This window comes from Bacillus sp. T2.9-1, assembly GCF_950097965.1.
GTDB classification, from domain to species: Bacteria; Bacillota; Bacilli; order Bacillales; family Cytobacillaceae; genus Niallia; species Niallia hominis.
On the sequence record NZ_CATNHG010000089.1, the window covers coordinates 1 to 47,796 of the forward strand.

Annotated in this window: 47 protein-coding genes; 42 read left to right on the forward strand and 5 right to left on the reverse strand. The window is 34.9% G+C overall.

Features of this window, described 5'->3' with window-relative positions:
• Positions 1 to 275: 275 nt before the first annotated feature.
• From QQZ16_RS11220 to QQZ16_RS11305, 18 genes are all read left to right on the forward strand, one after another.
• Positions 276 to 1,094, forward strand: coding sequence for a heptaprenyl diphosphate synthase component 1 (locus tag QQZ16_RS11220; RefSeq protein WP_048717802.1), 819 nt, complete (start codon positions 276 to 278; stop codon positions 1,092 to 1,094).
• Between the two features lie 6 nt (positions 1,095 to 1,100).
• The gene (locus QQZ16_RS11225) at positions 1,101 to 1,802 is read left to right on the forward strand and encodes a demethylmenaquinone methyltransferase (RefSeq protein ID WP_235251451.1); all 702 of its coding nucleotides are present in this window, start codon (positions 1,101 to 1,103) and stop codon (positions 1,800 to 1,802) included.
• 247 nt (positions 1,803 to 2,049) lie between these two features.
• Entirely contained in the window at positions 2,050 to 3,012 is a 963-nt protein-coding gene (gene hepT / locus QQZ16_RS11230) for a heptaprenyl diphosphate synthase component II (RefSeq protein ID WP_235251452.1), read from the forward strand.
• 129 nt (positions 3,013 to 3,141) lie between these two features.
• The gene (ndk, locus tag QQZ16_RS11235; protein ID WP_031538303.1) at positions 3,142 to 3,588 is read left to right on the forward strand and encodes a nucleoside-diphosphate kinase; all 447 of its coding nucleotides are present in this window, start codon (positions 3,142 to 3,144) and stop codon (positions 3,586 to 3,588) included.
• A 249-nt stretch (positions 3,589 to 3,837) separates the two neighbouring features.
• Positions 3,838 to 4,611, forward strand: a complete 774-nt coding sequence (locus QQZ16_RS11240) for a CheR family methyltransferase (RefSeq protein ID WP_235251453.1) — start codon at positions 3,838 to 3,840, stop codon at positions 4,609 to 4,611.
• A 198-nt stretch (positions 4,612 to 4,809) separates the two neighbouring features.
• Positions 4,810 to 5,982, forward strand: coding sequence for a chorismate synthase (gene aroC, locus QQZ16_RS11245; RefSeq protein ID WP_235251454.1), 1,173 nt, complete (start codon positions 4,810 to 4,812; stop codon positions 5,980 to 5,982).
• Positions 5,982 to 7,064, forward strand: coding sequence for a 3-dehydroquinate synthase (aroB, locus tag QQZ16_RS11250; protein WP_031538306.1), 1,083 nt, complete (start codon positions 5,982 to 5,984; stop codon positions 7,062 to 7,064). Before aroC ends, aroB begins: the two co-directional genes overlap by 1 nt.
• A complete protein-coding gene (gene aroH, locus QQZ16_RS11255; protein WP_031538307.1) occupies positions 7,065 to 7,430 on the forward strand; it encodes a chorismate mutase in 366 nt (121 codons plus the stop codon).
• A 22-nt stretch (positions 7,431 to 7,452) separates the two neighbouring features.
• Positions 7,453 to 8,556 carry a histidinol-phosphate transaminase gene (gene hisC, locus QQZ16_RS11260; RefSeq protein ID WP_031538308.1) on the forward strand — a complete coding sequence of 368 codons (1,104 nt, stop codon included), beginning with the start codon at positions 7,453 to 7,455 and terminating at the stop codon, positions 8,554 to 8,556.
• A gap of 26 nt (positions 8,557 to 8,582) precedes the next feature.
• Positions 8,583 to 9,686 carry a prephenate dehydrogenase gene (locus tag QQZ16_RS11265; protein ID WP_235251476.1) on the forward strand — a complete coding sequence of 368 codons (1,104 nt, stop codon included), beginning with the start codon at positions 8,583 to 8,585 and terminating at the stop codon, positions 9,684 to 9,686.
• Positions 9,667 to 10,992: a 3-phosphoshikimate 1-carboxyvinyltransferase gene (gene aroA, locus QQZ16_RS11270; protein ID WP_048717804.1), complete on the forward strand. Its 1,326-nt coding sequence runs from the start codon at positions 9,667 to 9,669 to the stop codon at positions 10,990 to 10,992. The genes QQZ16_RS11265 and aroA overlap by 20 nt, the downstream gene beginning before the upstream one ends.
• Before the next feature lie 136 nt (positions 10,993 to 11,128).
• A complete protein-coding gene (locus QQZ16_RS11275; RefSeq protein ID WP_235251455.1) occupies positions 11,129 to 12,028 on the forward strand; it encodes a hypothetical protein in 900 nt (299 codons plus the stop codon).
• A 24-nt stretch (positions 12,029 to 12,052) separates the two neighbouring features.
• On the forward strand, positions 12,053 to 13,315 hold the full coding sequence (locus QQZ16_RS11280) for a tetratricopeptide repeat protein (RefSeq protein WP_031538312.1): 1,263 nt from the start codon (positions 12,053 to 12,055) through the stop codon (positions 13,313 to 13,315).
• 199 nt (positions 13,316 to 13,514) lie between these two features.
• Positions 13,515 to 14,060, forward strand: coding sequence for a ReoY family proteolytic degradation factor (locus tag QQZ16_RS11285; protein ID WP_031538313.1), 546 nt, complete (start codon positions 13,515 to 13,517; stop codon positions 14,058 to 14,060).
• Positions 14,061 to 14,193: 133 nt separating this feature from the next.
• Positions 14,194 to 14,787 carry a DUF1405 domain-containing protein gene (locus QQZ16_RS11290; RefSeq protein WP_235251456.1) on the forward strand — a complete coding sequence of 198 codons (594 nt, stop codon included), beginning with the start codon at positions 14,194 to 14,196 and terminating at the stop codon, positions 14,785 to 14,787.
• Between the two features lie 70 nt (positions 14,788 to 14,857).
• On the forward strand, positions 14,858 to 15,670 hold the full coding sequence (ypjB, locus tag QQZ16_RS11295) for a sporulation protein YpjB (RefSeq protein WP_031538315.1): 813 nt from the start codon (positions 14,858 to 14,860) through the stop codon (positions 15,668 to 15,670).
• Between the two features lie 60 nt (positions 15,671 to 15,730).
• Positions 15,731 to 16,405 carry a zinc metallopeptidase gene (locus QQZ16_RS11300; RefSeq protein WP_031538316.1) on the forward strand — a complete coding sequence of 225 codons (675 nt, stop codon included), beginning with the start codon at positions 15,731 to 15,733 and terminating at the stop codon, positions 16,403 to 16,405.
• Positions 16,406 to 16,706: 301 nt separating this feature from the next.
• Entirely contained in the window at positions 16,707 to 17,933 is a 1,227-nt protein-coding gene (locus tag QQZ16_RS11305) for an MFS transporter (protein WP_235251457.1), read from the forward strand.
• A 129-nt stretch (positions 17,934 to 18,062) separates the two neighbouring features.
• Here the strand turns inward: QQZ16_RS11305 and QQZ16_RS11310 are convergent, their stop codons facing one another.
• Positions 18,063 to 18,941, reverse strand: a complete 879-nt coding sequence (locus QQZ16_RS11310) for a YitT family protein (protein WP_031538318.1) — start codon at positions 18,939 to 18,941, stop codon at positions 18,063 to 18,065.
• 242 nt (positions 18,942 to 19,183) lie between these two features.
• Here QQZ16_RS11310 and QQZ16_RS11315 point away from each other — a divergent pair, with 242 nt between their 5' ends.
• From QQZ16_RS11315 to QQZ16_RS11395, 17 genes are all read left to right on the forward strand, one after another.
• Entirely contained in the window at positions 19,184 to 19,513 is a 330-nt protein-coding gene (locus QQZ16_RS11315) for a nucleotide pyrophosphohydrolase (protein WP_031538319.1), read from the forward strand.
• Positions 19,514 to 19,544: 31 nt separating this feature from the next.
• The gene (gene dapB / locus QQZ16_RS11320) at positions 19,545 to 20,345 is read left to right on the forward strand and encodes a 4-hydroxy-tetrahydrodipicolinate reductase (protein ID WP_235251458.1); all 801 of its coding nucleotides are present in this window, start codon (positions 19,545 to 19,547) and stop codon (positions 20,343 to 20,345) included.
• Between the two features lie 13 nt (positions 20,346 to 20,358).
• The gene (gene mgsA / locus QQZ16_RS11325) at positions 20,359 to 20,793 is read left to right on the forward strand and encodes a methylglyoxal synthase (protein WP_235251459.1); all 435 of its coding nucleotides are present in this window, start codon (positions 20,359 to 20,361) and stop codon (positions 20,791 to 20,793) included.
• Positions 20,750 to 21,493, forward strand: coding sequence for a bacillithiol biosynthesis deacetylase BshB1 (gene bshB1, locus QQZ16_RS11330; RefSeq protein WP_235251460.1), 744 nt, complete (start codon positions 20,750 to 20,752; stop codon positions 21,491 to 21,493). The genes mgsA and bshB1 overlap by 44 nt, the downstream gene beginning before the upstream one ends.
• Positions 21,490 to 22,644 carry an N-acetyl-alpha-D-glucosaminyl L-malate synthase BshA gene (bshA, locus tag QQZ16_RS11335; protein WP_031538132.1) on the forward strand — a complete coding sequence of 385 codons (1,155 nt, stop codon included), beginning with the start codon at positions 21,490 to 21,492 and terminating at the stop codon, positions 22,642 to 22,644. The genes bshB1 and bshA overlap by 4 nt, the downstream gene beginning before the upstream one ends.
• A gap of 16 nt (positions 22,645 to 22,660) precedes the next feature.
• Positions 22,661 to 23,845 carry a CCA tRNA nucleotidyltransferase gene (locus QQZ16_RS11340; protein WP_284561360.1) on the forward strand — a complete coding sequence of 395 codons (1,185 nt, stop codon included), beginning with the start codon at positions 22,661 to 22,663 and terminating at the stop codon, positions 23,843 to 23,845.
• Positions 23,818 to 24,801 carry a biotin--[acetyl-CoA-carboxylase] ligase gene (locus tag QQZ16_RS11345; RefSeq protein ID WP_235251462.1) on the forward strand — a complete coding sequence of 328 codons (984 nt, stop codon included), beginning with the start codon at positions 23,818 to 23,820 and terminating at the stop codon, positions 24,799 to 24,801. The genes QQZ16_RS11340 and QQZ16_RS11345 overlap by 28 nt, the downstream gene beginning before the upstream one ends.
• 234 nt (positions 24,802 to 25,035) lie before the next feature.
• Positions 25,036 to 25,875, forward strand: coding sequence for a 3-methyl-2-oxobutanoate hydroxymethyltransferase (panB, locus tag QQZ16_RS11350; protein WP_235251463.1), 840 nt, complete (start codon positions 25,036 to 25,038; stop codon positions 25,873 to 25,875).
• Positions 25,872 to 26,717, forward strand: a complete 846-nt coding sequence (gene panC / locus QQZ16_RS11355) for a pantoate--beta-alanine ligase (RefSeq protein ID WP_235251464.1) — start codon at positions 25,872 to 25,874, stop codon at positions 26,715 to 26,717. Before panB ends, panC begins: the two co-directional genes overlap by 4 nt.
• A gap of 146 nt (positions 26,718 to 26,863) precedes the next feature.
• Positions 26,864 to 27,247, forward strand: coding sequence for an aspartate 1-decarboxylase (panD, locus tag QQZ16_RS11360; RefSeq protein ID WP_031538125.1), 384 nt, complete (start codon positions 26,864 to 26,866; stop codon positions 27,245 to 27,247).
• 145 nt (positions 27,248 to 27,392) lie between these two features.
• Complete coding sequence (dinG, locus tag QQZ16_RS11365; RefSeq protein ID WP_235251465.1) at positions 27,393 to 30,176, forward strand: ATP-dependent DNA helicase DinG; 2,784 nt, start codon at positions 27,393 to 27,395, stop codon at positions 30,174 to 30,176.
• 198 nt (positions 30,177 to 30,374) lie between these two features.
• Positions 30,375 to 30,848 carry a cell wall elongation regulator TseB-like domain-containing protein gene (locus QQZ16_RS11370; protein ID WP_235251466.1) on the forward strand — a complete coding sequence of 158 codons (474 nt, stop codon included), beginning with the start codon at positions 30,375 to 30,377 and terminating at the stop codon, positions 30,846 to 30,848.
• 22 nt (positions 30,849 to 30,870) lie between these two features.
• Positions 30,871 to 32,070 (forward strand): pyridoxal phosphate-dependent aminotransferase, encoded by a 1,200-nt coding sequence (locus tag QQZ16_RS11375; protein ID WP_268817849.1) that lies wholly within the window; start codon positions 30,871 to 30,873, stop codon positions 32,068 to 32,070.
• Positions 32,071 to 32,426: 356 nt separating this feature from the next.
• Complete coding sequence (asnS, locus tag QQZ16_RS11380) at positions 32,427 to 33,719, forward strand: asparagine--tRNA ligase (RefSeq protein WP_235251478.1); 1,293 nt, start codon at positions 32,427 to 32,429, stop codon at positions 33,717 to 33,719.
• Between the two features lie 191 nt (positions 33,720 to 33,910).
• Entirely contained in the window at positions 33,911 to 34,621 is a 711-nt protein-coding gene (locus tag QQZ16_RS11385; protein WP_031538119.1) for a DnaD domain-containing protein, read from the forward strand.
• Between the two features lie 125 nt (positions 34,622 to 34,746).
• A complete protein-coding gene (nth, locus tag QQZ16_RS11390; RefSeq protein ID WP_031538118.1) occupies positions 34,747 to 35,403 on the forward strand; it encodes an endonuclease III in 657 nt (218 codons plus the stop codon).
• On the forward strand, positions 35,403 to 35,918 hold the full coding sequence (locus tag QQZ16_RS11395) for a YpoC family protein (RefSeq protein WP_031538117.1): 516 nt from the start codon (positions 35,403 to 35,405) through the stop codon (positions 35,916 to 35,918). Before nth ends, QQZ16_RS11395 begins: the two co-directional genes overlap by 1 nt.
• Before the next feature lie 68 nt (positions 35,919 to 35,986).
• Here the strand turns inward: QQZ16_RS11395 and QQZ16_RS11400 are convergent, their stop codons facing one another.
• Together QQZ16_RS11400 and recU are read right to left on the reverse strand one after the other, a co-directional pair.
• Entirely contained in the window at positions 35,987 to 38,674 is a 2,688-nt protein-coding gene (locus QQZ16_RS11400) for a penicillin-binding protein 1A (RefSeq protein ID WP_235251467.1), read from the reverse strand.
• Positions 38,675 to 38,710: 36 nt separating this feature from the next.
• Entirely contained in the window at positions 38,711 to 39,316 is a 606-nt protein-coding gene (recU, locus tag QQZ16_RS11405; RefSeq protein ID WP_031538115.1) for a Holliday junction resolvase RecU, read from the reverse strand.
• Between the two features lie 80 nt (positions 39,317 to 39,396).
• On the opposite strand from recU, the gene QQZ16_RS11410 reads away from it, so the two are divergent.
• From QQZ16_RS11410 to QQZ16_RS11425, 4 genes are all read left to right on the forward strand, one after another.
• A complete protein-coding gene (locus QQZ16_RS11410) occupies positions 39,397 to 40,377 on the forward strand; it encodes a DUF2515 family protein (protein WP_109767881.1) in 981 nt (326 codons plus the stop codon).
• 146 nt (positions 40,378 to 40,523) lie between these two features.
• Positions 40,524 to 40,784, forward strand: a complete 261-nt coding sequence (locus QQZ16_RS11415; protein ID WP_235251468.1) for a hypothetical protein — start codon at positions 40,524 to 40,526, stop codon at positions 40,782 to 40,784.
• Positions 40,785 to 40,833: 49 nt separating this feature from the next.
• Entirely contained in the window at positions 40,834 to 41,205 is a 372-nt protein-coding gene (locus tag QQZ16_RS11420; RefSeq protein WP_235251469.1) for a YppE family protein, read from the forward strand.
• Between the two features lie 166 nt (positions 41,206 to 41,371).
• Positions 41,372 to 41,890 carry a YppG family protein gene (locus QQZ16_RS11425; protein ID WP_235251470.1) on the forward strand — a complete coding sequence of 173 codons (519 nt, stop codon included), beginning with the start codon at positions 41,372 to 41,374 and terminating at the stop codon, positions 41,888 to 41,890.
• A gap of 54 nt (positions 41,891 to 41,944) precedes the next feature.
• Here the strand turns inward: QQZ16_RS11425 and QQZ16_RS11430 are convergent, their stop codons facing one another.
• Both QQZ16_RS11430 and QQZ16_RS11435 read right to left on the reverse strand, forming a co-directional pair.
• Entirely contained in the window at positions 41,945 to 42,097 is a 153-nt protein-coding gene (locus QQZ16_RS11430) for a YpzG family protein (protein ID WP_065429091.1), read from the reverse strand.
• A 140-nt stretch (positions 42,098 to 42,237) separates the two neighbouring features.
• Positions 42,238 to 42,723, reverse strand: a complete 486-nt coding sequence (locus QQZ16_RS11435; protein WP_031538110.1) for an Hsp20/alpha crystallin family protein — start codon at positions 42,721 to 42,723, stop codon at positions 42,238 to 42,240.
• Between the two features lie 359 nt (positions 42,724 to 43,082).
• Here QQZ16_RS11435 and QQZ16_RS11440 point away from each other — a divergent pair, with 359 nt between their 5' ends.
• From QQZ16_RS11440 to QQZ16_RS11450, 3 genes are all read left to right on the forward strand, one after another.
• Positions 43,083 to 43,865, forward strand: a complete 783-nt coding sequence (locus tag QQZ16_RS11440; protein WP_031538109.1) for an alpha/beta fold hydrolase — start codon at positions 43,083 to 43,085, stop codon at positions 43,863 to 43,865.
• A gap of 85 nt (positions 43,866 to 43,950) precedes the next feature.
• On the forward strand, positions 43,951 to 46,233 hold the full coding sequence (locus QQZ16_RS11445) for a DEAD/DEAH box helicase (RefSeq protein ID WP_235251471.1): 2,283 nt from the start codon (positions 43,951 to 43,953) through the stop codon (positions 46,231 to 46,233).
• Positions 46,234 to 46,243: 10 nt separating this feature from the next.
• The gene (locus QQZ16_RS11450; protein ID WP_284561361.1) at positions 46,244 to 47,521 is read left to right on the forward strand and encodes a ribonuclease H-like domain-containing protein; all 1,278 of its coding nucleotides are present in this window, start codon (positions 46,244 to 46,246) and stop codon (positions 47,519 to 47,521) included.
• Positions 47,522 to 47,796 lie beyond the last annotated feature (275 nt).

Genomic DNA, 47,796 nt, shown 5'->3' on the forward strand with positions numbered 1-47,796 from the left:
TTTGACAATTTAATTTTGCGATTGAAATCAAGAGTTAATTGCGATAAAGTAGCCATATAAAGAATCCTTTCTGTGTGTTTTTGTGTGGTTACTTAAACTCTAACAGAAATGGATTCTTTTTTCATTTATTTGATGAATGACAATTCAGCTGTGCTACGTGATAAATAAGCATTCAATAGCTTGTCAATAAGTTTTTATGAATAATTCAGGTAAAGAATAATATTTCGACAGTTTTTAGAGATTGGCATGAATAGATAATAGCGAAAGAGGAATAAATGGGGAACAAGGGTGATATTATGGCTATACAAGAATTAATAGAGAGTGTAAAAATCAAAGTAGTTGAAAAAACCTCCAATCATTATTTACAAAAACATATACCAAATCCAATTTTGGATGAACATAAGCTTTTACTAACAATAACAGTCTTATTACAGGCAAATGTAAAAAAACAGGATATTATTACCTATGCAACAACAATTACACTTATTCAGATTGCCCTTGATACCCATGAGCTCGTTACAAATGATAAGATGCATAAGGGAAATGAACGAAGTAGACAATTAACGGTATTAGCAGGGGATTTATACAGTGGGCAATACTATAAAATATTAGCTGAAATAGAAGACTTTAAAATGCTTAAGTTTTTAGCAGAAGGCATTAAAGTGATTAATGAGAATAAAATATTCTTCTACCATCATAGCGCAAAGGGAATAGAGCAATTAATAAAAAGTCTAAAAGATATTGAAGGAGCATTAATCCAAAAGCTAGTCGACTACTATCAAATGGATGGATGGAAAGCTTTTGTGGAAGAATTTTTGTTTCTTCATCGAATTTGCAAAGAAAAAGAGTTGTTTGATCAAACGAATAGTTCAATGGTAGTAGATGCTTTTTTTAAGTATGAGAATAAAAATAAATTAAATTCAATAACTAAAAATAATAAAGATGCAATGATGGATAAATATATAAAAGAGGCAAGTTTACGTGTAGAAGAGTTGTTAAATAGTCTTCCAGCATTGCAAGAAGAATTTAGAGAAACCGCCTATCGATTTTTGAATAAACTAAGCAAACAACAATTGTACGTAGAGGAAGGGTAAATAATAATGCAAGAGCAGCAGTCTAAAGAAGAAAAGGTACATAATGTATTTGAAAAGATTTATGGGAATTATGATAGAATGAATTCGTTAATTAGCTTTCAGCAGCATAAATTATGGCGAAAAGACACGATGAAGCGAATGAATGTGCCTAAAGGTTCAGCATGTTTGGATGTATGCTGCGGAACAGCTGATTGGACAATTAGCCTAGCAGAGCAAGTTGGCCCTAACGGGGAAGTGATTGGTCTTGATTTCAGTGAAAATATGCTAAGCATAGGAAAGCAAAAAACAGCTGAGTATAAAAATATACAGCTAATTCACGGCAACGCCATGGAGTTACCCTTTGCAGACAATCATTTTGATTTTGTAACAATCGGCTTTGGTTTGCGTAATGTTCCAGACTACTTAACTGTTTTAAAAGAAATGAGAAGAGTAGTAAAGCCTGGAGGGATGGTTGTTTGTTTAGAAACATCGCAACCAACAATGCCATTTTTTAGACAAGGCTACTATATGTATTTTAGATATATTATGCCGATTTTTGGTAAACTTTTTGCTAAAAGCTATAAGGAATATTCATGGCTACAGGAATCAGCGCGAGATTTCCCAGGTATGAAAGAACTAGCTATGATGTTTGAAGAATCAGGATTAAAGAGAGTAGGATATAAAGCTTATTTTGGCGGTGTTGCTGCAGTTCATTTTGGTTATAAGTAATAATCTCAATAGTGATGAAAGTCCTGTAAGGGAGAAAAGCTTTTTAGCTGTTTAAAAATTTTATTTAGATATGGGAATAGCTGGAGTAGTCTAAATAGAAGTGGAGAAAATGTTTAACAAGGTTCGCCGCTGTTTTAGCAAAAATGGAAAGTATATTAAAGGCTACTATAAGAAAAAAGAACTAGAAATAATGTCAAGGAAATACATAATTATTTTAAAATATGGATACAAGTTGGGTGAGTAGTTGGTGAAATTAAAAATGATGTACTCATTTTTGAATTCGGATATTGAAAAAATTGAGAGAGAATTAGAAGAAACCGTACAGGCAAACTCTATTATATTACGTGAGTCTTCCTTGCATTTACTACAAGCAGGTGGAAAAAGAATACGTCCGATATTTGTATTGCTTGCAGGGCAATTTGGAAATTATGATATCCATAAAATAAAAAAAGCAGCAGTTTCATTGGAATTAATTCATATGGCATCATTAGTTCATGATGATGTAATAGATGATTCTGATTTAAGAAGAGGTCAGCCTACTATTAAAGCAAAATGGGATAATAAAGTAGCGATGTATACAGGGGATTACATTTTTGCTCGGTCAATGGAAATTATGAGTGATATTAATAAGTCTGATGCCCACAGAGTACTTGCTAATACAATTGTGGAAGTCTGTATCGGCGAAATTCAGCAAATAAAAGACAAATATCGTTTTGATCAAAATATTAGAGATTATTTTCGGAGAATAAAAAGAAAAACGGCTTTATTAATTTCAGCAAGTTCTTTAGTAGGTGCGATTGTTTCGGATGTTGAAGAAGAATTCCAGCAAAAGTTGCATCAATTCGGGTACTATGTTGGTATGTCTTATCAAATCATAGATGATGTACTAGATTTTGTTGGGACAGAAAAAGAATTAGGAAAGCCAGCAGGCGGGGACTTACTTCAAGGAAATATTACATTGCCTGTTTTATTTGCAATGGAAAATGAAGAGGTTCGCAAAAAAATAATCACTGTCAATGAAGCAATGTCAAAACAGGAATTAACAGAGGTTATTACAAGCATTAAAAATACAGATGCAATCGATCGTTCTCTTCAAGTAAGTGACCTGTATTTAAATAAGGCCCTCTTAACTATTCGTGATTTGCCGAATGGAAAAGCCAAATCGGCACTAGCTAATATAGCAAAATATTTGGGTAAACGTAAATTTTAGCAATTGTAACAGTACCTATTACATATGAAAGCGTTTAAATATTCTTTTGCAAAATTCGAATTTTTGTGTTAAGTTCTTTTCATGAATAACCATTTTTGCTAGTCTAATACATATGGTAGGAGTGAGCTTATGGAAAGAACATTTCTAATGGTAAAGCCAGATGGTGTACAAAGAAATTTAATGGGGAAAATAATAGCCCGGTTTGAAGAAAAAGGTTTCCAACTCGTTGGAGCAAAGCTTATGCATATTTCGGAAGATTTAGCAGAACAGCATTATGCAGAACATAAAGGTAAGCCGTTTTTTACACAATTAGTAGATTTTATCACTTCTGGTCCTGTATTTGCAATGGTTTGGCAAGGAGAGGAAGTTATCGCAAAATCGAGAATAATGATGGGGAAAACAGACCCTCTAGAAGCTTTGCCAGGTACCATTCGTGGCGATTTTGGAGTAGTAAAACATAAAAATATAATTCATGGATCTGATGGAAAAGAAAGTGCGCAAAGAGAAATATCCCTATTTTTCGATGAGGAAGAATTAGTAGAGTATCATAAATTATTAGATAATTGGGTTTACTAACTTTTGGTTATAATAGCTGTCCTGTTCATCAGGACAGCTATTTATATGTGGATAAACGATATTATCAGGTAGCGTTCATCGTGTTTCCTTTATCTCAGGAATGGTCGCTCCATCCCACACGCCCCAAACCGGGTGCCCTCCACATTTCGATTAATTATATGAATTATCGGAATAAAATTTGGCCCTTTTTGAGGAAAATCGTATATACTAAAAAAGAAGTTGATTTTATGATGGTTGTGAGGAAATTACATGGAGAAGGATTTTCAAGATTTTATTAAGAATTTCTATAGATTATCAGGAATAGATTTGTCTTTATATAAAGAGGCACAAATGAAAAGAAGGTTGACATCTCTTTATGAAAAAAGGGGTTTTACTTCTTTTGCAGATTATTTTAAAGCAATACATACGAATAAGAATTTATTGGACGAGTTATTAGATCGGATGACAATTAATGTTTCTGAATTTTATCGTAATTATAAACGGTGGGAGGTTTTAGAGAAAAATATATTGCCCGATCTCCTTAAAGCTAAAGCGCAGATGAAGGTATGGAGTGCTGCTTGCTCGACAGGGGAAGAGCCATATACATTATCAATGCTTCTTTCCAATGAAATGAAGGCAAAGGATTTTCAAATCCTTGCAACAGATATTGATGCTAATGCATTGGAACGTGCAAAAAATGGCGTTTATTTAGAGAGAGCATTAAATGAAGTGCCAGTGGCGCAAAAGAATAAGTATTTTGAACAGCAAGGCTCGATGTATAAAATAATGGACGAAGTGAAAAAAAACGTCACATTTAAAAAACAGAATTTATTGGCGGATTCATTTGGTGGCCCATTCGATTTAATCGTTTGTCGAAATGTTTTAATATACTTTACAGAGGATGCAAAAGATTTGCTTTATCACAAATTCGCTCAAGCCTTAAGACCTGGTGGGATTTTCTTTGTCGGTAGTACAGAACAAATTTTTACACCCGCAAAGTATGGCTTAGAAACAGCAGATACTTTCTTCTATCGTAAAATATAAGCAATGGCAAAACAACCACAAGAATATCCCGTTGTTTTGCCATTGTTTAAATAAATACTGTATGGTCATCCTTTGAATTTACAAGAGATTTAGATGATTTTGCAAAGATTTTTAGATTTTTCTCTATTCATAACTGGATAGGTATGTTATATTGAAACATAATTACTTTAAAGCGTTGAAGGGAGAAAGGATTTATATATGAGATACTTAACATCTGGGGAATCGCATGGTCCCAAACTAATTACTATTATAGAGGGTCTTCCTGCTGGAATGCCTTTATTAGCGGAAGATATAAATGAAGAATTAGCTAGAAGACAAAAAGGCCATGGTCGAGGAAGAAGAATGCAAATAGAAACAGATACCGTGGAAATCGGTGGTGGAATTAGACATGGTTATACGTTAGGTTCACCTGTTTCTTTAATTGTAGAAAATAATGATTGGAAACATTGGACTAAAATTATGGGTCAACAGCCAATCGATGAAGCAGAAGCAAATGAAATTAAGCGGAAAATTAGCCGTCCACGACCAGGCCATGCTGATTTAAACGGTGCTATTAAATATGGTCATCGAGATATGAGAAACGTATTAGAGCGTTCGTCCGCACGTGAAACGACCGTTCGGGTGGCAGCTGGTGCAGTTGCGAAAAAGCTGCTCTCTTTATTGGGGATTAAAATTGCTTCCCATGTTGTGGAAATAGGCGGAGTGAAATCCAATGTTACGAATTATGCATCAATCGAGAAGCTTAGGGAAATAACAGAGAATTCCCCTGTCCGTTGTTTAGATGAACAAGCAGGCGCTGAAATGATGAAGGCGATTGATGAAGCGAAAGCAAGTGGTGATTCTATTGGAGGCGTAGTAGAAGTAGTTGTGGAAGGTATGCCAATTGGCGTCGGCAGCTATGTTCATTACGATAGAAAGTTAGATGCGAAGCTTGCTAGTGCCATAATGAGTATTAATGCATTTAAGGGTGTCGAGATTGGTATTGGTTTTGAAGCGGCGAGAAAGCCAGGAAGTGAAGTCCATGATGAGATTATCTGGGATAAAGAAACAGGATATTCTAGAAGAACGAATCGTTTAGGTGGTTTAGAAGGTGGAATGACAAATGGCATGCCAATTGTTGTTAGAGGGGTTATGAAGCCGATTCCGACACTTTATAAACCATTAAAGAGTGTTGATATTGATACGAAAGAAGAGTTTACAGCAAGTATTGAACGGAGTGATAGTTGTGCAGTGCCAGCAGCTTCAGTTGTTGCAGAGCATGCTATTGCATGGGAGCTTGCTTCAGCTATCGTTGATCAATTTTATTCTGATCGTTTCGAAGGACTTGTTGCTAATATTAGAGAGCATAACAAACATGCGAGGGAATTCTAATGCCCACTGTTTCAATTCAAACTTCGTCGAAACAATATGATGTGTGGATTGGGGAACATGTCATTAAACAACTACATTCGTTTATTCAAAGCAAATTTGAAGACGTAACGAAAATATTGATTATTACAGATGAATCCGTAAAGAAGCTACATTTAGCAACAGTAGAAAAAGAACTTTCCACTCTCCCTGTTATAACATATACAGTACCTGCAGGGGAAAAGGCAAAATCATTCGATGTTTTTTATGCTTGCCTCACCTATATGCTAGAACAACATTTAGATAGAAAATCACTAGTTTTGGCATTAGGTGGTGGAGCAGTTGGGGATTTAGCTGGCTATGTAGCTGCATCCTTCATGAGAGGTATTCCCTTTATTCAAATACCTACAACTGTTTTAGCTCATGATAGTGCTGTTGGTGGAAAAGTTGCGATAAATCATCCTCTTGGAAAAAATATGATTGGTGTTTTTAATCAGCCAGAAGCGGTTTTTTATGATACAACTTTTTTGTCTACTCTGCCAATTCAGGAGCTACGTTCAGGGTTTGGTGAAGTGATCAAGCATGCATTAATAAGTGATTCACAGTTTTATCAAGATTTGACTACTAATATAAATAACTTATCAAAAGTAGACATAGCTTATTGGTCTGAAATACTAGAAAAGGGAATTCTAGTTAAACGATCTATTGTAGAGAAAGATGAAAGAGAATCAAATATACGAGCTTTTTTGAATTTTGGTCATACGCTTGGGCATGCAATTGAAGCGGAGATGGGGTATGGTAAATTTACGCATGGGGAAGCTGTTGTTATCGGAATGATTTTTGCATTAAGGTTAAGCAAGAAGAAATATGATATAGCCTTTTCAATGGAGGAATACATAAAGTGGCTCCAATTACTTGGTTATACCTGTGATATTCCAGTGGATTTAGAAATAAACAATTTAATTAATCGAATGAAGCAAGATAAGAAATCGATTAATAGAACAATCCGTTTTGTCTTACTAAAAGAAATAGGTAAACCTGTTTTAGTAGAAATAGGTGAAGCGGAAATTAGAGAAGAATTAGCTATATTTAAAGGTGGGAAGTAGATGATTAGAGGAGTTAGGGGAGCTATTACGGTTGAAAATAATGTAGAGGCAGAGATATTATCAGCTACAGAAAGCCTTTTTAATGAAATGATAAACTCCAATCAAATTAAAGCGAGCGATGTTGCCTCTGTATTTTTATCAGTAACGGATGACATTAATGCAGCTTTTCCTGCAAAAGTGATTCGTATGCAAGAAGATTGGATATTTGTTCCAGTAATGTGTATGAAGGAAATAGCAGTTCCCAATTCATTAGAGAAGTGTATTCGAATTATGATGCATTGGAATACAGAACTTTGTCAGGATGAGATTCAACATATTTATTTAGAAAAGGCAATTCAATTAAGACCAGATTTAACAAAACAATAAATATTTTTTGGGGTGAAAGAAAATGAAGTGGAAACAGCAGCTTTTAAGTTTAAAAGCTTATCAACCAGGTAGAACGATTGAAGAAGTAAAAAAACAATTTAATTTAGACCGAATTGTAAAACTTGCCTCCAACGAAAACCCTTTTGGAAGCTCTCCGAAAGTTTTAGAGGCATTGAAAAAAGTAGATGGATCGTATGCTTTATATCCAGATGGATATGCTACAAACTTACGCTATGCGCTTGCTGATTTTCTAAAAGTAACACCAGAAGAGTTAGTGCTTGGTAATGGATCGGATGAAATTATATTAATGATTTCAAGAGCTCTACTTAGACCGGGATTAAATACTGTAATGGCTAGTCATACATTTGGTCAATATAAGCATAATGCAATTGTGGATGGTGCAGAGGTTAGAGAAGTGCCCCTAACAGAAAAAGCAGAGCATGATTTACCTGCGATGCTTGCTGAAATAGATGAAAATACTAGTGTAGTGTGGTTATGTAGTCCTAATAATCCAACTGGTACATATATTCCAGAAAATGAATTAGTTTCTTTCTTAGAAAAGGTACCAGAAGATGTCTTAGTGGTATTAGATGAAGCGTATTTCGAATATGTAGTTGCGGATGATTATTATGATTCTATTTCTCTGACAAGAAAATTCAGCAATCTTATTGTGCTACGAACATTTTCAAAAATATATGGTCTTGCAAGCTTCCGTGTTGGATATGGAGTAGCAAATGCCACTCTATTAAACACTTTAGATCCAATTAGAGAACCTTTTAACGTTAATACATTAGGGCAAATTGCGACTGAAGAAGCATTAAAGGATCAGGAGTTTGTAGAAACTTGTAGACGGAAAAACAGAGAAGGATTAGAGCAATTATACCGTTTTTGTGAAGAAAATAATTTAACATACTTTCCATCCCAAACGAATTTTCTCTTAGTTGATTTTAAAATCGATGGAAATGAAGTGTTCCAATATTTAATGAGTAAAGGATATATAGTTCGTTCGGGTGTTCCTTTGAATTTCCCTACCTCAGTTCGTATAACAATTGGTTCGAAAGAAGAGAACGAAGGATTGATTCAAGTCATGACGGAGTTTCTTGCTGAACAGAAAGTCGCGAAATAATGATGGGAAAAGAAGGCGGTGATAGGATGAATGGTCGCGTCTTCATAATAGGTTTAGGACTTATAGGTGGATCGTTGGCTTTATGTATAAAAAAAGAACATCCAGAAAGTACTATTTTTGGATATGATATTTCCCGAGATAATTTAAAATTAGCCAAAATGCTAGGGGTTATTGATGAAATAGCATCAACGATTGAGGCAGGAGCACAAACTGCTGATCTCATTATTATTTCAACTCCTGTAAAAGAAACAGAAAAAATCATCGATTTGCTTTCGACATTAGCGTTAAAACAACATGTACTAATTACAGATGTCGGAAGCACAAAATCTGTTGTTACAAATAAATCGCAAGTGTTATTGGACAAAGGTATTACTTTTATTGGGGGCCATCCGATGGCTGGATCCCATAAAAGTGGTGTCTCTGCTTCCAAAGTTATTCTATTTGAAAATGTCTTTTATTTACTAACTCCTCACGAAAGTATTAAGGAACAAGTGGTTCAAGAGTTACTTAAATGGCTCCAAGGAACAAATGCAAAGTTTCTAATTATTTCTCCAGAGGAGCATGATTTATTGGCAGGTGCCATTAGCCATATGCCACATATAGTTGCAGCATCGTTAGTGCACCAGGCAGATCACATTAGTGAAAGACATGAGCTTGTTACAAGGTTAGCAGCAGGTGGATTCCGAGATATTACTAGGATTGCATCAAGCAGTCCTTCCATGTGGCGGGACATCTTAATACATAATAAAAACGTATTAATTCAGTTAATGAATGACTGGAAACAAGAAATGGATAAAGTGCTTTCACTGATTAAACATGAACGAGCAGATGAGTTATATGACTATTTTTCACGAGCAAAAAAAGTAAGGGACGGTTTGCCTCAAGACCAAAAAGGTGCCATACCAGCTTTTTATGATTTATTTGTGGATGTGCCTGACTATCCAGGGGTAATTTCCGAAATTACTGGCTATTTAGCAAAAGAAAATATAAGTATAACAAATATTCGAATAATGGAAACGCGGGAAGAGATTTTTGGAATACTAGCAATCAGCTTTCAAACAGAGGCAGATAGAATAAGAGCACAGAAATGCATCGCTTCTTATTCTAATTATGATACTACGATTGGATAGAACGAAGGTGAATGTATTGGAGTTATTAACATTAAGAAGTAATAGGAATGGGTTAAAAGGTGAAATTGAAGTTCCGGGTGATAAATCGATTTCTCATCGTTCGATCATGTTTGGATCCATTGCAAATGGAATGACAACAGTAACAAATTTTCTATTAGGAGAGGATTGTTTAAGTACAATCTCTTGTTTTCGAAAATTAGGGGTATTAATAGAACAAGATACCCAAAAGGTCGTTATCTATGGAAAAGGAATGAGTGAATTACAAGAACCAAAAGATATTTTGGATGTTGGGAATTCGGGTACAACGATTCGCTTATTAACGGGAATATTAGCAGGATTACATTTTCACAGTACGTTAATTGGCGATTCTTCAATAGGCAAACGACCAATGACAAGAGTGGTTACTCCTTTAAGGGAAATGGGTGCGAAAATTGACGGCAGAGAAGAAGGAAAGTATACTCCTTTATCCGTACGTGGTGGAAATCTACAAAGTATTACCTATCGATTGCCTGTAGCAAGTGCACAAGTAAAATCTGCAATATTATTTGCCGGCCTTAATGCAGATGGAATCACAACGGTGATTGAGCCAGTACCTACTAGGGATCACACCGAGAGAATGATTCAACGATTTGGCGGGAAAATTAGTAGACACGAAAATGAAATTCAAGTAGAAGGTGGCCAGAAACTTCTTGGTACAGAAATTCATGTTCCAGGAGATATATCATCTGCGGCATTTTTCCTTGTAGCTGGTTGTATTGTCTCTAACAGTAGCATTACTTTAAAAAATGTGGGACTTAATCCTACAAGAACAGGAATAATAGACGTTTTGCAAAGCATGGGAGCAAGCATCGATATTCAAATAGATGCTGCTGATGCTTTTGAACCGACTGGAACAATAAATGTGATGTCAAGTAAGCTTAAGGGAACAGTTATCGAAGGGGAGATTATCCCGAAATTAATTGATGAAATCCCAATCATTGCATTGTTAGCAACACAGGCAGAGGGAGTTACGGTTATAAAAGATGCCCATGAATTGAAGGTTAAGGAAACTAATAGAATTGATACTGTAGTAATGGAGCTAAAGAAATTAGGTGCGGATATTCAAGCAACTGATGATGGAATGATTATCACAGGTGGGACGAAGCTGACTGGAGCAAAAGTAAATTCTCATGGAGATCATCGCATCGGAATGATGCTTGCAATTGCTTCACAGATTTGTGAAGGAGAAATGATTCTCGAAAACGTGAATGCTATTGCGGTGTCGTATCCAGCTTTCTTCGAACATCTTCATATATTGTCTAACTAATAATTGGTCGTCGATGAACACGCTAAGTTTGTCGACGATTTTTTTTGGAACAGAAAATTATTAAAAATGTGGATAAATGGAATATTTGCTATTGTTTAATCATAGCCTGTCTTAAAAGAATAGGTGGTGATTTAGGATGCGATATATCATCGAAAATATACATTTATTAAAAAGGCAAAGATTGAAGAAGACATCTATCCTAATTGAGGATAATCGAATTGAATTACTTAAAGATAAATTCCACTCTTATCAATATATGCGAATGGATGGCTCTCCATATATAATGACACCCACTACAGTTATGCTTGATAACCAAGTGAAGCAAATGAACTCTAGTACACAACAAAAAAAGTATATAGAAGAGAACTTGATCAAAAAGGGATGTACAACCTTTCTCTTTTATATAGAAGTAAAGAGAGAAAGAGAATTGGCTTTGCAATTTAAAAAAATAAACAGTCAATTACTAAATTGTGCAATAGATTATGTTGCAGCCGTAAAGATTCCTTTAGCATTATTATCGCCTAGTTTTGTACGAATGTGTAAAAGAGAAAAAGTACCAGTTTTATTTATTGAGATTGAAGATATTAAAGCCTTATATCAAATTCCATGGGGATGGATAAAAGAGGCTTTATTTCCATATAATGCACCACTCGTACCGATATTTTTAGCAAAAGATGAACAAGAAAAGAAAATGGCACAAAATATATGGTCAAGTTTAATGAGAGATGTTAAAATACCATCTATTCCTCATGAAATTAAAGAAGGAATGCCAGTCGACTATTCTGATTTAGCCAAAATAGGGATTTATCCATTTAAAGGAAATATGTACCAAGGTGGCGAAGTAACGTATAATTTAGTTGCTTACGATGAATCAATCATAAATATTGAAGAAAACGATTTGTTTCTTTATCATTATGATAGAATACAAATGACTATACACAAAGGAAAATGTATTCGAGCAGGGGCAAAGGTGTATTATCGTCCAGGCTATGGTGAATTACTTGAAGTAAAAGTACCTTCCTTCCTAACAATATAGAAGGAGATTAGAGAGGATTATCATATGGAAAGAGTTAATGAAATTATATCTTTATTAGAAGATGGACAACAAGAGAAAGCGTTAAAATATTATCAAGATGTTTTAAAAATGGGCAATAATGAAGAAAGATTTGTGCTAGGCGAAGAACTATTTCAGCTAGGTTTTTTGGAAGAAGCCAAAAATCTATTTTTAGTACTACTAGAAGGGTATCCGGATGAAGGAGAATTACTTGTTCTAGTTGCAGAAGTGGAAATGGAATTGGGAAATGAGGAAATAGCGATTTCTTATTTAGAGAAAATTAACCCGAAGGATCCCTCTTTTCCTCAAGCTTTACTATTGCTTGCAGACTTATATCAAATGGATGGGTTGTATGAGGTTAGTGAACAGAAATTAAAGGAAGCAAAAAAAATCCTACCAGATGAAGTGATTATTGACTTTGCCTTAGGTGAATTATATTCGGAACAAGGAAAAATTGCTGATGCGATAAAATCCTATCAAAAGGTATTACCAATGCAGGAAAATATTGCTGGCGTTAATATCAACGGAAGGATTGCGGATAACTTAAGTGCGGGGGGAGCCTTTGAGGATGCAATTGGCTATTATGAAAAAGCACTCGAAGAAAAAATAGAGATAAATACGTTATTTAATCTTGCTTTGACTGCCTCGCAGGCGAGCCTATATACGGTTGCGATAAATCGTTTTGAAGAGGTAAAAGCTTTGGATTCATCCTACCATTCCCTCTATTTGTATTTGGCCAGAGCATATGAGCATGAAGAAATGCTTGACGATGCATACAAAACAGTTTTAGAAGGAATAAAGCAAGATGAGTTTAATAAAGATTTATATTTATATGGTGGCAAATTAGCTTTAAAACGTGGTGATGAACAAAAAGCCGAGGAACATTTTAGAGAAGCACTTGCAATAGATCCTGAGTTTATAGATGCAGTGCTTTTATTAAATAAATTATTCTTAACTCAAGATCGATTTGAGGATGTCATCGAGTTAATTGAGCTGATGGATAAACAAGAAATGGAAGAGCCGCAATTGCATTGGGATGCAGCCAAAGCATTTCATGGCATAGAAAAATATTCAGAGGCATTAAACAAATATCAATTAGCATATACTTTCTTTAAAGAACTTCCAGATTTTCTATATGATTATGGATATTTTCTTTTAGAAGAAGGAAAAAGAAGGGATGCTGCCGAAATTTTTAATATGCTATTACAAACAGACCCAAGTAATGAAGAGTATATTGAAATCTTGCAACGCCTCACAGAAAACGAATAATTAAGTAATTGAAAAAGGGTAAAAGTATTTTTCACATGGTGACTTTCGTAAAGGATTTTCTTTTAGCGAAATCAAATTTTATGGAAAAAGGGCAAACAAAAAGCTTGTTGGTCCACTCTAGTTGTCATTTCCTTAGGAGCGATGCAGGTAAAGCAGGTTGGATAATAAAATTTGTTGCAAGCAGAGGAGGGAATTACAAATGAAAACCCCTGTATCTGTCAATGAAAAAAAAGACTTCATTCGTTGGTTTTTAAATCACTATCAATTGAAGAGACGGGAATGTGTTTGGATTTTAAATTATTTAATGAGTCATGATCAATTGATGGAAAAAGTCCATTTTGTTGAAAATGCAGAAAAATGTCCAAGAGGGCTGATTATGTCCACGCATTGTGTAGATGAAGTACCTTTTAGATTTTATAAAGAAAATGTAATGACTACAGATGCAGAAAAGTCTTTTCATGATATTCGCCTAAATAGAGATGAAGATATTTACATTCAGCTGAATTTCTACGCATCAAATCAAGTTCATCAATACGCAGCTGTACTAGTAGAAAATCCATTTATGCCGAAAAAGCTACAAATAACCGAAAAAGATAAAATGATTGCTGAACAATTTTTGGTAAGTAGCATAGAAAAATTTCAAAAAGAAAAACTTCTCCAATTAATCGATGAAGCATTAGATACTGGAGATAAAGATATGTTTAATACCTTAACGAATCAATTAAAATTCTTTCAAAATAAATAAGGTTACTTGTCTTCCCGTAAAGCGAACTTTACGGGATTTGTTTTTTTACTAAAGTTCTAATTTCTTGAGATTTTCCTATGCCTTCTAAACTGTGATAAAATAGGAGGATCAGTTATGGAAAAGGGGAAAATGTGTGAGAAGTATTTATATGATACTAAGCAATCGTTCATTTTTAGGGCTGTTACTCATTATTAACATAGTAGGAACGGCTTATGGCTATTATTGGTACAGGTTTCAATTAGCAGAGACACCGACAAAATTTCTGCTCTTCGTACCTGATAGTCCGACAGCAAGTCTCTTTTTTGTGTTTGTATTAATAGCTTTCTTATGGAAAAAGCATTGGCCGCTTATAGAAGCACTAGCTTTAATAACTTTATTTAAATACGGAATATGGGCAGTAGTAATGAACATTCTTGTCTATGTTGAAACAGGAGCAATTGGGATAGACTCATGGATGCTCATTTTTTCACATGGGGCAATGGCAATTCAAGGATTGTTATATATTCCTTTTTATCGTTTTAAATGGATCCATATTCTACTTGTAGCAATTTGGACTTTACATAATGATGTTATTGACTATGTGTTTAAGATGATGCCTAAATATAGTGTCTTGGATCAATATATGGCAAATATCGGCTACTTTACTTTTTGGCTTAGTATTCTAAGTCTATTAATAGGTGTATATGCATATAAAAAAAGGCAGCAATTACAATGGAAAATTCAATAGAATTATTTTTTTAGTCTAACCTTGTCCAACTCATCATACATTTTTAATAGTAGATAGAGGAGGGACAAGAATGAAGGCTAAATTGGTTATGTTGTTGATGATATTGATTTTACTTTTGCCTATCTCTTTTTCTGTATATGCAGACCAAAAAACGCCTGCTAAAGAATTAGATGAACTAGATACACTTTCAGATGAAGTATTACAGCTTGTACGATCAGAACGATATGAGGATGCTAAAAAAATTCTTGATTATTTTTCGAATCAATTTAGTACGGTAACGGTAAATGGCAGTCTATTTACACTTGATGAACAGCGAATATTAACTGGAGCGCATGATGAAGCGATAGAAGCTATAACCAATCCATCGATAGATAGTGATCAACGGATTAATACTGTAACGAAATTTCGATTGGCGGTAGATGCTGTTTCATCAGGTGAGCAGCCCTTATGGACACAAATGGAAGATCCTGTTATGACAACATATCGAGATATGAAAGATGCAATAATTTCTGAAGATAAAGAGAGATTTAATGAGAGATTAGATGCGTTCTTATCGCTCTATCAAATTATTAATCCTAGTCTTAAGCTAGATGTTTCAACCACTCAGTTTCAAGAACTGAATTCTCTTGTCGAATTCCTAAATACTTACCGTTTACAAGTATTTAATCAAAAAGGGACCCAAGAAGAAGTTGGTCAATTAGAAGCGGAGCTACAGGATGTTTTTAATCAGCTGTATGAAGATGAGGCGGATCCTTCATTATGGTGGGTGATTATTTCTACAGGAAGTATCATTATTCTTACTTTATCATATGTAGGATGGCGAAAATATCTTGGAGATAAAGCAGAAAAAAGACAAGCAAAACAAAAGAGAGATAAAATTTGACTTTGAAGTTTTTCCTGCTTACAATAAAAATATACTACATGATGAAATAGGGGGAAAAACATGTTTTTTGTATATTTTATACTAATTATTCTCATACCTATTTGGGCACAAATGAAGGTGAAAAGCGCATATAAAAAATATTCAAAAGTAGCTTCTTCCTCACAAATGTCCGGTAGAGAGGTAGCAAGAAGAATATTGGATTCTAATGGGTTATATGATGTATCTGTTGAAGAAACAAGAGGTGTTTTGTCAGATCATTATGATCCTCGCTCTAAAGTTGTGCGTTTGTCCACTGATAACTATCACGGGCATTCAGTAGCTGCAGCTGCTATTGCCGCACATGAAGTCGGTCATGCAATCCAAGATCAGCAAGAATACTCATTCTTACGTTTTCGTTCCGCTTTAGTACCAGTTGCGAGTTTTGGAAGTAATGCATCTTGGATATTTATCATGATTGGTATTTTTGCAAGAATTGAAGGAATGTTATTGTTAGGAATTATTTTAATGGCTGCCGGTGTATTGTTCCAATTTGTGACACTTCCAGTTGAATTTAATGCATCTAACCGTGCAATGGATCAGGTAGTTTCATTAGGGATCATTCGAAACGAAGAAGAGAGAGAAACGAAGAAAGTATTAGATGCAGCAGCACTTACTTATGTGGCTGCAGCAGCAGTAGCGGTGCTCGAATTGATTCGTTTAGTTTTAATCTATACAGGTATGTCAAGAGACGAATAAAATTAATAGAACGATGTGAAAAGGAAGTATCTTTTTACATCGTTTTTTTATTTGATTGATTTGAATTTTGATTTTTCGAAAAATTATAGAATCGAAACAAACGAAGGTGTATAATAAACAATGCGATTTATTTAATGTGATACCTCCTTTCATTTGGAGGGATTCTTTTATCCAAGTGGATAGTTAATAAAACCATTCGGACCTATACGGACAGTTGATCTCCCTTTTATCTTCAAATTCCCCATGAGAGAGAAAGGGTATAAATGGGAATAAACGAATAATTAAAGAAAGAAGGGTTTATTTGCAAACTGCTGAATACGTACAAGGGAAAAAGCAACAAGAGTTGACGGTTTATCGGATTTTATTTGCGATAAGTTTAGGGCATTTTTTAAATGATTGTATGCAATCTGTTGTGCCTGCTTTATTTCCGGTTATCCAACAATCAATGGCGTTAAATTATACGCAAATTGGCTGGATTGCCTTTACATTGAATATCACTTCATCCATTTTGCAGCCAGTATTTGGCGTGCTTGCAGATAAAAAGCCTGCACCATATCTATTGCCAATTGCGATGTTTTCAAGCTTAATCGGGATGCTCGGGCTTTCCCTTGCTCCTAATTTTTATCTTGTCTTATTATCGGTATTATTTATCGGGTTTGGTTCCGCCATTTTTCATCCAGAAGGTTCACGAGTTTCCTATATGGCGGCCGGTCCCAAAAGAGGCCTTGCACAATCCATTTATCAAGTAGGTGGAAATGCTGGTCAGTCTTTAGCACCAGTATTTACAGCTGTTATCTTTGTTCGTACAGGCCAATTCGGGACTATTTGGTTTACACTTTTAGCAACTTTAGGCATGATCGTGTTATTCCAAGTGTCAAATTGGTATAAAAAAGAATTATATAGTAGAAACCCACAAAAAAAACAGCAGGCCAAACGCGAATTTATTGTAAATAAAGAAATTATTGTTGCTATATGCTTACTAATTTTTCTTGTATTTGCTCGGTCGTGGTATGGAGCTGGAATCAGTAATTTTCTCCATTTTTATTTAATCGAAAAGTTTGGACTAAGTATTGAAAATGCGCAAATTTTTGTTTTTATATTTTTACTTGCTGGTGTAATTGGAACTTTTTTAGGTGGACCGCTAGCAGATCGTTTTGGTAAAAGAACCATTCTTCTATTTTCATTAGTTGGTTCTGCGCCATTTGCACTGCTTTTGCCTCATATGCCATTTTGGCTGATTGGACCTTTATTGTTTATTATCGGATTTATATTACAGTCTAGCTTTAGTGTGACTGTTGTTTATGCACAAGAGCTGCTTCCCGGCATGATTGGCCTAGTATCAGGGTTAATTGTAGGTTTAGCATTTGGAATGGGGGCTCTAGGTGGAGTGATTTTCGGAGTGATAGGAGATACGTTTAGTTTACAAGCCATTATGATTATCTGTAGTTTGCTGCCGCTGCTAGGAATATTAACTTATTTATTGCCGAGTGATAAACGTGTTACGGAAATTCAATCTGCTTTAAAATAAGCAACCTTTTTCGTTAAATGGAGGTTGGTTGGTATAAGTGATTTAAATGTATGAAATTTATAAAAAAATGTATTCCTTTCGCATTTACCTTTGAAAAAAGAAATGCGAAAAGAATACATTTTTTTTTGGTTATTTTTCGAGTGGTTGTTTATACTCATCCAAAGTAAAGCCTTCTCCCATTACATCATGCACGACACTTACGGATACAAAAGCATGTGGATCAATGCTTGTGATGATACTTTTTAAGCGAACAATTTCTGTTTTCGCTACAACACAATATAGTACTTCTCGATCTTGTTTTGTGAAAGAACCATGCCCTTTTAATACCGTGACACCACGATCCATTTCAAGCATTATTTTATTGGCAATCTCAGTATTTGAGTCAGAAATAATCATTGCTCCCCTTGCGGCATATGCCCCTTCTTGAAGAAAGTCAATAACTCTGGTCCCAACAAAAACGGCAACTAATGTATACATTGCTTCCCTATAGGATAAGTAGGTCAAAAGGGACAGGGTAATGACACAAAAGTCAAAAACGAACATGGTCTTTCCCATACTCCATCCATAATATTTAAAGCCTAATCTAGCAATAATATCTACGCCACCTGTAGTCCCACCATAACGGAAGATGATTCCTAAGCCTACACCGATAAATGTACCAGCAAATAATGCAGCCAAAGTTAGATCCTCTGTTAGAGGAATTTCTAATTGAATCCTTGGAAGCTGGAAAAACCAAAGGAAAATCGATACCGCTACCGTTCCGATGATAGTATAAATGAATACATTCTTCCCTAATAGCTTCCATCCAATCAGAAATAAGGGGATATTAAGCAGTAGATTTGTTATGGAAGGATCCCAATTCCATAATGCATATAATAGAAGGGTAATACCGGTAAAACCACCTTCAGCCAAATTATTTTGCATATTAAAATGAACAATTCCAAAGGAAAAAATGGCAGATCCTAATAGAATAAATAAGACATTTTTAATTTTGATACCTTTAAACATCAACTCAGCCTACTTTCTCTATGTACAATTACATTGCTATTAGCGTATCCATTATATCGAATCACATTCAGATGGGCAATGGAGGAGAAAAAATTCAAGAAAGAATAACAAACAGAAAACGAGTAAAAGTTTAATACTTGTTAAATCTAAGCATATCTTCGTTAAAAATGTTTGTAAAAATGGAGCAGATTAGCTAACATGGAATTGGATAAGATTACTTATTGACGTAAGAGGTGTCTATATTGAATCGAGAAAAAACAGTAAAAGATATACAAAGAGAAGTTGATGAATACATTGGTCAATTTAAAGAGGGCTACTTTAGTCCGTTAGCAATGCTTGCTCGTCTTACCGAGGAGCTAGGAGAATTAGCAAGAGAAGTAAATCACTACTATGGAGAGAAGCCCAAAAAAGAGTCAGAGACGGAAAAGGAAATTACCGACGAGATTGGTGATATGCTATTTGTATTAACCTGTCTAGCGAATTCTTTAAATATTGATTTGGAGGAAGCGCATGATCGTGTCATGCATAAATTTAATACACGAGATAAAGACAGATGGACAAGAAAAGACTAAAGAAAATACATAAAAGTAAGGAGATTATACATTGAATAAAGTAAAAATCGTAATAGCTGGCCCAAGAGGTAGAATGGGAAAAGAAGCTGTGTATTTAACAGGAAGAACAGAGCAATTTGAGCTTGTTGCTGTTTTAGATCATAAACATGAAGGGAAAAGCTTAAAAGAGATTGAAGGCTTTTCTTCCTATGATGTCCCAATTTATACGGATATTGAAGCTTGTTTACAAACAGAAAAGCCAGATGTACTCATTGATTTGACTACACCTGAATTTGGTATGCATCATGCGAAAACAGCTCTAAGCTATGGCGTTAGACCAGTAGTTGGAACAACCGGTTTTACAAAGGAAAACTTGGAAGAGTTAGAAGGATTATGTGAAGAAATGAACCGCGGCTGTATTATTGCTCCAAACTTCGCTTTAGGTGCTGTTTTAATGATGAAATTTTCTAAAATGGCAGCACGATACTTTGCAGATGTAGAGATTATGGAAATGCATCATGATCAAAAGTTAGATGCACCATCAGGTACCGCAGTGAAAACAGCAGAACTTATTGCTGAAGTACGAGAAAGTAAAAAACAGGGACATCCAGATGAGAAGGAAACAATACAAGGAGCTAGAGGAGCTGACTTTGATGGTATGCGCATCCATTCTACTAGGTTACCAGGTTTAATTGCTCATCAACAAGTAATGTTCGGAGCAGAAGGAGAATCCTTAACAATTAGACATGATTCCTATAATCGTACATCATTTATGTCAGGCGTTAAATTTGCAGTAGAAGAGGTATTAAAAGTTAATGTACTGATCTATGGCTTAGAAAATATTATGGAATAGGAGTGGAATAAGGATGAACATTGCATTAATTGCTCATGATAAAAAGAAAAATGATATGGTAGCTTTTGTTGTTGCCTATAAAAAGATATTTGAAAAGCATGCTTTATATGCAACAGGAACAACAGGTGCAAGAATTCAGGAAGCAACCGGATTAGAAGTACATCGTTTTCATTCAGGACCGCTCGGAGGAGATCAAGAAATAGGTTCATACATTGCTAATAATGATATGGACATGGTGTTTTTCTTCCGAGATCCATTAACTGCACAGTCACATGAACCAGATGTAACAGCATTAATCCGCTTATGTGATGTTTATTCTGTCCCTCTTGCAACAAATATGGGAACCGGAGAAGTATTAATTAGAGGACTCGAGCAAGGCGATATAGATTGGAGAAAAATAGTTCATGGAAAGACAGAACCAGTGGCAAAAAAACTCGAAGATAACTAATATAGATATACTTGCTTTTGGTGCACATGCAGATGATGTGGAAATCGGCATGGGTGCAACAATCGCTAAATATGCAGCATTAGGGAAAAAAATAGTCATTTGTGATTTGACAGAAAGCGACCTTTCTTCAAATGGAACGGTTGAAAGACGTAAACAAGAAGCAAAGGAAGCTGGAAAAGTGTTGGGGCTTTTCGATAGAATAACCTTAGATTTTCCTGATAGAGGTTTATATGTGGAGGAGAAAGCCATTCAAAAGGTAGTAGAGGTAATTCGCTCCTACAAACCTAAGCTAGTTTTCTCCCCTTATTGGGAAGACCGGCATCCGGATCATGGGAACTGTACAAAAATCGTGAAAGAAGCGGTTTTTTCAGCAGGCATTCGTAATTATCACGCTAATAACACAGATCCACATAAAGTTCAAAATGTATACTATTATATGATAAATGGTTTTCATAAACCAGATTTTGTGATTGATACAAGTGAGTTTATGAAACATAAAGAAGCAAGTTTAAATTGTTATCAAAGCCAATTTGTTAAAGGGAAAGACAGTGTAGACACTCCGTTAACAAATGGCTATATTGACACCATCGAGGCAAGAGAAAAACTTTTTGGAAAAGAAGTCGGCGTAACCTATGCGGAAGGCTTTATTAAATCAAAGCCAATATTATTAAATCAAGATTTATTAGGTGGAGACATATGAAAAAATTAAAAATTGGCATTACCTGCTATCCAACTGTTGGTGGTTCAGGTGTTATTGCAACAGAATTAGGGAAAATGCTGGCGGAGAGAGGACATGAAATACACTTTATCTCCTCGAGCATACCATTTCGGTTAAATAAAATGTATCCAAACATTTACTATCATCAAGTAGAAGTAAATCAATATGCTGTTTTTCAATATCCACCATATGATTTAGCACTGAGTAGTAAAATGGCAGAAGTTATTAATCGAGAAGAATTAGATTTGCTTCATGTACACTATGCAATTCCTCACGCTGTTTGTGCCATATTAGCAAAACAAATGAGCAATAGAGATGTAAAGATAGTGACAACTCTACACGGTACAGATATCACCGTATTAGGGTATGATCCTTCACTAGCAACAGGCATTCGGTTCGGGATTGAAAAATCAGACCTTGTAACAGCTGTTTCGAATTCTTTAATTGCCCAAACGCATGAAGTAATTGAACCAAATAAAGAAATTGTCCCTGTTTATAATTTTATTGATGAAAGAGTGTATCGTAAGGTAGATGCTAGTCATTTGAAAAAAGAATTGGCTATTTCAATGAATGAAAAAGTCATCATACATGTATCTAATTTTAGAGGAGTTAAAAGAGTAACGGATGTCGTCAAAGCATTTAAACGAATTTCAGATCAAATTCCATCAAGACTACTGCTTGTTGGAGATGGTCCTGAAATGTCTAAAGTAACAAAACTGGTGGATGAACTGCAATTAAGAGAGAAAGTTTTGTTCCTTGGAAAACAAGAAAATCTAGAGGAGCTGTATTCGCTAAGTGACTTAATGCTACTTCTTTCTGAAAAAGAAAGCTTTGGCTTAGTAGCATTAGAGGCGATGGCATGTGGAGTGCCGGTTATAGGAACGAATGTCGGCGGCATTCCAGAAGTAATCGTTCCAAATGAGACTGGTTTTATTTGTGAACTAGGTGATGTAGAGGATATTGCTAAGCATTCGGTAAATCTTTTATCAGATAGTAAAAAACATGCTAGATTCTCTAAAAATTCTCTTTCAAGAGTAAGAGATTATTTCCGTGCAGATATTATTGTTGACCAATATGTGGAGATTTATAAATCAATTCTAGAAACTGGTGGAACGAATGATCAAGCCTTTTAATGACGCTATTCCCATAATGGAGAGAATTGAGAGTGCAGGCTTCGAAGCTTATTTTGTTGGGGGAGCAGTTAGAGATTATCTATTAAACAAACAAATTAATGATATAGATATTGCTACCTCCGCAACACCTGATGAAATTAAAACGATATTTTCCCATACTATCGATGTTGGAATTGCACACGGAACAGTAATGGTAGTGTGGAAAAATCATACATACGAAATAACGACCTTTCGAACCGAATCTACTTATGTTGATTATCGAAGACCAGAAAAGGTGTTGTTTGTTCGCGAATTAAAAGAAGATTTAAAACGTCGGGATTTTACGATAAATGCGATAGCGATGAATAAAGAAGGACGTATTATTGATTTTTTTAATAGCCAGGAAGCTTTAAGACAGAAGGAAATTAAAACAGTTGGTAATGCGAATGAGCGGTTTCAGGAAGATGCATTAAGAATCATGCGAGGGATTCGATTCGTTAGTACCTTAGGCTTTCAGTTGGAGGAGGAGACGTTAATAGGCATTATCAAAAATAAGCATCTTCTTTCTAAGATAGCAGTGGAGAGAATTACCACTGAATTTGAAAAGCTTTTACAGGGGAAATGGTGTTCTGATGCTCTAGCTATATTGCTTGAAACGAAGATGTATACATTTTTGCCGATGCTTGCATCTAGTAAAGAAGGGCTCACTAAGTTTGCGAATACTTCTCTGTCTCAGCTTGATTTACTTGAAAAATGGGCTGTTTTATTATTATCCATTGAAATAAAAGAAAAACAGCAAATAGAATCATTTTTGCGTGCTTGGAAGCTACCAGTTAAACAAATACGGCATATCCAAAAAATAATCTATTGGTTTTTAGAAAGAGAGAAAATGGTCACCTGGACTAATCATTCGCTTTATTTTGCTACAATATCTATCGCAGTTAGTACGGAGAAAATATATCAGCTTCTAAAAAATCAAGAAATTAATCCAAATATCTCTCTATTAGAAGAACAATATAGAAAGCTGCCAATCAAAAAAAAGGAAGAGCTGGCTATTAGCGGAAATGACCTTTTATTATGGACGAAAAAACAAGCAGGACCATGGATAAAAGAGATGCTTTCCCTTGTTGAAACAAAAGTAGTGGAACGGAAAATTAAAAATGATAAGAAAGTAATAAAGGAGTGGCTAAGAGAATGTCATCAGATATCAGAAAAGGACTAATTGAGGCTTTTACTAATAACCCGAATCAGTATTTATCTGGTGAATCGCTTGCTGAGCTTTTAGGATGTTCCCGTACAGCAATTTGGAAGCACATCGAAGCACTAAGACAAGACGGCTTTATCCTTGAAGCAGTCCGAAAAAAGGGTTATCGAATCATTAGCTCACCAGAGAAAATCGTTCCTGATAATATTTTGTTTGGTTTAAATACCTCCTATATTGGCAGGAATGTTCATTTTGAAGAAACGGTGGATTCTACCCAGAATATTGCCCAAAAGCTTGCCTTGGAAGGGGCTGTAGAAGGCACTTTAGTTGTAGCAGAAGAGCAGATTGGCGGCAGGGGCAGATTAGAAAGAAAATGGCAATCTCCTAAATATAAAGGAATATGGATGAGTCTTATTTTAAAGCCGGCTATTCCGATTATGAAAACACCGCAATTGACATTGCTTATTGCAGTAGCGGTTGTTCAGGGAATACAGGATGTTACTGGAGTACAAGCTGATATCAAATGGCCCAATGATTTATTAGTGAATGGTAAAAAATTGACAGGAATTCTAACAGAAATGCAGGCTGATAGTGACAGGGTGCATTCGTTAATCATTGGAATCGGTATAAATGTAAATCAGCAGCTTGAGGATTTTGCAGAAGAACTGCAGTCCAGTGCCACTTCTATCTATCTTGAAACAAAGACAAGTTGGGATCGAGCAATCATTATCCAAGGCATTATGAAGCAAATAGAAAAACTATATCTTCTTTACTTAGAAAAAGGCTTTTATCCAATAAAACTATTATGGGAAAGCTATTCCATTAGTTTAGGGCAAAAGGTTAGAGCAAATACGTTAAATGGAAGTATCTTTGGACTGGCTAAAGGAATTACAGACGATGGGGTGTTACTGCTTGAAGATGATCAAGGAGAAGTACATTCCATTTATTCAGCGGATATTTTAATGGAAACGTAAATTGCCCATAGTCATCCCTTAGCTGGTTTGTTATAATTCATTTGTCGGGCAGTATCTTAATGAACTGCACCATTGTTTTTAATGTGCAACAACCATAATTATATCTGCCTAGATCCATATTTGGACAAGGACAGAGGGATGAAAAATCGAAACATAAAGACAATCCTTCTATTCTTTGTAGAAGGTTTTTTTCGTATTAAGCCATTCCCTCTTCCTATTAAAGGAGGAAAATGAGTGAAAACTACAACAGATTTTATCAAAATGAAACAAAATGCCAAAAAGATTACAATGATTACGGCATATGATTATCCTTCTGCTAAATTAGTAGAACAAGCAGGAACCGATTTAATATTGGTAGGGGATTCCTTGGGAATGGTCGTTCTTGGATATGACTCAACAGTGCCAGTTACAATGGAAGACATGATACATCATGGGAAAGCAGTAAAACGAGGGGCTAAAGATACATTTATTGTCATTGATATGCCATTTATGAGTTATCATATATCAAACCGTGAAACATTAATCAACGCTACTCGCTTAATTCAAGAAACTGGAGCAAATGCAGTGAAATTAGAGGGTGCTGATGATGTCATCGATCAAATAAATAGTTTAACAAATGCTGGTATCCCAGTTATGGCTCATTTAGGCTTAACGCCACAGTCTGTTGGTGTTTTAGGTGGTTATAAAGTACAAGGGAAAAGCTCTGAAGAGGCTAAACTTCTTATTCAAAATGCACTGAAATGCCAAACTGCAGGAGCTTTTGCGATAGTGCTAGAGTGTGTTCCAATGCAAGTTGCGAAAGAAGTAAGTGATCAACTGGACATACCAACAATTGGAATTGGTGCAGGAAGTGACACAGATGGCCAAGTCCTTGTATATCACGATCTCATAACATATGGTGTTGATCGAGTGGCGAAATTTGTAAAACAATATACAAACGTAAATGATCCAATTTCACTAGCGTTGGATCAATATATATCTGAAGTAAGAATTGGAGCATTTCCTGAAATGAAGCATAGTTTTCAGATGAAAGCAGAAGAAGTAAAAAGCTTATATGGAGGAAAAAGCCAATGAACATCCTAAGTAATCCACATCAATTGCAGGAGATATCAACACAGTTAAAAAAAGACCAAGTATCAATTGGGTTTGTTCCAACGATGGGCTATCTTCATGAAGGGCATCGAGCTTTGCTAAAAAAAGCAAGAGAGCAGAATGATGTAGTTATAATGAGTGTATTTGTTAACCCCCTCCAATTTGGACCTAATGAAGATTTGGAATCTTATCCAAGAGACTTTGAGCATGATAAACAGGTCGCAATCGAAGAGGGGGTTGATTATTTATTCCATCCTTCTGAAGAAGAAATGTATCCTGAACCAATGTCTGTTATCGTAAAAGTAGAGCGACGTACAAATTGTTTGTGTGGACGTTCAAGACCTGGGCATTTTGATGGGGTTGCAACCGTTCTAACGAAGCTGTTTCATTTAGTACAGCCAACTAATGTTTATTTTGGAAAGAAAGATGCTCAGCAAGTTGCAATAGTGGATGGATTAATTGAAAACTTTCATTTCCCTATTAATCTAGTTGCACTTAACACAGTAAGGGAAGAAGATGGTTTAGCAAAGAGTTCTAGAAATATTCGCCTTACTCCAACAGAAAGACAAGAAGCAGGTATTCTTTATAAATCGCTAAGTTTTGCTAGAGCTGAATTAATAAAGGGGACAGACAATTTAGAAATATTGAAGAAGCATGTAGTTGAGTTGATTGAAAGGGAATCTAGTGGAAAAGTGGACTATTTTGAAATTCTATCCTATCCCGAATTGGAGAATGTAAAGCAGTTAACGGGAGAGATTATTATTGCGATTGCCGTTCAATTTAGTAAGGCTAGATTAATTGATAATATTATCTTTAAAATATAAGGTTAAGACGCATAAGTATCTCCCTCTGGCTTTTTGGAGAGTTCGAGGAAGTTTAGGCCCGAATGGCTCCATTAACCATCAGTGGCGAAGGAAAGAAACCAAATACAGGTACAAAGTTTCACTTTATATTATGGAGGGTTAACCAAATGTTTCGAGTAATGATGAACGGAAAAATCCATCGAGCAACAGTAACGGAAGCGAACCTAAATTATGTAGGTAGTATTACAATAGATGAAGATATATTAGATGCTGTCGGGATGGTAGCGAATGAAAAAGTTCAAATTGTTAATAATAATAATGGTGCAAGATTGGAAACTTATATAATCCCAGGGGAGAGAGGTACTGGCACTATTTGCTTAAATGGTGCAGCAGCAAGACTTGTACAAGTAGGGGATATTGTCATCATTATTTCATATTGTTATATTTCAAATGAAGAGCTACACAGTCATCAACCGAAAGTAGCAATTATGGATGAACATAATCGCATAATAAACATTCTGCATCAAGAACCAGTGAAAACAGTTATGTAAATTACTAATGCTGATATAAATTACCCCTATTCACTTTGAGTAGGGGTTTTATAATTTATAAAAATTTAAAGAATAAAACTAACATCTTTCCCTTTTTCCATTTTTATGATACCGTTTGAATGACTGAAAGTTTGAGGTGGACGTAATGAGTAACAAATTTGTAGTAGTTGATTTGGAGACAAACGGTAATTCTCCTAGAAAAGGGGATCGAATTATACAATTTGCGGCAGTTGTTATTGAAAACGGGAAAATAGTGGAGGAATATTCTTCTTTACTTAATCCTCTTCAACCAATTTCGCCATTTATAGAAGAATTAACTGGAATCACCGATGAAATGGTGGAAAAAGCACCAATCTTTGACGAAGTTGCAGAAAAAATTGTTTCTTTATTAGAGGAAGCTTATTTTGTAGCCCATAATGTATTATTTGATTTATCCTTTTTAAATGAAGAGCTAGAACAGGCTGGCTTTAAGCAGTTTTATGGACCAATTCTTGATACAGTAGAATTAGCAAGAATTTTATACCCAACAGCAGATAGCTATAAATTAACTGATCTTGCTGCACAAGAAGGGATAGTCCATAGTAGACCACATCAGGCTGATAGTGATGCTTATGTTACAGCAGAGCTATTGCTATTATTGTTGGAGAAGTTGAACGTGCTGCCTCAAGTAACGACAAAGCAATTAGAATTCTTAAGTTCCTCGCTCAAAAGCGATTTAGATATTTATTTACAAGCTCTTATTCAAGAAAAACAATCAAAAATAGAATATATACGGGATGATTGGGAGATATATCGAGGATTAACCATTAAAAGACTGCCTAGTAATCTGATAGTAGATCAAAGAAAGGATTGCTCTGTTTCTTTTGATATGGAAAAAATGGAGCAAAGAATGAGGGATACTTTTCCTTTTTATCAAAGAAGAGATGGACAATTAGAAATGATGAAGGTTGTTCATCAGGCATTATCAGACAATCGACATGGTCTTATTGAGGCTGGTACTGGTGTTGGAAAGTCTCTTGGTTACTTAGTGCCTGCTGCATATTTCTCAATCGCAAATAAACAGCAAGTAATTGTCAGTACTTTTACAACCCAACTACAAGAACAACTTTTTCATAAAGATTTGCCCTTGCTTAAAAGTATCCTTCCATTTCCTATAACTTATACACTATTAAAAGGTAGAAATCATTATATCAGTTTAGATAAATTTGAAGTTTCTTTAAAAGAGCAAGAAGATAATTATGATATTATTCTTACAAAAATGCAAATATTAATTTGGTTAACAGAGACAGAAACAGGAGATAAAGATGAGTTGAATTTAACAAGTGGCGGAAGCAATTACTGGGAAAAGATAAAAAATGACGGAAATTTTTCTCTGCCTATTTCAAAGGAATGGGCATCTAAGGATTTTTATAGAAGAACTCGAAATGCTGCACAAAAAGCAAATATGATTATAACGAATCATGCTTTGCTTTTAAAAGATCTTACAGCAGATCAACGCCTCCTCCCTTCCTATGAGTATGTCATTGTGGATGAAGGACATCATTTTGAAAAAACGACGACAAAGCATTTTGGATTTCGTTTTTCCTACATTGCTGTGCGTTTAAGTATTAATGCGATTGGGACCACAGATCAAAAGCAACTTATGTTTCATTTAGAAAACTTGTTAGGGGAATCGAATATCCATCAGAAATGGGAGTTTAATCAATTTATCCTTGGATTACATGATGAATTAGATGAACTTTTTCGGGCTGTACTTCGCTATGCGAAAAAAACGAATCAACCAAGAAGAGATGGAAGGGGAAGCTATCGATTAAAGACTAATAGTGGCATGGGAGATTGGAATGCTGTCAAAAGCGTTGCAGAACGAATTATTTTTCTTTGGAAGGATGGAAGAGAAGTATTAGTACAAAAAATACAGCGATTAAAGGAACAAGGAAGAAAGTTTAGCGCTTCTCAAATGCTAATAGTGGAAAGAATTGAGTCGATTTTAAATGATTGGTATATATATATTAATCATTTGCGGGAGATGTTTTTGCGGGTAGGGGACAATATCGCATGGTTGGAAACAGATGCGAAAAATTATCCGAACAATGCAGTAATATATACACAACCTACTTCTGTCGCTGAAACTTTACAAAACAACTTTTTTAATAAGAAAAAAAGTGTTGTATTTACTTCAGCAACAATTACCGTAAATAATTCATTTGAATATTATGCTAAAGGGTTAGGATTAGGAAATAGCCAACTGGAAGTTCAAATTAATTCACCATTTGATTATGAGAAACAGGTGCAATTACTTATCCCAACAGATGTACCAGAAGTTAATTCCGTATCATTAAATGATTATGTTACTACAATCGGAGAGCAAATAATCCATATCGCACAAGCAACAAAAGGGCGAATGCTGATTCTTTTTACAGCAAATGACATGTTAAAAAAAACATATGATTATATGAAAGAAAGTGGTTGTTTAGAAGAATACGCAATCTTGGCACAAGGGATTACAAATGGAAGTAGAATGAGATTAACGCGTAATTTTCAGCGTTATGATAAAGCAATATTATTAGGTACGAATAGTTTTTGGGAAGGAATTGATATTCCTGGCGAGGATTTAACTTGTTTAATCATTGTGCGATTACCGTTTTCTTCACCTGAAGACCCTTTAACGGAAGCGAAAAATGAGTTGATTAAGAATAAGGGAGGCAATCCTTTTATAGAAAATAGCCTTCCAGAAGCTGTTTTGCGATTTAAACAAGGATTTGGTAGATTAATTCGCACGGAAGAGGATAAAGGATTTATTATTGTTTTTGATCGCCGTATTGTTACAACCACTTATGGGGAGACATTTCTGAAGTCTATACCTACTGTGCCAATTAAGCAACAAAATAGTCAGGAAATGGTAAAATTCATCAAAAGCTGGCTAAAGTAAATTTTTATAAGGTGAATATAGGCGTTTGAGAAAGTACTGCTTCTTGAATGCCTGTATAAAGTGTTTAAGTAGTATACATAATCAATTAGTTGCTCGACAAATAACAACGAATTTATAGAAAATAATTTCTTTCTATTTATAAATACTGTTATAATAACCTATGTACAAAATACTGGTTTAAAGAAGTGATGTAATAAGATGAGAAAATGGATATGGATTGTTATTGTTGTTTTTCTTATTGGAATAGGTGTAAGTATTCATACATATGTACAAGCAATGAAGCCTATAAAAACCGCAAGAGAAATAGCTGAAACGATTGCTAAAAAGGAATCAGATATGAAGGAGATTGATAGCTTTCAATTATATAATGGGAAGGAAGCCTATTATATTCTAGAAGGAAAGAACGATGATAAGGAAGAAATGATTGTTTGGATAAATGAACAAAGCCATCAAGTTACTCAAAAGCTGAAAAAAGATGGGCTAACCAAACAAGAAGCACTTAATATATTATTATCGGAGCAATCACCAGAAAAAATAAATGCAGTCCGCTTAGGGATGTATGATGGACTGCCTGTTTGGGAGATTTATTCTCATACAGATATGGACTCAATAAACTACCATTGGTTAGATTTTGAGACAGGAGAAATCCTTTTAACAATTGAAAATTATTAACTGATAGGAGTGGCAAATAGGAATGAAAATTCAATTAGCGCAAAGAGTGAACGCATTAACACCATCTACAACATTGGCCATTACAGCAAAAGCAGCGAGTTTAAGAGCAGCTGGTCATGATGTTATTGGTTTAGGCGCAGGAGAGCCAGACTTTAACACTCCTCAAAATATTATTGATGCTGCGGTTAGAAGTATGAATGAAGGTCATACAAAATATACGCCTGCATCAGGATTACTAACATTAAAAAAAGAAATTGCAGCAAAGCTAAAGAAAGATCAACATTTAGATTATGATACAAATCAGATTATCGTTACAAATGGTGCAAAACACGGATTATTTACTTTATTCCAGGTTATTTTGGATAAAGGGGATGAAGTAATTATTCCTACCCCATATTGGGTTAGTTACCCAGAGCAAGTAAAGCTTGCAGAAGGTGTACCAGTTTTTGTAGAGGGATATGAGTCGAATGAATTTAAAATTACTCCTGAACAATTAAAAGGAGTAATTACCTCAAAAACAAAAGCAGTTATTATTAATTCACCAAGTAACCCAACTGGAATGATTTATACAGAGGAAGAATTAAAGGAAATTGGAAATGTTTGCTTAGAACATAATATTTTAATTATATCTGATGAAATTTATGAGAAATTAGTTTATGGCGATAGTAAACATGTATCGATTGCTTCTTTATCTCCTGCACTTAAAGAAGCGACTATTGTAATAAATGGGGTATCAAAATCTCATTCGATGACAGGCTGGAGAATTGGGTATGCTGCAGGAAATAAGGAAATAATTACTGCGATGGCGAATCTTGCAAGTCACAGTACTTCAAATCCAACCACACCATCTCAGTATGCTACGATTGAAGCTTACTCTGGTCCAAAAGATTCAGTGGAAGAAATGCGCCAAGCATTTAATAAGCGCTTAGATATCATACATGAGAAATTAAATAAAATTCCTGGTTTTTCGTGCATAAAGCCAAAAGGAGCATTTTATTTTTTTCCAAATGTAAAAAAAGCAGTAGAATTAACAGGATATGCAACAGTTGATGAGTTTGTTGCTGGCTTGTTAGAAGAAGCATTAGTAGCCGTTGTGCCTGGTTCAGGATTTGGCGCAGATAATTACATCCGACTTTCTTATGCAACATCACTTGAAAAGCTTGAAGAAGCAGTAAAGCGGATGGAACAGTTTGTAGAAAAGAAAATGGTTGTGAATAATTAATTTATTTATCTTTATAGCAGAGTATGTCAAAAAAAATTCAATATCTTTTTTGGCATTCTCTCTTTTCTTTATTGCTGTTTGAATACTGTATTGGGAACAGGTAATAAAAAAGATAGAAGGAAGAGAATAGTGATAAACACTATTATTGTTGCCTATTGTATGGTCCATAGTGTTGATTGTCTTAAGATGTAAAGGTATAATGTTTTGGTAGAATATTTTTTTATAACTAGTACGTTTTCTACTAAATCAGCTAAACAGGTAGGAAGAAGCGGTTTATTTATTATCTTTATTATGGATAGAACAACCGCCTCTATTTAAGTACATATATTTATTTGTTTTTGGAGGAGTTAATTGTGATTAAAGCAACTATTGCCGAGTTACCAAAATATGTTGATAAAGAGGTTAAATTAGGTGCGTGGATTGCCAACAAGCGCTCTAGTGGGAAAATTGCCTTTTTGCAGCTTCGCGACGGATCTGGATTTGTTCAAGGAGTAATTGTTAAAAGTGATGTAGAGGAAGAAGTATTTCAAACAGCTAAAACAGTTACACAAGAATCATCTGTATATGTTACTGGTACAGTACAAAAGGATGAACGATCTCCGTTTGGATATGAATTACTTGTTACAAATGTGGAACTGATTCATACTTCTACAGATTATCCGATTACACCAAAAGAACATGGCACAGAATTCTTAATGGATAATCGTCACCTATGGTTACGTTCAAAACGTCAACATGCAGTAATGAAAGTAAGAAATGAAATTATTCGTGCTACCTATGAATTCTTCAATGAAAATGGATTTGTTAAGGTAGATCCACCAATTTTAACAGGAAGTGCTCCAGAAGGTACAACCGAACTGTTTGCAACGAAATACTTTGATGAAGATGCCTATCTATCACAAAGTGGACAACTTTATATGGAAGCTGCTGCAATGGCGTTAGGGAAGGTTTTTTCGTTCGGACCAACTTTCCGTGCAGAAAAATCAAAAACACGTCGTCATTTAATCGAGTTTTGGATGATTGAGCCGGAGATGGCTTTTGTTGAATTTGAAGAAAACCTAGAGGTTCAAGAACAATACGTATCCTATGTTGTTCAATCTGTCTTGAAAAATTGTCAGCTAGAGCTTAAAACTCTTGGAAGAGATATATCTAAATTAGAGAAGATTACAGCGCCTTTCCCAAGAATAAGCTATGATGATGCGATTACTTTCTTGCATGAAAAAGGTTTTGATGATATTGAGTGGGGGGATGATTTTGGTTCTCCACATGAAACTGCCATTGCTGAAAGCTTTGATAAACCTGTGTTTATTACCCATTATCCAACTAAAATCAAGCCTTTCTATATGCAACCACATCCAGAGAGAGAAGATGTTGTGCTTTGTGCAGATTTAATTGCCCCTGAAGGGTATGGTGAAATTATAGGTGGTTCTGAACGTATTCATGATATGGATCTCCTATATAAGCGTGTAGAAGAACATCAATTAGATTCAGAAACATATAAATGGTATTTAGAACTGAGAGAATATGGTTCTGTTCCACATTCTGGTTTTGGGCTTGGTTTAGAAAGAACGGTCGCATGGATTACAGGCGTAGAACATGTTCGTGAAACAATTCCGTTCCCAAGATTATTAAATCGTCTATATCCTTGATTAAATAATAGGGTGAAAAATATGGAAAGTTTTTCAAAAGTTGACCTCACATCGATAATTCGTGTGAGGTTTCACCTTTGTACCAATCCTATTTTTTCCCTTCTTCTTTTTGTTAACTATTGCTAGGTTTGGGTGATTTTCATTATTTCATGCATCTGACCAACATGATATACTAAATTAGAGGTGTCATTATGAATAAAACAATTTTTTTAAAATGGTTGCAAGAGGGGAATATAAATATTCCTTCCACACTTCTAACACACTATAAATATTTGAAGATAAATGAAAAAGAATTAGTGCTTTTGCTGCAAATACATTACTATTTAGAACGGGGCAATGATTTTCCAACCCCGTCTGAAATAGCTGATCAAATGACTTTAGATAGTATGGAATGCCGCGAGTTATTGAGTCAGCTTATTAGAAAAGGTTTTATCGAGATAATTGAAGGAAACAGTGATACAGGGATTCGATTTGAGCGATATTCTTTAGAGCCCCTTTGGAATAAATTAATTGAGCAATTTTTACTTAATAATAAAAAAGAAGAAGCAGCTTTAAACGAAAAAGAAGAATCTGATTTATATACTTGCTTTGAGCATGAATTCGGTCGACCATTATCTCCTTTTGAAATTGAGACATTAAATATGTGGGTCGATGATGATCAGCATGAAATGGCAATAATAAAAGCAGCTCTTAGAGAAGCAGTTGTTTCTGGTAAATTAAACTTTCGATATATTGATCGAATTTTGTTTGAATGGAAGAAAAACGGAATTAAAACACTCGAACAAGCAAAAAATCATGGGAAAAAGTTTAGACAGCATCAAACTACTGGATACAAAATAGAACAGAGGGAAGAGGCTCCCAACAAAAAAGCAGTACCTTTTTATAATTGGTTGGATCAATAATTAATAGGTGAATAAAATTAAATAAGTTAGTCAGTAAGATTACTATCATTCGGAAAGGATGTCCAATTTATTCTTTGGATGACCTTTTTTTTATAGATTTATAGTTTATTAATTCGGAGGATCGCATGTTAAAAAAAGATGAAATCAGATATTGCCTAGATAAAATGGGAGAAATGTTTCCTGAGGCACATTGTGAATTAGTTCATTCCAATCCGTTTGAATTGGTTATTGCAGTATCTTTATCTGCACAATGTACGGATGCGCTAGTTAATAAGGTGACAAAAAACTTATTCCAAAAATATAAGACACCAGAAGATTACTTAAGTGTACCTTTAGAAGAATTGCAGAATGATATTCGCTCTATTGGTTTATTCCGAAATAAGGCAAAAAATATTCAAAAACTTTGCCAAATAGTTTTAGAAAAATACAATGGTGAGATACCAATGGATCGAGATGAATTGATTAATCTACCAGGTGTAGGAAGAAAAACAGCCAATGTTGTTGTTTCTGTTGCCTACAATATGCCTGCTATTGCTGTTGATACACATGTCGAAAGGGTAAGTAAGCGATTAGGGATTTGCAGATGGAAAGATTCTGTTTTAGAAGTCGAAAAAACATTAATGAAAAAAGTTCCTAGGGATGAATGGTCTGTGACTCATCACCGCATGATCTTTTTTGGAAGATATCACTGTAAGGCGCAAAATCCTCAATGTGAAGCTTGTCCGCTGCTAGCATTATGTAGAGAAGGCAAAAAAAGAATGAAGACTAAAGGTATAGTATAATGGACAAGAATCAATTAGATGTCCCCGTACAGCTCTTATATGGCCCTTTCCCAGTGATCAAGGAATTTTCATGTATTAAGACGGATTCCTTTGTTAGGAGACCAGCTTTTTTGCATGAAGCAAATTACTATTATAACAAGGAAACGTTTCACCCGTGGAATATAGAAAATGTTAAGGAATGTGTAAATAAGATACTAGAAGAGTGGAAGCTTCTTAAAGTGGAGCTACAACAATTTGCAGCGAACAGAGATACGTTAAATTTACAATACGGATTAACAATAGCTTTGGAATACTTTTTAGAATGCCTATATTGGATAAATGAAAAACCGGTGAATTTAATAGATGGTTTAGTAGACAAAAGTCTAGAAGTAAAACCGTTTAATTTAGAAGATCGTCTCGAATTTATCCTAAAAAGGCTGAATGGGTATCATTCCTATAGACAATTGGATGAGTTGTTTAAAGAGTTAGAAAAGCAGTTTGCGATAAAATTAGTAAAATTAAATAGGAATATTTAGAAAAAAGAAGAGGACTTTTCCATTTGGAATTGTCCTCTTCTTTTGCTGAAACAGGTTCTTTAACTTATTTATTGAGAGTCATTTCGATTGTTATTTCTATTTCTCTCTTTATCTTGATTGGTGTCAGTCGTGCTGGTGTTATTGTTTTGAACATCATCACTATTCCCATTATCATTATTCCCGTTATTGTTCCCATTTCCATTGTTATTGTTATCATTTCCGTTGTTATTGCCATTTTCATTGTTGCTGTTATTGTCTCCGCCATTATCAGAATCTTCGTCGCCTTCCTCGTCCTGATTATCGTCAGATTCTTCGCCATTAGGATCGTCTTGATTTTCTTCATCATCTATCGTTTCATTTGGATCCTCAGGTGGCTGTTCCTCGATTTTCTCTGGCACAGAAATATTACTAGATGCAGGATCACTTTCTAAATCATCTTTAATTGCCTTTACAGTAAAGGTATACGTACTACCAGCCGTTGGTTTTGTAATTTTGATGCTTGTATCGGAAGTAACAGTCAGCTGCTCGCTAGCTCCACCATCGACACTTACACTTACGTCAAATTTAATGCCATCTTTATCACCATAATCCCATGATAACTCGATTTGATCACTGTTTTCGTTATAGCTAGCTTTCACTCCAGTAGGAGCATTTGGCTTATTGTATTTCTGTGATACTTCGTTCAGAATATTACCTTTTACAGCATACTCAGTTAGGATTTGACTGCTTGGCGTGTATGGACTTGCCAATTTAGCTGGATACGTACCTTTTTCTATTTTTATCGTTTCGACACTATCTGGTTTTTTGAAATCAGCAGTTTCTACATCTTCAGAAATATGGCCCATTACTGCTTTAAAAATCTTTTGGGCTACTTTCTGATCTAAACCAGGTTCAATTGGATTTTTTCGTTCTGTGTAACCAGTCCATACAGCCATCGTAAAGTTGGTTGTATATCCTGCGAACCAAGCATCTGGAACACTTTTTGAATTAGTAATACCCCATTTATTTCGTTCTTCTTCAGAATAATTGGTCGTCCCAGTCTTACCAGCGACAGGCAATCCTGGAATATTAGCAAGACTTCCAGTTCCATCGCTACTTGTGAGTACACCTTTTAGCATATCTGTAATGAGAAAAGCTGTATAATCTTGCATCACAACTTTTGATTTAGGTTCCATATTTATCTTTGTGCCATCTTTTAATTTAAATGAGCGTACGGCATGTGGTGTATTATAAACTCCTTCATTTCCAAAAGCACTATAAGCACCTGCAATTTCTAGCGTGCTAGCTTCAAATGCACCAATTGCATAGGATTCATAGGCGTTCTCTAATGGAATTCCTAGATTGACAGCAAATTCTTGAGCATTTTCTGCTCCAACTGCTTGGAAGGCTTTTAGTGCAGGAATATTTCTAGACATTTCTAATGCTTTTCGCATAGTCATAGACCCTTTATAGCTATTATCCCAGTTGCTAATAGATGTTCCATCAGAATAAGTAGTACGTTCATCTACAATTGTTTGATAGGTTCCCCATTTTAAATACTCAACTGCTGGACCATAGTCAAGTATAGGCTTTGCTGTAGATCCAGGTTGTCGCTTTATATCTGTTGCATAGTTTGTTCCTAGCTTTACATCTGGATCACGATCACCACCAAGAGCTAAAATTCCACCAGTTTTTGTATCCAATAAGGTGATTCCTGCTTGGAAATCTTCATCGGGGAATTCAACAATTTCTCCTTCATACATTAATTCTTCGACATAGTCTTGTGCCTCTATATCCATTGTTGTATAAATTTCTAGTCCATCTGTATATACATTAACATCTGGATATTTTTTCTCAATTTCGGCAATAACTTGTTTTATAAATGGATCGTAAGGTAAGTCGTTTGTTTGTCGATCTTCTTTTGCTACTAATGTATCTTCAACCGATGTTTTTTGAGCTTCTTCCATTTCTTCTTTTGATATATATCCATGCTGATGCATTAAAGATAATACAATATTACGTCTTTTTTCTGCTCTTTCTGGATTATTAAACGGATTATAGGCATTCGGCGCCTGTGGCATCCCAGCAAGAAGAGCTGCTTCCGGTAGTGTCAATTCATCTAAGCTTTTATCAAAATATACTTTAGCGGCTGTTTTAACACCGCTCATATTTTCCGACATAAAGATTTTATTTACATACATCTCAAAGATTTCTTCTTTAGAGTATTTGCGTTCTAATTCAAGGGCAAGCCAAGCTTCTTGGGCTTTACGAGTTAATGTTTTTTGCGGTTGGTTAAAGAAGAAGTTTTTCACTACTTGCTGTGTTATCGTACTTGCTCCTTCTGAACCAAATCCATCTCTAAAGTTTGCAATAACCGCTCCGCCTAAGCGAATGGGATCAATCCCATGATGCTCAAAGAAACGGGAATCTTCTGTTGCGATAAATGCATCTTTTACTAAATCAGGAATATCTTCATAGTTTACATAGACGCGATTTACCGCACCTACTTTTGCTATTTCTTTATCATTCTTGTCATAGATGGTAGAAGAAATTGGATCCTTTAATGTTTCGGGATTCAATTCTGGCGCATCTTTTACCATGATGGCAAAAGTTACTCCACCTGCAATTATTCCAATAATACCGATTGTTAATAAGATAAGCAGAACGCGCTTAAACAAATTCATGCCACTTTTTTTCTTTGCTTTTTTAGGAGCATTTTTCTTTGAGGCTTCGAGTTGCTTGCGACGCTCCTCTCGCGTTTGATATTTATCTGTCATTGTTATTCCTACCTTTCTTTGAAAAACAAAAAGGAATTAGTTAAATTTATATATCGTATCGATTACTTTAATATAGTCAATTCTAGGGTGGTAACCAAGGCTAATAGAGTGACCATTGATTTCTAATTCATGTTTCGTAATCGATTTCCTTCCGCCATTTATCATTCTTTCCCAAAACATAAAGAGTTTTTCTGCTGTTAAATAGAATATTTCACTTGTTTCAGAGAAGGAGATAATGACAAAGCAAATTCCTTGTTGTTCACATACCATCCGCATATGTTTGATTTGGTGTTCATGGAAGTTGTTTAGCGGAAAAGAAGTAGTATGCTTCGTTTCTTTCGCTTCAAAATCTATATATTTTCCTTTATAAACACCGTTATAGTCTGTAGTGGAAGCTTGTTTAAAATAGGCTTCTTTTATGACTGCTGCACTTCTTTTTGGATAATCAACCTGAACGATTTGAACAGGTGTCGGCTTTTTATGTATAACTGCCTTCCCAAATTCTAAATAATATTTATTTGTTTCATTCAAATCATCCTCTAAAGTCATTCCCCTGTTACTATAACTAATTTTTTTTTGTGATTTAATATTCTCGTTTTTTAGCGGAGAATATCTTTTTCCATTTGGGTAATGAATCTTCATTTTTTCACCTCACAAAGATCCTTTCAAAGTATAACTTATTGCAATCAACAAACAATAATACCATAAAGCGTTCATAAGAGGTGAACATTTTGATAGGTATAAATTCGTATTTTTCTCCAATAGAAGAAGAAAAACTTATAACTAGAATAAGGCTAATTACTGATAAGTGCAACTTAGACAATATATCAAGAACAAATGCCTATCTTCGTTATTATAACAAAAATCAAGAAATACAATGGGCTTTTCTTGCCAGTCAAGTTTCGCGCAATGCCGGCTGGAATATGTGTGACTTAAATGGGCTCTGGCTGCCGCAATTAGTTAGTCAAAAAAAAAGGCAGCAAATTTACCTAACCTATGAGAAAGCAAATTGGCTTATTTTTAAAGATGCATACCCCCAATTATTACTCTATGAATATTCGACGAAAATAAACGCGCCAATGTTTCATTTATTAAAAGTTTTTCAGGTTTCTTCTTTTATGGAACAAGAATGGCTGGAATTCTGGAAGAATAGGGATAAGAAAAGGTTAATGAACAGTTTGATTATTAATGAACAAAATGTTATTCAGAAGCCCGTAATTAAAAATGAAAGAATTAAGCATCATATTTTTCATTATCTTCCCTATCTTTTTCAAGATTTACTACATTTTAATGCTGTACTTTTTCCAACATTATATGGGAACCTATACGGAGCTAGCGTTGCGAACTTTACTTCCCTTGATGAGAGAATTAGGTTAGGAAATACATTAGCAAACCTATTATTTAAAAATAATTTATATCAAGACTTCTATGATTTTGCAAGAAAAAGAGAACATACTGGGTCGAGAAAGGATTATGAAAAATATATATACCCCAAAATGACCAATACAACACCAATATTGCGAGCTGTTTTTCCAATAGTCAATCATCGTGATAGTGAGAGAGGTGATTGGTATAAAAAGAAAATTAAGCATAAATGGCGAGTAAGTGGTGATAATAAAGAACCATTCTTAATAACGGATTGGTACTTTAATAAACAAGAGCAGTTACATGAACTAATTCGCCAAAAAAATAAGTGGTTCTAGTCCATCTTTCTACTTTGTCGAATTTTAAACGAGTTATAAGAAAATCTACTTTCTTTGCCGAATCTCTTCTAGTTTTGTCACTTAGGGAGGATAGTTCATAAAAAAAAAGAAAAGATTATATATCAAAATAGCTTGGAGGGATTTGCATGGAAATTGCTTATACAAAAGAAAAGTTATTGAATATGTTAGAAGAAATCCAAGAAGAGTTAGATGCATTAGATGAGACACTTTTTAAATCGGGAAATCAAAATATGCAACTTATTGAGGAGCATATCACTTCTTTAAATGAACTTGAAAATGTAATGGATACACTTAGGGAAAATATTTCAGCAAGCAAAGTCTGCAATCCTACTGACCTTTCTCCTTATGCAAGAAAAATGCCACTTTACTTGAACTTAGCAAAATAAATCGTTAAAATAAATGGATTAACGACATTAGGTAAATGGAGTGGCAAAATTGACCGAAAATCATCAGTTGATGGATTATACAAAGAAACTTTTAGAGGCAGTCGAATATTCAGTTGAGACGTTTTACAAAGTGAAGGAATCGGGAGTAAATGAGGATTTTTATAAAGTCGTTCGTCCGTTTGCGAATCAAATTAAAGAGATTAATGATGAATGGAAGGAAATGGCTAAAGCATGGGTCAGCGAAGCAAAGCCTGATTATTTAAGTTCCATTCAAATTAATACAGCGTCTGATCATATTGAAATAATTTCGATTCAAGCATTTTTTACGCAAACGAGCAAGAAACGGTTTCTTGATTCGGCAAAATCTGTAAAGTATATATTACAAACATTGCTGGATGCGCTAACAGCGGAAAAACAATAGGGGAATGTCAAAAGGAGATGAAAATTCTCTTTTTTTTCGTTTATTTAAAGGTAGGGTAATTCGTCTATGCCATTTAGTCAGTTGTTTTTTGATAATGAATGCACGAGATAGGCGAAATCATCATATAGTAGAGAAGGATACCTTTAACGTGGGAGGATAGATTTTCATGTATAGAGCATCTAATCCACAAAGAAGAAATGTACCTTATCTGAACGCTTATACGACGCCATATTCACAAACCGATAACAGACAATATTATTATCCTTATATGAACATGGACCAAGGGCAATGGAATGGGGCAGGGGCGAATGGACAAAACTACTTTCATATGCCAATGCAACCTAATTATCCAAACAACCAACCGAGTTTTTATCACCCGCAAAATGCATACAAGAGCAGCACCCAAGACATTTTCCAAAATCCATTGCACTATATGGATAACACGGAAATGAACCATTACTCGCAAAATTATATGAATCAAAATCCAAGCTTTATGAATCCATATCCAAAGCAATCATTTATCCCCAAAAAACAAGGGAATGTGAAAAGTATTATGAATTCTTTTAAATCACAAGACGGTTCATTAGATTTTAATAAGATGATGGATACTGCTGGAATGATGATGAACGCGATGAATCAGGTTACGGGTTTAGTAAAGGGCGTCGGCGGAATCTTTAAAGTATAAGCAGAATTGAACAAGGAGGCTGTCAATCGACAGCCTCCATTTCTTTTTCTCTACTTACCAGCGGTGTGCTTTTGCATTACTTCTTAGAATGATATTGTTTTGAGACATTTGTGTATGCCCATTTACTTGGGACTTAGAACGTTTTGGTCTCGTCCAATTGTGATGAAAAAGCGCAGAATGAGAATCTAATTGATCTTTATAACTCATCTTATCACCTCAGGAAGTAAGATTAGAAGAAATTTTTGGATGAAAAGGAACCTCTCCTTCTTGCGTTCAGGAAGGAGAGTGTGCTTCTTTTAGCATCCACTATTAATATGTGCAGATTATAATTTTTTACTCTATCTGGTTTAGGAACTTTGGTCTTCAATCATTATTTTTTTCCCTTTTTGTTTCGGTATTTTAATGATAAGCAAGCCATTTTGATAGGATGCTTTGACTTTTTTTTCATCAATAGGGTGAGGAAACGCAATAGTTCTGCTGCTTTTTTTAAACGTCTGACTTGTATGAAATGTTTTCGTTTTCGTATTTTCTTCTGTAATGATATCCTGATGGTTTACACTTATAGTTAAATGATGGTCAAAGATATCTAATTGTATTTGTTCTTTGTTGATTCCTGGAAGTTCTGCTTTGATAATTGTTGCACTTTCTGTTTCATTCACACTAACGGGAAAAGCCATGTTTGGAAATGGATTGCTAAAAAACTCATCCATTTGTTGTAGAAAGTTTTTCACTGGCTTTTCTTGGAAAAATTGATTCATCGAACGCATAAATCCATTTAAAACTTGAGGATTTTTCTCCTTTTTATTCGGGTCAATTGGAAAATTGGAAGACATTTTAAATCACTCCTTACATAAAACATGAACATAAGTTGATAAATGTTTTCTTCCTTTTTCTATTCAGGGAGAAAACTGCAATTGAATAGGCCTTTTTCTACTTATACTATGCCTAATACATACAATTGGTGTTTCGTCCCCCTGCCATTTTTAATTAGAAATAGAAAAAAGGATGCCAAGAAGAGTTTTGATATATCCAATATTTTTCTCTCATCTGGCTTAAGTAGGTGAGGAGATCATGTTTATGAAAATGTTTGAATAGCTCAACAAATGAACCGCTTTTAATGACGTTTTACTTTATCTGTTTTTATAAAAAGTGCTATATTAAATGAAAAGCGGAAGAAAGGAAGTTAGTAAAAATGAATACTATAAAAGTTGGTAAGGAAGAGCTTTCTTATATAGAAAAAGGAGAAGGGGAAACCATTGTACTCATTCATGGATTTTGTGGAAGTACTGATTACTGGGAGTATATTATTCCATTACTTGCAGATAAATATCATGTATTAGCAGTCAATCTACGGGGACATGGAACTTCAAGCTTTAGTGGAGAACCCTTTCAAATAGAAGATTTAGCGAAGGATATTAAGGAGTTATTAGCGAGATTAGGGATTGAAAAAATATATATGTTTGGACATTCACTAGGCGGTTATGTGACATTGGCTTTTGCAGATCTTTTTATAGAAAGCTTAAAGGGATTTGGCTTAATTCATTCAACCGCATATCCTGATACAGAAGAGGGAAAGGCAGGTAGGCTAAACGCCATTCAAAAAATTCAAGACCTCGGCATTATAGAGTTTGTAAATGGTCTAGTTCCTAATTTATTTGCAGACGAATCCCTTGTTAAGTTAACGAACGAAGTAGAAAAGGCAAAAACAATTGGTTATGGCACTAATGCTTTAGCTGCTATGGAAACACAGGCAGCTATGAGAAATAGACCAGATAGAAATGATGTTGTGGATGAAGCTAACTTGCCTATTTTATTGGTAAAGGGAACAAAAGATAAAGTGGTTTCAGTGGATCGAGTAGCTTCTGCATCAAGCTCGAATATTTTTGAAGTTAGATTAGAAACTGGACATATGAGTATGCAGGAAGCTCCCAATGACTTAGCAAAAGCAATCCATTCATTTGTTAAAGAGAACTAACAAATAATGGTTATTTTTTTCTTTGAAAATCTCTTTTAAATCGAACGTCTATTCGATAGAATGGAGGTTATAGAGGTGAATCAAAATGAACGTACGTAAAAACCTTCAAGATATTATGAAAGAATTAAAAACAAAGGAAGACTATAAAGAAAAAATTTCCCATTGGCATACAATCGAACCGAAAGAAGCTGTAACAGCCCCGCTACCAGAAGATTTATTACCTAATTTAAAAGATGCATTGCAAAAGCGGGGCATTACACGATTATATACACATCAATCCTCCTCCTATCAGGCGATTCGGGAAGGGGATAGTGTAGTTGCTGTCACGCCAACTGCATCAGGAAAGACTCTTTGCTATAATCTTCCTGTTATCCAGTCCATTGCTGAAAATAAAAACGCAAGAGCTTTGTATATGTTCCCGACAAAAGCACTTGCACAGGACCAGAAAAGTGAATTAAATGAGCTAATTGAAAGTGCTGAATTACAAATAAATAGCTATACATATGACGGAGATACTCCTGCTTCGATTAGACAGAAGGTTCGCAAGGCAGGGCATATCGTCATCACAAATCCGGATATGCTTCACTCAGCTATTTTGCCACATCACACAAAATGGGTATCTTTATTTGAAAACTTAAAATATGTCATTATTGATGAATTGCATATTTATAGAGGCGTTTTCGGAAGTCATGTTGCGAATGTCATGAGAAGATTAAAGCGGATTTGTGCCTTCTATGGCAGCAATCCTGTCTTTGTATGTACATCTGCAACCATTGCGAATCCAAAGGAATTGGCAGAAAATTTAACAGAAAAGCGTGTTAAGCTAATTAACAATAATGGTGCTCCAAGCGGCAAGAAACATTTCGTCTTTTATAATCCTCCCATTGTGAATATTCCTTTAAACATTAGGAGAAGCGCGACTTTAGAAGTAAGGCAGATAGCAGGAGAATTGCTGAAAAATAAAATTCAAACAATCGTCTTTGCCAAAAGTCGAGTGCGAGTTGAGATACTACTAACTTATTTACAGGAACTAGTTAAGTATCAGCTTGGATCAAAATCTATTCGTGGCTATCGTGGCGGATATTTACCAACGGAAAGAAGGGATATTGAGCAAGGTTTAAGACATGGAAATATTTACGGAGTTGTTAGTACTAATGCATTAGAATTAGGTGTAGACATTGGACAACTTCAAGCTTGTGTGATGACAGGGTACCCTGGTACGATTGCCAGTTCATGGCAACAGGCGGGACGAGCTGGGCGTAGACATGATGAATCACTTGTGATTATGGTAGCAAGCTCTAGTCCCCTTGATCAGTATATGGTTGCTAATCCTGACTATTTTTTTAGTAGAAATCCAGAAACAGCGAGGATAAATCCTGATAATTTAATTATCCTAATTGATCATATGAAATGTGCGGCTTACGAGCTTCCGTTTAAAGAAGGAGAAACATTTGGAAATTGTGAAATAACAGAAATACTCGAGTTTTTAACAACTGAACGAATCCTCTTTCAAAATGGAGATAAATGGTATTGGATGAATGATTCTTTTCCAGCACATAATATAAGTCTTCGTTCTGCATCACAAGAAAATATAGTCATTATTGACATTTCTGATCGTAGTAAAAGCAGAGTGATTGGAGAAAGTGATCGCTTTTCTGCGATGACTCTATTACATGAAGAAGCTATTTATATGCATCAAGGGATTCAATATCAAGTGGAGAAACTTGATTGGGAAGAAAAAAAAGCATATGTTCGTGAAGTCAGTGTCGATTATTATACAGATGCTAATTTAGCGGTCTCTTTAAAGGTTTTGGAAGAAGATAATCGAACCGATTATTCTGAAGCAGAAACAGGCTATGGCGATGTTAGTATTATAGCGATGAGTACAATTTTTAAAAAAATAAAATTTGAAACACATGAAAATATAGGTTCTGGTCCCATTACTCTGCCTGAAGAAGAGCTTCATACAAATGCGGCATGGCTTTCTTTTCCACAAGAAAAATTAGCATGGGATCAAGAGCAAACCGAACAAGGCCTAATTGGTGCTGCTCATGCATTAAAACATATAGCACCGCTTCTTGTTATGGCAGATCCATCTGACTTACATGTAGTTCCACAAGTAAAAGCAGAGCATAATGAAAAAGCAACAATCTTCTTTTATGATCAATATCCTGGTGGGATCGGCTTAAGTAAAAAAATATATGAAGAAATGCCATCAGTATTAAAGGAAGCAAAAAAAATGGTGAAAAATTGTGCTTGTGAATACGGTTGTCCTTCTTGTATAGGAACAGAGAGCCATTCAAATAACAGTAAAAGGGATGTAATTAGAATCCTTTCGCTCTTGGAAGAAAGTAATTTTTCTATTTAAGGGGAATAATATGTCGATTAAAAATAAGTTAAGTAGAATGAAGTCTCATATAAAAAAAGAAGAACAAACTACTCCTGTTAAAAATATCGAGATAAAGGGAAAGAATATTCCATTTATCCAGCAGTGGGAGCAAGAAAATGTCTATCCTTATTGGCTAGATCAGGACTATTGTTTAATTCGTGAAGTAAGCTATCCTCTGGACTATACACATGGGAATTATACATTTCGGGAGTTTTGTCACATTGTGGACGAATGGAATAAAGTCAATTACGACCATCCTCTTTCAGCAAAAGGGCATCAGGCAAAGGAGCTGTTCTTCTTTGACACGGAGACAACTGGCCTTGGAGGCGGTACGGGAAATACTATATTTATTCTTGGGTATGCACAATTACGAGAAAATGAAATAGTTCTAAAACAGCATATATTGCCACATCCAGGAGCAGAAGTGCCTTTATTTAATAGTTTTTTAGAGAATGTAGACTATACAACTCTCGTAACATATAATGGAAAAGCTTTTGATTGGCCACAAGTAAAAACAAGACATACGCTAATAAAGGAGCATGTACCAAAGCTCCCTGAATTCGGTCATTTTGATTTATATCACGGGGCAAGGCGGATGTGGAAACATCGTTTAGATAGAACAAAGCTGTCTATCGTGGAGGAAGAAATCCTTGGAGTAAAGCGGCAGGATGATATTCCCGGATTTCTTGCCCCCATGATTTATTTTGACTTTGTTGAACGAAAGAATCCTGAAGGAATGCTTGGTATTTTAAAGCATAATGAAATAGATATCCTTTCTCTTATTACTTTATATACCCATTTAAGCTATCAATTGTTAAGAAGAGATTATAACATTAGTGCCAAAGAAACGTTAGAAGTTGGAAAATGGTATGCCGTAATTGGCCAGACTGATATTGCCAAACAAAATTTACTGAGTATTCAGGAGCAAAATAAAGAAGAAGTTTTAGAGGCAGCCTTTTTATTAGCAAAAGAATATAAAAGAGAGAAAAGATTAGAGGATGCTGCCGAGCTTTGGAGAAAAATTGTTCAAACATATACACAAGAAACAAAAGTTGCAATGGTTTTACAATCGCTAATAGAACTTGCTAAAATGGCAGAACATAAAGAGAAAAACTATCAACTGGCATTAAACTATACCCAAACAGCAGAGCAAATAGTAAAACACAAAGATAAGCTAGATAAAATGATGTTTGAACTTCAAAAAAGAAGTGAACGCTTAGAAAGAAAACTGCAAATGAATAATAGAAATCAGTTATTCCATCAATAACCTAGTTGTTTGTACGCCCGTTCCCTATTAAAATAGTAATTGGTTCATTTATACTAAAAACTTTTTTCTATGAAATATATTTTAGTAATTTAACCACTAGTGTTGCATTAATTTAATTCCACTATTAAAAATACTCGAAATGTTCACTTTTATTATTTTATGCATAGAAAAAGTCCTTTATAATGGATAAGTCAGGTGGTAACCCGTCCAAATCCACTAAAAAAGGACCAATCTCATGGACAAGATTACACGAAAAACTTCATTTGGACAATGGT

What these genes read in the sequence shown, in the direction of transcription:
- ypjB (WP_031538315.1), top strand. Translation starts at nt 14,858, where the DNA reads ATGAAGGCTAAATTGGTTATGTTGTTGATGATATTGATTTTACTTTTG.
- QQZ16_RS11375 (WP_268817849.1), top strand. Translation starts at nt 30,871, where the DNA reads ATGAAAATTCAATTAGCGCAAAGAGTGAACGCATTAACACCATCTACA.
- panD (WP_031538125.1), top strand. Translation starts at nt 26,864, where the DNA reads ATGTTTCGAGTAATGATGAACGGAAAAATCCATCGAGCAACAGTAACG.
- QQZ16_RS11300 (WP_031538316.1), top strand. Translation starts at nt 15,731, where the DNA reads ATGTTTTTTGTATATTTTATACTAATTATTCTCATACCTATTTGGGCA.
- QQZ16_RS11240 (WP_235251453.1), top strand. Translation starts at nt 3,838, where the DNA reads ATGGAGAAGGATTTTCAAGATTTTATTAAGAATTTCTATAGATTATCA.
- QQZ16_RS11400 (WP_235251467.1), bottom strand. Translation starts at nt 38,674, where the DNA reads ATGACAGATAAATATCAAACGCGAGAGGAGCGTCGCAAGCAACTCGAA.
- QQZ16_RS11395 (WP_031538117.1), top strand. Translation starts at nt 35,403, where the DNA reads ATGGACAAGAATCAATTAGATGTCCCCGTACAGCTCTTATATGGCCCT.
- QQZ16_RS11225 (WP_235251451.1), top strand. Translation starts at nt 1,101, where the DNA reads ATGCAAGAGCAGCAGTCTAAAGAAGAAAAGGTACATAATGTATTTGAA.
- QQZ16_RS11415 (WP_235251468.1), top strand. Translation starts at nt 40,524, where the DNA reads ATGGAAATTGCTTATACAAAAGAAAAGTTATTGAATATGTTAGAAGAA.
- QQZ16_RS11280 (WP_031538312.1), top strand. Translation starts at nt 12,053, where the DNA reads ATGGAAAGAGTTAATGAAATTATATCTTTATTAGAAGATGGACAACAA.
- QQZ16_RS11345 (WP_235251462.1), top strand. Translation starts at nt 23,818, where the DNA reads ATGTCATCAGATATCAGAAAAGGACTAATTGAGGCTTTTACTAATAAC.
- dinG (WP_235251465.1), top strand. Translation starts at nt 27,393, where the DNA reads ATGAGTAACAAATTTGTAGTAGTTGATTTGGAGACAAACGGTAATTCT.
- QQZ16_RS11275 (WP_235251455.1), top strand. Translation starts at nt 11,129, where the DNA reads ATGCGATATATCATCGAAAATATACATTTATTAAAAAGGCAAAGATTG.
- QQZ16_RS11220 (WP_048717802.1), top strand. Translation starts at nt 276, where the DNA reads ATGGGGAACAAGGGTGATATTATGGCTATACAAGAATTAATAGAGAGT.
- QQZ16_RS11430 (WP_065429091.1), bottom strand. Translation starts at nt 42,097, where the DNA reads ATGAGTTATAAAGATCAATTAGATTCTCATTCTGCGCTTTTTCATCAC.
- QQZ16_RS11450 (WP_284561361.1), top strand. Translation starts at nt 46,244, where the DNA reads ATGTCGATTAAAAATAAGTTAAGTAGAATGAAGTCTCATATAAAAAAA.
- mgsA (WP_235251459.1), top strand. Translation starts at nt 20,359, where the DNA reads ATGAACATTGCATTAATTGCTCATGATAAAAAGAAAAATGATATGGTA.
- QQZ16_RS11340 (WP_284561360.1), top strand. Translation starts at nt 22,661, where the DNA reads ATGGAGAGAATTGAGAGTGCAGGCTTCGAAGCTTATTTTGTTGGGGGA.
- recU (WP_031538115.1), bottom strand. Translation starts at nt 39,316, where the DNA reads ATGAAGATTCATTACCCAAATGGAAAAAGATATTCTCCGCTAAAAAAC.
- bshB1 (WP_235251460.1), top strand. Translation starts at nt 20,750, where the DNA reads ATGGAAAGACAGAACCAGTGGCAAAAAAACTCGAAGATAACTAATATA.
- QQZ16_RS11385 (WP_031538119.1), top strand. Translation starts at nt 33,911, where the DNA reads ATGAATAAAACAATTTTTTTAAAATGGTTGCAAGAGGGGAATATAAAT.
- QQZ16_RS11310 (WP_031538318.1), bottom strand. Translation starts at nt 18,941, where the DNA reads ATGTTTAAAGGTATCAAAATTAAAAATGTCTTATTTATTCTATTAGGA.
- QQZ16_RS11370 (WP_235251466.1), top strand. Translation starts at nt 30,375, where the DNA reads ATGAGAAAATGGATATGGATTGTTATTGTTGTTTTTCTTATTGGAATA.
- hisC (WP_031538308.1), top strand. Translation starts at nt 7,453, where the DNA reads ATGAAGTGGAAACAGCAGCTTTTAAGTTTAAAAGCTTATCAACCAGGT.
- QQZ16_RS11285 (WP_031538313.1), top strand. Translation starts at nt 13,515, where the DNA reads ATGAAAACCCCTGTATCTGTCAATGAAAAAAAAGACTTCATTCGTTGG.
- QQZ16_RS11445 (WP_235251471.1), top strand. Translation starts at nt 43,951, where the DNA reads ATGAACGTACGTAAAAACCTTCAAGATATTATGAAAGAATTAAAAACA.
- ndk (WP_031538303.1), top strand. Translation starts at nt 3,142, where the DNA reads ATGGAAAGAACATTTCTAATGGTAAAGCCAGATGGTGTACAAAGAAAT.
- QQZ16_RS11440 (WP_031538109.1), top strand. Translation starts at nt 43,083, where the DNA reads ATGAATACTATAAAAGTTGGTAAGGAAGAGCTTTCTTATATAGAAAAA.
- panC (WP_235251464.1), top strand. Translation starts at nt 25,872, where the DNA reads ATGAACATCCTAAGTAATCCACATCAATTGCAGGAGATATCAACACAG.
- aroB (WP_031538306.1), top strand. Translation starts at nt 5,982, where the DNA reads ATGCCCACTGTTTCAATTCAAACTTCGTCGAAACAATATGATGTGTGG.
- bshA (WP_031538132.1), top strand. Translation starts at nt 21,490, where the DNA reads ATGAAAAAATTAAAAATTGGCATTACCTGCTATCCAACTGTTGGTGGT.
- QQZ16_RS11265 (WP_235251476.1), top strand. Translation starts at nt 8,583, where the DNA reads ATGAATGGTCGCGTCTTCATAATAGGTTTAGGACTTATAGGTGGATCG.
- aroH (WP_031538307.1), top strand. Translation starts at nt 7,065, where the DNA reads ATGATTAGAGGAGTTAGGGGAGCTATTACGGTTGAAAATAATGTAGAG.
- nth (WP_031538118.1), top strand. Translation starts at nt 34,747, where the DNA reads ATGTTAAAAAAAGATGAAATCAGATATTGCCTAGATAAAATGGGAGAA.
- aroA (WP_048717804.1), top strand. Translation starts at nt 9,667, where the DNA reads ATGATACTACGATTGGATAGAACGAAGGTGAATGTATTGGAGTTATTA.
- aroC (WP_235251454.1), top strand. Translation starts at nt 4,810, where the DNA reads ATGAGATACTTAACATCTGGGGAATCGCATGGTCCCAAACTAATTACT.
- QQZ16_RS11425 (WP_235251470.1), top strand. Translation starts at nt 41,372, where the DNA reads ATGTATAGAGCATCTAATCCACAAAGAAGAAATGTACCTTATCTGAAC.
- QQZ16_RS11435 (WP_031538110.1), bottom strand. Translation starts at nt 42,723, where the DNA reads ATGTCTTCCAATTTTCCAATTGACCCGAATAAAAAGGAGAAAAATCCT.